Genomic DNA, 56,159 nt, shown 5'->3' with positions numbered 1-56,159 from the left:
CGAACCAGGCGTCGCGGAAATCCTGGGACGTCCCGGTCTTGCCCGCGGCGGGCCAGCCCGGGAGAACCGCGCCCTTCGCGGTCCCAGAGCGGATCGTCTCCGACAGCATGGCGTTCATCATGCCGACGCGCTCGATGTCGACCACCTCTTGCGGCGCGTCGGGCCGCCGGTTGAACAGCACCTCGCCGTCGGCGGTGGTGACCCGCGTGACGATGTAAGGCTTCGCGGCCATGCCCCCGTTCGCGAACGGGGCGTAGGCGGCCGCGAGTTCGAGCGGCGTGACCTCGGAGGTGCCGAGCGCGACCGAAGGATTGGGAGTGAGCCGCGAAGAGATGCCCATGCGCTCGGCCGTGCGCACCACGTTGACCGGGCCGACCTCGACGCCGAGACGCACCGCGACCGTGTTGACGGAATGCGCCAGCGCGTCAGTCAGCGTCATGGGGCCGCTGTAGCGGCGGGAGTAGTTCTCCGGCGTCCAGCCCTTGATCTTCAACGGCGCGTCGACCCGCACCGCGTCCGGGGTCAGGCCGAGCTCCAGCGCGGTCAGATAGACGAACGGCTTGAAGGCCGAGCCCGGCTGCCGCTTGGCGGAGACCGCGCGGTTGAACTGGCTGTCGGCGTAGGAGCGCCCGCCGACCAGCGCCCGCACGGCGCCGTCCGGGGCGAGGGAGACGAGCGCGCCCTGGGTGACCTTCAGCGCGCCGCCGCGCTTGGCGATCGCCTCGGAGAGGTCGCGCTCGGCTTCGGTCTGCAGGGCGGAATCGATCGTCGTCTGGACGGTCAGGTCCTCGTCATAGAGGCCCACCAGCCCATCGAGCTGCTCCATGACCCAGTCGGCGGCGTAGCCGACCGCGCCTTCCGGCTTCGGCGCAGGGGAGGGCGGATGCAGCTTGAAGGCGCGGTTGGCCTCGTCGCGGCCGATGTAGCCTTCGTCGGCCATCGACGACAGCACGAGGTCGGCCCGGGCGCGGGCGCCGTCCGGGTCCCGGGTCGGCGACAGCCGCGACGGCGCCTTGACGAGGCCCGCCAAGGTCGCGGCTTCGCTGATGTTTATCTTGCGGACGGACTTCCCGAAATAGCGCTGGGACGCCGCCTCGACGCCATAGGCGCCCGCGCCGAAATAGACGCGGTTGAGGTACATCTCCAGAATCTTGTCCTTGCCGAACTTGCGCTCCAGCCAGAAGGCGAGCACGGCCTCCTGCACCTTGCGCTCGAGCGAGCGCTCCGGCGTCAGGAACAGGTTCTTGGCGAGCTGCTGCGTCAGGGTCGATCCGCCCTGCACCAGCGTGCCGTGCTCCAGATTGGTCTTCATGGCGCGGGCGAGGCCGATGAAGTCCACGCCCCAGTGGTCGTAGAACCGGCGGTCCTCGATCGCGATGAAGGCCTGCGGCACGAATTTCGGCATGTCGGAAAGCGGAACCTGCGCCCCGCCGGTCTCGCCGCGGTTGGCGACCGGTTTGCCGTCCAGCGCCGCGATCACGACGTTGGGCGGGCGCTTCGGAATCTCGAGCTTGTCCGTCGGCGGAAGGCCGGAGGCGTAATAGGCGACGACGCCGCCGGCGCCGACCGCGCCGAACAGGCCGAGCACGACGACGAGCGACACCAGCCGGCCGAACAGGCCGCTCCGCCGTTTCGGCGGGCGTCCGCCTCCGTTTGAGCCGCGGCGCTTCGCTGGCCGGCTACGTCCCATGACCCAGGCCCAATAGGAGAGTTTTTCGCGGGGCGGCTCCGAATCCTCCCGCGTCGCCGAGAAGGTAGGCTCGCGGCGGCCGTCTGACAGGGGCGGCTCGCTTCGCGGATCGAGCCGGGGTTCGGCGCGGCCGCCGTTCGAAGGCCGGTCGTCTGCGGTCAGTCTGAGGTCGAACGACGCCTCCGGATGCGCGTCGAAGCGCGGCTCCAGCCGTTCGTTCCGCCCGGACCCGCGTCCGATCGCCATGGCCGCCAAACTCCGTCACGTCCCACGCCGCGGCGCGAACAAGCCGCGCCGTCCCTCGATGCCCCGGGTGGACTTTGAATGCGGCGGGTTTAAGGGCCGTTACGGCCGCAAACGCGGCGGCGACGCCTCCGTTCCCAGCCGCTGCGCGTCCGCGCGGGCGATGCGTTTGTGCAGGTGGACGAAGAAAGCCGTTGCGAACAGAGGCGTCAGCAGGTTCGCGAACGGCACGATCACCAGCGCGGCGGTGACGAGGCCGGCTGCGAACACCTTGAACCTGTTGCGCCGCCGCAACGCTGTCGCGTCCGCCTCGCTGCGGAACCGCATGGCCGCGAGCGAAAAATACTCCCGGCTGAGCAGGTAGGCGTTCACGACCAGCCAGATGATCTGACCGATCACGGGAACGAACAGCAGCGGCAGCATCAGAAGGTTCAGGCCAAGCACCAGCAGGCCGAAACGGACCGACAGCGCCAGCCCACGGACGAGCGGCACGGCCGCGCCTGAGGGGTCCTGCGGGTAGTGCTCCCGCTCCACCACCTCGGCGATGTCGTCGAGAAACAGTCCGGCGATGGCCGCGGTCACGGGCACGACCAGGAACAGCATCCCCAGCGCCGTGCCGAGCCCCGCCACGATGCGGGCTACGAGGTTCAGCGTCGGGTTCTGCAAGGTCAGCAGATGCTCGGCCAGCGCCTGGAGGCCGATCCAGCCGACCGCGAGCAGCAGCAGCGTCAGCCCGAGCGACTTCAGCAGCACCGCGCGGAACGGCGGCGAGAACACCTGCCGCGCCGCCTTGATCGCCGAATCGAGCATCGCTTGGTCTCCGCCCCTTTAAGCCGCGTCGAGATACCGGCGTGCGAGATGGGCCTTGAACACGCCGGCGTCGAGCGGGCGGCCGGTGGCGCGGGTCAGGAGTTCGTCGGTGGTGAGCAGCGAGGCCTGTTCGTGGACGTTCTCGCGCAGCCACGCCAGCAGCGGGCGGAAGTCGCCGCGGGCGATCCCCGGCAGCGCGTCGGCCTCGGCGCGCGTCGTCGCGTCGAACAGCTGCGCCGCGGTCATGGCGCCCAGCGTGTAGGTCGGAAAGTAGCCCCAGCCGCCGCTTGGCCAGTGGATGTCCTGCAGGCAGCCGCGGGCGTCGTCGGGCGGCGTGACGCCGAGCAGCTCGCGCATGCCGTCCGCCCACAGCGCCGGCAGGTCGGCGAGATTCGCCTCACCTGCGATCAGCGCCTTCTCGAGCCGGTAGCGCAGGATGACGTGGGCGGGGTAGGTGACCTCGTCGGCGTCGACGCGGATGAAGCCGCGCGCGACCCGCGTGTAGCGCCGCCACATCGCCTCCGGCGCCCAGGCGGGACCGGAGCCGCCGAAGGCCTCACGCATCAGCGGGGCCGCGAAGCCGATGAACTCGCGGCTGCGGCAGGCCTGCATCTCCACCAGCAGCGACTGACTCTCGTGCAGGCTCATGCCGCGCGCGGCGCCGACCGGCTGGCTCATATAGGCCTGCGGGCGGCCCTGCTCGTAGAGCGCGTGGCCGGTCTCGTGCAGCACGCCCATCAGCGCGCTGGTGAAGTCGGCCTCGTCGTAGCGGGTGGTGATGCGGACGTCGTTGTCGGCGCCGCCGCAGAACGGATGCGTCGAGACGTCGAGCCGGCCGCGCGCGAAGTCGAAGCCGAGCGCTTCCATCATCCGTAATCCGAGCGCGCGCTGCTTCTCGACCGGGAACGGACCGTCGAGCGCCGGCAGGGCCGGGCGGCGGGCCTGCGCGGCGAGCGCTTCCTCGGTGAAGCCCGGCAGGAAGGACGCGAGGTCGTCGAAAGCCACATCGATCGCAGCCGAGCGGCCGCCGGGCTCGTAGTCGTTGAGCAGCGCGTCGTAGGGCGAGAGCCCGAGCTTCTCGCCCTTGGCGCGGCCGATCTCGCGCTGGAGCACCAGCACCTGGGTCAGAAGCGGCAGCAGGGACTTGAAGTCGCTGTCTGCGCGCGCCTGCCGCCAGGCCATCTCGCAGGCCGACGTCGCCTTGCTGGAGGCGGCGACGAGGTCGGAGGGCAGGGCGGTCTCGACCGTCCAGATCCGGCGAATCTCGCGCAGGTTCGCGCGTTCCCAGGCCCCGAGGCCGTCGTCGGCCTCGGCCTCGTCGAGCCAGTCGCCAAGGCGTGCGTCCACCAGCATGCCGTGCTTCAGCACTTCGAGCTGCGCCACGCTCTCGGCGCGCGTCTCCGCCGCGCCCTTTGGCATCACCGCGGCGTGGTCCCAGTGCAGCACCCCGAGCGCGTTCGAGAGCGCAGAGATGCGGCCGAAATGGGCGGCGAGTTCGGCGTAGGCGGTCATGGGCGGCTTTCGAGGCGGTTCGGAGTCGGGTTGGCTGTGCAGCGCCGATGTGGCGACGGCGCCGGTCGTCGCGCAAGGCTTCTCGCTAAACCCGGCGCATCTGACCCGCTCGACGAAGCGTCGAATGTCACCGCCCGATCCCGAGCGCCTTCATGCGCGAGGCCAGCGTCGTGGGCTTCAGTCCGAGCCGTTCGGCGGCCCCGCCGGGACCGGAGACCTTGCCGCCTGCCGCGGAGAGCGCGGCGCGGATGCTGGCGGCGTCGCGGGCGCGTCGGGCCTCCTCGGTGAGGATGCCGTCGGGGCCCGCCGCGGGCGCCGCGCTCGTTTGCGGCGCGCGGGCGCCGGCCTCGGGCAGGTCGATGCGGAGCCGGCCGTCGCGGGCGAGGATGGCGCCGCGCTCGATCACGTTCTCCAGCTCGCGGACGTTGCCCGGCCAGTCGTAGGCCACGAGCCGGCGCATGTCGCGTTCGCTCAGAGACAGCGCCGCCGCCTGCGGCTGGCGCTTCAGCGCGTGGAGCGCGAGCGCCGGCACGTCCTCCGCCCGCTCGCGCAGGGGTGCGGAGTGGATCGGAAAAACGTTGAGTCGGAAATACAGGTCGCGGCGGAAGGCTCCCCGACGCACCTCGGCGTCGAGGTCGCGGTTGGTGGCGGCGATGACCCGCACGTCGACGGCGCGGGTGCGCTCCTCGCCGACGCGCTCGACCTGTCCCTCCTGCAGCACGCGCAGCAGCTTCGCCTGCTGCTCCAGCGGGATCTCTCCCACCTCGTCCAGGAACAGCGTCCCGCCATCCGCGAGCTCGAAGCGGCCGACGCGGTCGCGCAGCGCGCCGGTGAAGGCGCCGCGGGCGTGGCCGAAGAATTCGCTTTCGAACAGCTCGCGCGGAATCGCCCCGCAGTTCACCCGGATCATCGGCCGTTCCGACCGGGCGCTCGCCTCGTGGATCGCGCGGGCGATCAGCTCCTTGCCTGTGCCGCTCTCCCCGGTGATCAGCACGGTGGCGTCGGTGGGCGCGACAAGATCGATCTGGCGCAGCACGGTCTCGATCGCCGCGCTCGCGCCGATGATGCCGCGGTGGCGGCCCTCGCGCCGGATCTCCTCCTGCAGATAGGCGTTCTCGAGCTCCAGCCGCTCGCGCAGGGATTCGACTTCGGCGAGCGCGGCGCGGAGCTTCTCCTCGGCGCGGCGCCGCTCGCCGATGTCGCGGAACACCACCACCGCCCCGACGAGGCTGCCGCGGTCGCGGATCGGGGTCGAGGTGTACTCGACCCAGAGCGGCGTCCCGTCCTTCTTCCAGAACACCTCGTCGGAGACCTGATGCACCGCGCCGTCCTTGAAGGCGGCGTAGATCGGGCAGTCGTGATGCGGATAGTGCGCGCCGTCGGGGTGCTTGTGGTGCACGGTCGCGTGCATGTTGCGGCCGACCAGCTCCTCGGCGCGCCAGCCCAGCATCCGCTCGGCGGCGGGGTTTAGGAAGGTCGTCGTTCCCTCCGCGTTGACGCCGTAGACGCCTTCGCCGGCGGCCTTGAGGATGAGCTGGTTCTCGCGCTCGACCTCCTGGAAGAAGCGCTCCACCCGACGCCACTCGGCGATGCCGTCGCGGATGTAGAGGTCGGCCTCGGCGTTGGCGTCGCGGCGGCGTCGCTCGTCGAGATCGGCGAGCGTCAGCAGCAGCTCCGGGCCCTCGCCGAGGCGGACCCCGACATATTCGAGCCGCAGCGCCCGTCCGCCGGCGTCGGGGCTGAGCGAGCGCGTCCAGTGCCGGCCGAGCGTCAGCACCGCGTCGGTGAACACCACGAGCGCCGGCCGCTGGCCCGGGTGCAGGCCTGCGAAAGAGGCGCCGACGAGCCCCGCCCGCGGGCGCCCCAGCAGCCGGCCGGCTGCGGCGTTGGCGTCGACGATCCGGTCGGCGAAGGGATCGACGATCAGGGCCGCGTCGGCGGCCTCGTCGAAGGCGAGCGCTTCAAGCGGCTTTCGGGAGGAAGCGGCGTAGATCACGACATATCGTAAGCGGAGTGACGAGATATCGTCATTTACGACATGTCGTGATCCGCGTTGCAAGCCGCGGCTTCAAGAGAATGCGAAAGCCGCCGGCGCGCAGCCGTTTGGCATGCGGCGTGCAAGAGAGGCGTCGATCTTTCTTGGAGCCTGCGCCGATGACCACCTTCGACGATCCGTTCGACGCCCGTCACCGCCTGACGCCGGGCTGCTCCTGCGGCCGCCACGGCAGCGAGGCCGAGCACATGGCCGCCTCGGCGGTCGCCGGCGACGCGCAGACGTCGCGGGTGGTGGAGAGCGCCGTGATGCGGGCGCTGTTCCCCGAGGACGCCACCCGCCGCGCGTTCCTGACGGCGGTGGGCGCCGGGACCGCGATCGCCGCCGTCAACGCGCTGTTCCCGCTGGCGACCGCGACCGACGTCTTCGCGCAGGGTCTGAAGCCGGAGAAGACCGACCTCAAGGTCGGCTTCATCCCGATCACCTGCGCCACGCCGATCATCATGGCGGCGCCGATGGGCTTCTACGAGAAGCAGGGCCTCAAGGTGGAGGTGGTGAAGACCGCGGGCTGGGCGGTCATCCGCGACAAGGCGATCAACAAGGAATACGACGCGGCGCACATGCTCTCGCCGATGCCGCTCGCCATCTCCATGGGCGTCGGCTCGAACCCGATTCCGTGGTCCGCGCCGGCGATCGAGAACGTCAATGGCCAGGCGATCACGCTGGCCATGAAGCACAAGGACAGACGCGATCCGAAGACGTGGGCGGGCATGAAGTTCGCCGTGCCCTTCGACTACTCCATGCACAACTACCTGCTGCGCTACTACCTCGCCGAGGCCGGCCTCGACCCGGACAAGGACGTGCAGATCCGCGCCGTGCCGCCGCCCGAGATGGTCGCCAACCTGCGCGCCGACAACATCGACGGCTTCCTCGCGCCCGACCCCGTGAACCAGCGCGCGGTCTATGACGGCGTCGGCTTCATCCACCTGCTGTCGAAGGAGATGTGGGAGGGCCACCCCTGCTGCGTGTTCTCGGCCTCGAAGCAGTTCGTCACCGAGATGCCGGGCACCTACCAGGCGCTGCTGAAGGCGATCATCGAGGCGACCGCCTACGCGCAGAAGGCCGAGCACCGCAAGGAGATCGCTGCCGCGATCGCGCCGACCAACTACCTCAACCAGCCGGTGACGGTGGTGGAGCAGGTGCTGACCGGCACCTTCGCCGACGGCCTCGGCGGCGTGAAGAAGGACGCCGACCGCATCGCCTTCGATCCGTTCCCCTGGGAGAGTTTCGCGGTCTGGATCCTCACCCAGATGAAGCGCTGGGGCCAGATCAAGGGCGACGTCGACTACCAGAAGGTCGCGAAGGAGGTGTTCCTCGCCACCGACGCGACCAAGCTGATGGCGGAGGCGGGGCTTACGCCGCCGCAGTCGACCACCAAGACCTTTTCGGTCATGGGCAAGACGTTCGACCCGTCGAAGCCGGACGAGTACGTCGCTTCCTTCGCGATCAAGCGGGGCTGAGCGATGAGCGGCTCCCTCTCCCTCCGCGCAGGACTGCTGTCGATTCTGATCTTCGCCGTGTTCATCGGCGCGTGGCAGTTCGCCACGCTGCCCTCCGGCGGAGCCGCGGGCGATGTCGATCCGGAATACGCCGCTCTCGTCTCGGGCGCGGCGGCGCAGGGGGCGAAGAGCGCGTTCCCGACGCCGGCGGACGTCGCGGGCGTGATCTGGGGCCATCTCAAGGACCCGTTCTACGTTCGCGGCGCGAACGATCAGGGCGTCGGCGTCCAGCTCGCCTATTCGCTCGGCCGCGTGCTGCTCGGCTACCTGCTCGCGGCCGCGGTCGCGATCCCGCTCGGCTTCCTGATCGGCATGTCGCCGCTGGTCTACCGCGCGCTCGATCCCTTCATCCAGGTGCTGAAGCCGATCTCGCCGCTCGCCTGGATGCCGCTCGCGCTCTACACGATCAAGGATTCCGGCATCTCCGCGATCTTCGTCATCTTCATCTGCTCGCTGTGGCCGATGCTGATCAACACCGCCTTCGGCGTCGCGAGCGTGCGGAAGGAATGGCTCAACGTGGCCGCGACGCTGGAGGTTGGGGCGCTGCGGAAAGCGTTCCTCGTCATCCTGCCGGCGGCGGCGCCGACCATTATGACCGGCATGCGGATCTCGATCGGCATCGCCTGGCTCGTGATCGTCGCGGCCGAGATGCTCGTGGGCGGCACCGGCATCGGCTACTTCGTCTGGAACGAGTGGAACAACCTCTCGATCGGCAACATCATCACCGCGATCCTGCTGATCGGCCTCGTCGGCATGGCGCTCGACGTCGCGCTCGGCCGCGCCGCGCGGCTCGTGGCCTACCGGGAGTGAGCGAGATGACGAAGCCTCTCATCTCCATCGAGGCGCTGGCGCGCCGCTATCCCGCCCGTGGCGGCGGTGAGACCACGATCTTCGAGAATGTCTGGCTGCCGATCCAGAAGGGCGAGTTCGTCTGCCTGATTGGGCATTCCGGCTGCGGCAAGACCACGATCCTCAACGTGCTCGCCGGCCTCGACCAGCCCTCCGGCGGCGCGGTGATCGTCGACGGGCGCGAGATTTCGGGGCCGAGCCTCGACCGCGCCGTGATCTTCCAGGGCCACTCGCTGCTGCCGTGGATGACCGTCATCGGCAACATCGCCTTCGCGGTGACCTCTCGCCATCCCGACTGGGACCGGGAGAAGGTGCGGGCGCACTGCCAGAAGTACATCGACGTCGTGCATCTCACCGGCTCGGAGCACAAGAAGCCGGCGGAGCTCTCGGGCGGCATGAAGCAGCGCGTCGGCATCGCCCGCGCGCTCGCGATCGAGCCCAAGATGCTGCTGATGGACGAGCCGTTCTCCGCGCTCGACGCGCTCACCCGCGGCTCGCTGCAGGACGAGGTGCGCCGCATCTGCACCGAGACCGAGCAGACCGTGTTCATGATCACCCACGACATCGACGAGGCCATGCTGCTCGCCGACAAGATCGTGCTGATGACCAACGGGCCGGGCGCGAAGATCGCCGAGATCGTCGAGAACACGCTGCCGAAGGACCGGCGGCCCGCGACGATGCACAAGCACGCGAACTACTACGCGCTGCGCAATCACTTGCTGGATTTCCTCGTGACCCGCTCGAAGAACTTCGCCGCGGAGATCGAGGGCAAGGCCTACGACCCGCGCAAGCCGCCGGTCGTGCGCCCCGGCGCGAAGCCCGTCGGCGTCGAGACCCTCGCCGACGACGGCTCGCCGCGCTCCGCGGCGATCGCCTGACCGGTCCCGGCGGCGGGCCGCGCCGCCGGACCCTGACGACCTGACCTGACCACCATGACCACCACAGGAGCCGTGCGCCATGACCCGCGCCGAAGTGACCGAACTCGTCCTCACCGCCAAGCGCATGAAGGGCCTCACTTGGAAGCAGATCCACGAGAAGGTGTCCGTCTCGACCTCGCCGGTCGTGATCACGGCCGCGCTGCTCGGGCAGATGCGGCTCGAGCCGAACGAGGCGGAGAAGGCGGCGGAGCTGCTGGACCTGCCGGAGGAGGCGAAGATCATCCTGACCGAGATCCCCTATCGCGGATCGCTGCCGCAGGTGCCGCCCACCGATCCGGTCATCTACCGCTTCTACGAGCTGATCCAGGTCTACGGCACGACCTGGAAAGAACTGATCAACGAGGAGTTCGGCGACGGAATCATGTCCGCCATCGATTTCGACATGACGCTGGAGCGCCAGCCCGACCAAAAAGGCGATCGGGTGAAAATCGGCATGTCGGGCAAGTTCCTGAGCTACAAGCGATATTGATCGGCTAGACGTTAGTCTGAGCCTTCTGGTCTTATTATGGACTGGCGTTTGTCCTCCGCGCGGGCTTTGATCCGGTGGTCAAAGAACGCGCGGGGGGCGCACATGATCTCTTCTGGAACCAAGGCTGGGCTGGCGCTGGCGCTGGCTGTCGCGACGCCGGCCGCCGCCGGCACCGGAATGGCGGAGTTTTGGGGTTCGTTCAACTCGAACGGCACGGCGCGGACGGTGTCCGGCGTCGCAGCCGTTCAGAGGACCGCCGCCGGCAATTACCGGATCACGTTCCCGCGCGCGGTGACGACCTGTTCCTGGCAGGCGACCATCCTCGGCGCGACGCCGGGCATGCTCACCATCGCCACAGTGTCCGGGCAGCCGACGATGCTGAACGTACTGACGTTCGCTCCGAACGCCGCCGCCGCCGATCGGTTGTTCTCCATCCTGGTGAAGTGCCAGGACTGATCCGGCGAGCTGGCGATGGTCTATCTGACAAGCGGCGTCTCGGGGACGCCGCATCCGATCCGTTCGCTCGTTCTCTTGACGGTAAGCGCCTTCGTCGCCTGCGCCGCGCCGGCGCTCGCACAGGGGCCGAACGATCCGCCGGCCGCCGGCCGGGCCGCGCCGGCGCCCTCGACGAGCGATCGCGGCATGGCGCTGATGTCCGCCGTCGTCCGGTCCGACGGGACCCTCGTGCGAGCCGAGGGCGCTGAGTCCTCGGCCGTCGTCAGCGCGAGCCATCAGTACGAGGTGATCTTCGGCCGCGATGTGACAGCGTGCGCTTATTCCGTCGACGTTGGCGGCTGGGAGACCGCCGGCACGCCGCCGAGAGGCGTCGCCGCCGTCATCGGTCGAGCCGGAAATGTCAGAGGCGTGTTCGTCGAGACATTTAGCGTCGATGGGACGGCGCTGCCGCTTGGTTTCCATGTCCTCGTGTTCTGCGGCCGCTGACGCCGCTTCGAAAGGAGATCGTCCATGCCGATGCGCTTTGCCGCGACAGCCCTTCTGCTTGGCGCCGTCGTCGCGCCGGCGCTGGCGTCGGACCGGAACGATCCGCCGGCGCGCGCCAAAGCTTCGCCCACGCCATCCGCCTCCGACCTGGGCATGGCGCTGATGTCGGCCGCTGTGCGGATGGACGGCTCGCTGGTCCGTGGCGAGGGGGCGCAAAGCGCGGTCAACCTCGCCAAGGGCGCCTACGAGGTCTCTTTTGGTCGTGACATCACCAACTGCGCCCTCACGGCGACGATCGGCGTAGTCGAAGCCTTCGACACTCCCCCGTCGCTGTTCGCGGTGGTGTCGCCGCGAGCCGGCGACCCGAGCGCCGTGTTCCTCCGGATACTGGACGTCAACGGGACGCTGACGAACGGCCCGTTCCACCTGACGGTGTTCTGCGGCCGCTGACTGCCTCGCGAGCGCCACGATCTCGAACGGTTCTATTTTCCGTTGGCCGCGCTACCTTCGGCGTAAGACGGCGGGGCGCATGCGGCGTCGCGCCCGACCACGCGCGCGATGGCGGGGCGGAACATGAGACCACTTGTCGGCCAGGGCCGCATCCGCGAGCGCGGCGGCGCGGTCTCCCCGCCGGCGTCGATCACCTGGGGCGGCGGCGAGGTCACCTTCGACAGCCGGCGCTGGACCTGCGACGACGCCGAGATCGAATGGACGTCGCCGCATCATCTGATCGTGCTTACGGAGGCTGGCGGCACCGCGACGACGGAGGTTCGCGTCGACGGCGGCCGCGCCTATGACGGCCGCGACGCGCCGGGCGCGCTGAGCTTCATTCCCGCCGGCGCCTCCCGCTACGGCGCCTATCGTCGGGCGGACATGTCCTACGCCGCGATCTGGATCGCGCCGGAGACGATGGACCGGCTCGCCGGAAGGCCGTTCCGCGCGCCGGCCCCCTTCGTCAATGGCGAGGACCCCGTGGTCGCCGCCCTGCTCAGGGGCCTGCGGGACGACGCGGCCGCGGGCCTTGCGCCGTCGGCGGCCTACGCCGAGCACGCCGTCGCGCTGATGGCGATGCGGCTTGCTTCGCGCGAGGGCGCGAGGCCGGCCCCGCGCGAGGCCCCGGGCGGGCTGTCGCGCCGGGAGCTCGCCCGCATCGCCGACCATGTCGACGCCCATCTCGCCGAGGACGTATCGCTCGCCGATCTCGCCGCGCTGGCGCGCATGCCGGTCGATCGGTTCGCGCGCCGGTTCCGGGCCGCGACCGGGCTCGCGCCTTACGCCTACGTGCTGGAGCGTCGCGTGCGCGCCGCGGAGCGGATGCTGGCGGCGTCGGAGCTTTCGATCGCCGAGATCGCCTTCGCCCTCGGCTTCTCCAGCCAGAGCCACTTCACGACCGTCTTCCGCCGGCGCAACGGGGCGACCCCGCAGGCCTGGCGCCGCGCCGCAGCGCCCGGATCGTGAAACTGGCGCCGGAAAGCTGAAAGACGAAAGCAGCAGGGACCGCTTGAAATGACGACCGTTTCCGACTGCGCCCGGGATTTCGGGGGACACCGGCCGCAGGCGCTCCGAAGGAGGCCGCAGGCACGACATGACGACACCCCGCTTCCGCCCGTCGCGACGCGACGTCCTGGAGGGATCGACCACGGCGGCCGCATGCCTCGCGGCCGGGCTTTCCAGCCTCCCGGCGGCGCACGCCGCGCCTGCTCCATCTCCTGTCGCTGGGGGCGCTGACGTGCGGCTCACCGTCAACGGCGAGGCGCGCAGCCTCAGCCTCGATCCCCGGACCACGCTGCTCGACGCGCTGCGCGATCATCTCGACCTCACCGGCGCGAAGAAGGGCTGCGACCACGGCCAGTGCGGCGCCTGCACGGTGCTGGTCGGCGGCCGCCGCGTCGTCTCCTGCCTCACCCTCGCGGTGATGCACGAGGGCGACGAGGTCGTCACCGTCGAGGGCCTTGCGGCCGGCGACGACCTGCACCCGATGCAGGCCGCGTTTCTGGAGCGCGACGCCTTCCAGTGCGGCTTCTGCACGCCGGGCCAGATCTGCTCGGGCGTCGGCATGCTGGCGGAGGCGAAGGCCGGGTGGCCGAGCAACGTCTCGGGCGATCTGCTCGCGCGCGGCGACCTCGACGACGGCGAGATCCGCGAACGCATGAGCGGCAATCTCTGCCGCTGCGCCGCCTATCCCAACATCGTCGCCGCCATCCGCGACGTGAGCGAGGGAGGCGCGCTGTGACCCCCTTCACCTATGAGCGCGCGAGCGATCCGGCGGCCGCGGCGCGCGCCGTCGCCGCTCGCCCGGACGCGCGCTTCATCGCCGGCGGCACCAACCTCGTCGACCTGATGAAGCTCGGCGTCGAGCGGCCGGGCCATCTCGTGGACGTCTCGCGTCTGAAGCTCGACGCGATCGAGCCGACGCCCGAGGGCGGGCTGAAGATCGGCGCCCAAGTGAAGAACAGCGTCCTCGCGGGCGACGAACGGGTGCGCGAGCTCTATCCGCTGCTGTCGCGCGCGCTGCTCGCCGGGGCCTCCGGTCAGCTCCGCAACATGGCCTCGACCGGCGGCAACCTGCTCCAGCGCACCCGCTGCTTCTACTTCACCGACGTCTCCCAGCCCTGCAACAAGCGCGCGCCCGGCTCCGGCTGCGCCGCGCTTGGCGGCTTCAACCGGATCCACGCCGTGCTCGGCGCGACCGAGGCCTGCATCGCCACCAACCCCTCGGACATGGCTGTCGCGATGGCCGCGCTCGACGCCCGCGTCGAGACCGTGACGGGCGAGGGCGAACGCCGCGAGATTCCGCTCGGCGAACTCTACCGGGCGCCCGGAGAGGGGCCGGAGACCACGCTCGGCCATGGCGAGCTGATCACCGCGGTGCTGCTGCCGCCGCCGCCGCCGGGCCGTCAGGTCTACCGCAAGGTCCGCGACCGCGCGTCCTACGCCTTCGCGCTGGTCTCGGTCGCGGCGGTGGTCGACGCCGCCGACGGCCGCGTCCGCGGCGGAAGGCTCGCGCTTGGCGGCGTCGCGCACAAGCCGTGGCGGGTGGAGGAGGCCGAGCGCCTGTTCGACGGCGGCGCCGAGACGCGTCTGTTCGACCGGATCGCGGAGGCGGCGCTTTCCGGCGCCCGCGGCTACGGCCACAACGATTTCAAGATCGATCTCGCCCGGCGCGCGATCCGGCGCACGCTCGCCGACGCCGCCGGCGTCTCGTGAGGGCCGCGACATGACCACCTTGAGCCCGGCCAAAGGCCCGATCGGCGAGCCGCTGGACCGCGTCGACGGCCGCCTGAAGGTCACCGGCGCCGCGCGCTACGCCGCCGAGCGCAAACCGTCCGCGCCGCCGCTTCACGGCGTCATCGTCGGCGCGACCGTCGCCAAGGGCCGCGTCACGGCGATCGACGCCGCGGCGGCGGAGGCCGCGCCCGGCGTCCGGCTGGTGATGACCCACCGGAACGCGCCGAAGCAGCCTGAGTTCGGCCCGGCGCGCATCGCCGGAAACCGCTTCCAGCGCGCGCGGCCCTTCCTAGGCGACGACCGCGTGCGGCACTGGGGCGAGCCTGTCGCCTTCGTGGTGGCCGACACCTTCGAGCAGGCCCGCGCCGCCGCCGATCTCGTGAAGGTCACCTACGATGCGGAGCCGCATGCGATCGGGCTCGAGGAGCATCTTCGCGAGGCCTACGCGCCCGAGACCATCAATGTCGGCATGCCGACCGACACCGAGGTCGGGGACTTCGAGGCCGCTTTCGCGGCCGCTCCCGTGAAAGTGGACGAGACCTATCATGTCGCCCAGCAGCACCACATGGCGATCGAGCCCCATGCGGCGGTGGCGGAGTGGGACGGCGACGAACTGACCGTCTTCACCGCGAGCCAGACGATCGCCAACACGCGCGCCAGCCTCGCGGCGACGCTCGGGATTGACAGGGAGAAGCTGCGCGTCGTCAGCTCCTACATCGGCGGCGGATTTGGTGGAAAGCTTGGCATGCGCGCCGAGACCGCGCTCGCCGCTTTCGCCGCGAAGGCGCTCTCGCGGCCGGTGAAGGCGGTCCAGACGCGCCGCCAGACCTTCTACACTGTGGGGCACCGGCCGGAGGCGATCCAGCGGGTGCGGCTCTCGGCGACGCGGGATGGCCGGCTGACGGGCGTCTCGCACGAGGTCTGGATGCAGAGTTCGCCCGTCGAGGAGTTCGCCGAGCAGACCGCGTCCTCGACCCGCGCGCTCTATGGCGCGCCGGCGATCCTGACGCGGCACCGCCTCGTCAATCTCGACATGCAGGGCGGCGAGCCGGTGCGCGCGCCGGGCGAGGCCCCGGGCTTGCTGGCGCTCGAGAGCGCGATCGACGAGCTTTGCTACAAGCTCGGCATGGACCCGGTCGCGTTCCGCATCCTGAACGACACCCAGATCGATCCGGAGAAGAAGAAGCCGTTCTCGTCCCGCCATCTCGTGGAGTGTCTGCGGGAGGGCGCGGCGCGCTTCGGCTGGGCGGACCGGCCGAAGGCCCCGCGTGAGCGGCGCGAGGGAGCGAAGCTGATCGGCTACGGCGTCTCCGCCGCGATCCGGCCGAACTACATCGGGCCGTGCGCGGCTCATGTCCGCGTCGCCGAGGACCGCAGCGTCGTCGTGCGCACCGACATGACCGACATCGGCACCGGCACCTACACGATCCTGACGCAGGTCGCGGCCGAGACGCTCGGCGTCCCGCTGTCGGCGGTCACCGTGGAGCTCGGCGACAGCCGCTTTCCCGTCAGTCCCGGCTCCGGCGGCTCCTGGGGCGCGGCGAGTTCGGCCTCCGCGGTCCACGACGCCTGCCTGAAGGTGAAGGCCGAGATGGCGCGCACCGACGAGGCGCGGGTGTTCGAGGCGACAGGCTCGGTCAAGGGCATGCGCGACACCCAGGCCTACAAGGACTTCTCGCAATACTGCTTCGGCGCGCATTTCGCCGAGGTCGAGGTGGACGAAGACACTGGTGAGATCCGGATGCGGCGCATGCTCGGCGCGTTCGCGGCGGGCCGAATCCTCAACGCCAAGACCGCGCGCTCGCAGATGGTCGGCGGCATGATCTGGGGCGTGTCCTCGGCGCTGTTCGAGGAGGCGGTGAACGACCCGCGCACCGGCCACATCGTCAACGGCGACCTCGCGGAGTACCACGTCGCGGCCCATGCCGACGCGGCCAATGTCGACGCCTTTTTCATCGACGAACACGATGAACGCGCGAACGCGCTGGGCGCGAAGGGCGTGGGCGAGCTCGGCATCTGCGGGGCGGGCGCGGCGCTTGCGAACGCGGTGTTCAATGCGACCGGGGTGAGGGCGCGCCGGTTCCCGATCACTCTCGATCAGGTCATCGCGGGCGTCTGAGCCGGGTTCTCCAGGGATCGCCCGACTTCTGACGCATGCTGGCCGGCGCGCTCAGCCGCCGGAGACGCGCGGCTGAGCGGGGCCGATCAGCGCCTCGTCATAGATCACGCCGCGGCGCTTCGGCCGCGTCAGCGGGCTCGGGATCGGCGCGTTGCCGTTCACGAGGTCGATCCCGGAGTAGATGTCGCCGGCGACCTGGAGCGTCAGGCGCTCCTCGTCGCGCTTGCGGACGTCGGCGACGATCTCCGCGGCCTCCTCCTCGGGCACGTCGAGCCCGATCAGAACCGCCTCGCCGAAGGCCATGGCGGATTCGAAGGTCTCGCGAAGCTGGTAGTCGACGCCGCTCCGGATCAGGTCGATGGCGTGGCCGCGGTCGTAGGCGCGGACGTAGAGCTGCGCCTGCGAGAATTCGTGACGGGCGAGATCGGCGATCTTGCTCGCGGTCTGCCGACCGTCGGCGCAGACGACGATGGCGCGGGCCTCGCCGGCCCCGGAGGTGCGCAGCACGTCGAGCCGGGTTCCGTCGCCGTAGTAGACCTTGAAGCCGAATTCGGCCGCGGCCTCGATCATCTCGACATCGAGCTCGATGATCGAGACGTCGAAGCCGCGCGCCAGCAGCGGCTGGCTGACCATCTGTCCGAACCGTCCGAAACCGACGATCAGCACCGAGCCGGTGAGGCCGTCCGCCCGCTCGACATTGTCGAGCGAGGTCTCCGGGCGCGGCGGCATCAGCCGCTTCAGCGCGATCGCGGTGAACGGGGTCAGCGCCATGGAGATGATCACCGCGGCGGTGAACACCGCGTTCTCGCGCGCGTCCATCACGCCGGACGCCGTGGCTGCGGCGTAGAGCACGAAGGCGAACTCGCCGCCCTGTGCGAACAGGGCGGTGCGGTCCACCGCCTCGCGCCAGTTGGAGCCGAACAGGCGCGCGACCACGAAGATGCCGGCGGCCTTGACCGCCACGAAGCCCACGACCGCGGCGGCGACCATCCCCCAGTTGGCGGCGATCGCGGGCAGGTCGAGCGACATGCCGACGGCGAGGAAGAACAGGCCGAGCAGGATGCCGCGGAACGGCTCGATGTCGGCTTCGAGCTGGTGGCGGAAGGTCGACTCCGACAGCATCACGCCGGCGAGGAAGGCGCCCATGGCCATCGACAGTCCGCCGATGTCCATCAACAGAGCCGAGCCCAGCACCACCAGCAGGGCGGCGGCCGTCATCACCTCGCGCGCTTTGGACCGGGCGAGGATCTTGAACATGGGGTTGAGCAGATAGCGGCCGGCCACGACCAGCCCGATGATCGCGGCCAGGGCGATCGCGACGCCGGTGAGGCGCGAGCCCCCCGCGTGCGTCTCCTGCGGCGCGAGGAAGGCGACGATCGCGAGCAGCGGCACGATCGCGAGGTCCTCCAGCAGCAGGATCGAGACCGCCTTCTGGCCCGCCGGCGTCGAGGTGTCGCCGCGTTCGTCCAGCATCTGCATCACGACGGCGGTGGAGGAGAGCACGAAGCCCATGCCGGCGACGAAGGCCACGGGCGCCGACAGTCCGGCCAGAATGCCAGCGAAGGTCAGCAGCGCGCCGCAGACCGCCACCTGCGCCAGGCCGAGGCCGAAGATCTCGCGTCTCAGCCCCCAGAGGCGCGAGGGCTGCATCTCGAGCCCGATGATGAACAGCAGCATGATGACGCCGAACTCGGCGACGTGGAGCACCGAGGCCGGATCCGGGAACAGGCCGATCGCGAACGGACCGATGACGATGCCGGCCGCGAAATAGCCGAGCACCGAGCCGAGGCCGAGCCTTCGGAAGATCGGCACCGCCACCACGCCGGCGCCGAGCAGCGCCACCACCTGAACCAGTTCGTTCGATCCGCCTTCCGCCGCCATTCCGCGTCTCCCGCCGTCCCGCTCACCGTCTGGCCGTACCCCATGCGGGCCCGGCGCGCCACTTCGCCCCGCCGGTCAGGCGGCGAGCGTCTGCTCCACGGCGAGCGCCCGCGCCAGGAAGCTTGCGTCGTCGTAGCGGCGGCCGACGAGCTGCACGCCGATCGGCGCCGGGGCCTCCGTGCGCACGGGGATGGTCACGCAGGGCGTTCCGAGCGCGCTCCAGAGCTTGTTGAAGACCGGCGATCCCGTGAAGTCGAGACCGATCGGCGCCGGTCCCGGCGCGCTGAAGGTCAACAGCAGGTCGAAGGTCCCTCCGAGCGCGTCCATCTCGGCGCGCGCTCCGTTCATTTGCGCGAGCGCCGCCGCGTGGACCGCGGCGGAGACGGCGAGCCCCTCCGCGATCAGGCGGGAGAACGAGGCGCTGATGCGCTCCGGCGCGGTCGACTGTTCGAAAGCGGTCGCGAGCGCCGCCTCGCGCGCCATGATGGTCCAGTGCGCGGCGTCGAGTTCATCGAAGGAGGCCGGCGGCGTGATCTCCTCGACCGCGTGGCCGGCCTTCGCCAGCGTCTCCGCGGCGCCGAGCACCGCGGCCTGGGCTTCCGGCGAGGCCTCGCCCCAGTTCGCGCCGCGCACGAGGCCGACGCGCAAGCGGTTCGCCACGGGCTGGAGCGGGGCGCCGTCGCCGCCAAGCAGCAGGTCGCAGAGCAGGGCGCAGTCGTCGACCGCGCGGCCGAACAGGCCGACGGTGTCGAAGCTCGGCGCCAGCGGCTTCATGCCGGCGGTCGGCAGCAGGCCGAAGCTCGGCTTGAAGCCCACGATCCCGCAAAACGAGGCGGGGCGGATGACGGAGCCGGCCGTCTGCGTGCCGATTCCGGCCGGCGTCATGCCGGCCGCCACCGCCGCGGCCGATCCGGAGGACGAGCCGCCGGGGGTGCGGGCCGGATCGCGCGGATTGCGCGTCGGGCCCGGATGAGCCATCGCGAATTCGGTCGTGACGGTCTTGCCGACGAGGCTCGCGCCGAGCGCCCTCAGTCTGGCCGCGACCGCGGCGTCCGTCTTCGGCCGCCAGCCGGCGTAGATCGGCGAGCCGTAGGTCGTCGGCATGTCGGCGCTGTCGAAGATGTCCTTGAGCGCGACGGGAAGGCCCGCGAGCGGCAGGCCGGCGCGGCCGGGGAGGGCGTCGCGCGCATGGTCGAGGTCGAGATGCGCGAAGGCCCTGATCTCGGGCTCGCGCGCCTCGATCGCGGCGGCGCAGGCGTCGAACGCCTCCGTGGCCGTGATGTCCCCGCGCGCGATCCTGGCGAGCGTGTCGCGCAACGGCGTGTCGGTCATGAGCGGCGGTCCCCGGCGTGAATGATTCCTGACGCCGGGAGTTTAGCGGGCGCCGACCGTCTGCGGGACGCGGTCAATCGTCATGACGCGTCCGTGAACGCCGCGACGGGGACGGCGGCCTCAGCGGGCGTCCCGGAGCAGCCGCGCGACCGTCGGCGCGAAGTAGGTCAGCACGCCGTCCGCGCCGGCGCGCTTGAAGGCCAGAAGGCTTTCGAGCATCGCAGCTTCGCCGTCGATCCAGCCGTTCTTCGCGGCGGCCTGGATCATCGCGTACTCGCCGGAGACCTGATAGGCGAAGGTCGGCAGCCGGAAGCGCTCCTTGAGGCGCCACACCACGTCCAGATAGGGCAGGCCCGGCTTCACCATCAGCATGTCGGCGCCCTCGGCGACATCGAGCTCGGCCTCGCGCAGCGCCTCGTCGCCGTTGGCCGGGTCCATCTGGTAGGTCTTCTTGTCGCCCGTCAGCGCCTTGCGGGTGCCGATCGCGTCGCGGAACGGGCCGTAGAAGGCGGAGGCGTACTTCGCGGCGTAGGACATGATCTGGACGTCGGTGCGCCCGGCGTCGTCGAGCGCGGCGCGGATCGCTCCGACGCGGCCGTCCATCATGTCGGAAGGCGCGATCACGTCGGCGCCGGCGTCCGCCTGCGCCATCGCCTGCCGCACCAGCACCGCGACGGTGGCGTCGTTCAGGATGCGGTCGCCCTTCATCAGCCCGTCATGACCGTGGCTGGTGTAGGGGTCGAGCGCGGCGTCGGTGATCAGGCCGATCTGCGGGACCTCGCGCTTCAGCGCGCGCAGCGCCCGGCAGGTGAGGTTGTCCGGATTGATCGCCTCGGAGCCCGCAGGGTCGCGAAGGTCCGGGTCGGTGTAGGGGAACAGCGCGATCGCGGGGATGCCGAGCTCCGCCGCGGTCTCCGCCTCGCGCACCGCCTGGTCGACGGTGAGGCGCTCGACCCCCGGCATGGCGGACACCGGCTCGCGGCGATCGTCGCCGTCGATCAGGAAGATCGGCCAAATAAGGTCGTTCACGCTGATCGCGTTCTCGCGCACCAGCCGGCGCGACCAGTCGGCGCCGCGGCTGCGGCGCGGGCGGCGGGTGAGGTCGAGGGCGCCGTCCTCGAGGCGGATGTCCATGCCCCGCGCGCGGAGGCTTCCGATCGTTTCGTGCATGCTGACGTCTCCGTCCGGTCGGCGGCGGGGGCTTGCAGCCGGACTGCCGTCCCCGCTCGTTGACGGCGTTATAGCACTCTGGAGGCCTTCCAGAGAGAGCCCGGAGCGTTTTCCGTTCGGTCAAATCGTCATAGCGGCGCCGATTTGCGCGCAGGGGCCAGTTCGCGGACATTGGCGCTCCGCCGACTCGCGCGGCGCCGGCCTGGCTTCGTCCGCGCCGCCGCGCTCTCCGAGACACCGACCGAGGAGCGCGCCCGTGTCCCCCGCCGCCCGCGCCTGCCGCAGTCCGGACGCCCGGACCCCGTGAACGACAGCGACGACCTTGCGCCGATCTCGCTGAAGGAGACCCGGCTGCGCGGCTCCTCCGCCGCGCGGCCCTGGGAGTGGCGGCTGTTCGCGTTCATCCGCGTGCTCGCGGTCGTCCAGTTCGCGAAGGGGCTCGCGCACTGGACGGCGCTGATCGGCGTGGGCGGCGAGCCGTTCGCGGACGTCTCCACCGCCCGGCGCGTGGGGACGGTGTTCTTCGCCGTCGCCGATCTGGTGGCGGCCGTCGGGCTCTGGCTCGGCGCCGCCTGGGGAGCCGTGATCTGGTTGCTGACCGCGACGGCGCAGATCCTGTTCGCGGCCTTCGCCGGCGGCTCGATCTCCGGCCACTGGGCGGTCACCGCCTTCGAGGCGGCGGCGATCGTGACCTATCTCGCGCTCTCCCTCGCCGCGAAACGCGAAGAGCGCTGAGCGCCTGCGCGTCCTTCGCGCCGAGTCTTCGGCCGGTCGTCCCAAGTCCATGGTCAGCATTTTTTCACCATGGCTCCCCCGCGAATTCAGGGCTGTCTGCAATTCTTCAGACATCGGAAGGACAAATCAAAATCTATTTACGTTTGTCCTGGTAACGGCTCATTGACGAAGCGCGGCAACGCTTTGTTCAGTCTGAGAAATAAAGACAAATTTCAGCAAGTCATTTAAACGCATTTTCACTTCCGACGCCTAGATTGAGGTCAAAGGGGCGCGGAACAGGACGACGCCCCAAGATCAAATGGCATACGGGAAGGCGTCAGATATGAAGAACCTCGCGCGCACCACCGAGAAGCCGGCCGCCGACCCCCGTCAGGTGGAGGTTCGCCCGCTTTACCTTGAGGCGCTGACGCTGGTGGAGCGGCTGCATCGCCGCCTGCTGGACGTCATCAAGGACGAGTTCGACCGCCGGGGCCGCTCCGACATCAACAGCGTCCAGGCGCTGCTGCTGTACAACATCGGCGACAGCGAACTGACCGCCGGCGAGCTGCGCACCCGCGGCTACTATCTCGGCTCGAATGTCTCGTACAATCTGAAGAAGCTCGTCGAGATGGGCTTCCTGCACCACCAGCGCTCCCGCATGGACCGCCGCTCGGTGCGCATCAGCCTCACCGAGCAGGGCCGCGAGATCCACAACATCGTGGAAGAGCTCTACGCCAAGCACATCCGCACCATCGAGCAGGTGGGCGGCGTGAACGCCGAGGACTTCCGCACCCTGAACGTGGCGCTGGTCCGTCTCGAGCGCTTCTGGACCGATCAGATCCGCTTCCGCCTCTGATCGCGTCGTGCGGTCGGCCGCGAGCGCCTGACGCGGAGTCCGTGGATCGGAGAGCGCGCTCTCCGATCCGTCGATTCGGAAGAATCTCGAATCCGTTAAGCGTTTGATGACGTCCTTGGGGCCTTTCTGAATAAAGACGGCCGGCGTTGCGCGAAGCCCACAGCGCTTGGGGCTGCAGCGGACGCGGATCGGCCGGCGTGTGGCGTTTGGCGTGGACTGGCGTATGCGTATGGCGTTCCTGACCCGGGCGAGGCTTGCCGCCGCCGTCCTTCTGCCCCTGGCCCTCGCGGGCTGCGGACATGTCGGCAAGCCGACGAACGTCCGCCTGACGGCCCGCGAATGCATGGCGCGGGCGATGTATTTCGAGTCGAACCGCTCGAGCGACGACGGCATGCTCGCGGTCGGCACCGTGGTGATGAACCGCGTCGAGTCCGGCAAATATCCGCGCACGGTTTGCGGCGTGGTGGGCCAGCCCCGCCAGTTCGCGCCCGGCGTGCTGACCCGACCGATGACCGACAGCGGCAAGCCGCGCGCCTTCCGGATGGCGGACGCGGTGCTGCGCGGCGCCCGCAACCCGCGCGTCGGCTCGAAGTCGATGTTCTTCCACACCGCCGGCTACAAGTTTCCGTACCGGAACATGCACTATGTCGCGATCGCCGGGGGCAACGCTTTCTACGAGAAGCGCCGTCCCGGCCCCGGCATCATGATCGCGAGCCAGGAATCGATCGCGTCGGCGGAACGCGTCCGCATGGCCTCGATCGAGCCGGAGACGCCGGTCGCCGTGGTCCGCGAACCGGTCCGAATCGAGCGCCGACAGGCGCGCCCGGCGCCGGTCGCGGAGCGCCGTATCCAAGTCGCCGACGCGCGCCCGCTGCCGCCCTACGAAGCGCCGCGTCGCCGCGAGGAACCGCGGCCGGAGCGCGGCCACCCCCGCGACGAGATCGTGCGCTACGACGGCTACGCCGAGCCGTTGTCGCAGGCCGGCATGCGCGAGACCTACGGCGAGCCCCGCCGGGTCGCCTCGAACGAGTACGACAGGCCGCGTGAGCCGCGTCGGATCGAGGCCGTCGAGCCGGTCATGGCCTCCGCGGTTCCGCCGCGTCCGGCGATCCGCTCCGCGCCCCGCTCGATCGAGGATCTGATCGCCGAAGGCGGTCGCTGACCGCGGCGTCCCGCGCGTCGCCGTAGCCATTTCCCACAAAAGACGGGGTCGCGGATCGCCGATCCGCGGCCCCCTCTTTTGTCATGGAGCATGAGGGGCTTCGCGCGCTCCAGCGGGCGGACGGGCGAGGATTTTTCCCATCGCCTTTGAATTGTTTTGCTTCTTAAGCGAGGCGGTCTTGCGCCTAAAGTGGCAGGGGGCTAAGCCTCGCCCGACGGCTGCGGCGATCCGCTGCAGCGCAGCAACGGACCTGCGCGGTTGGCGGCGTTAAGATCGCTGCGCGCGGACCCCGCTTCAGACGTGGAGGTCGACGTCGCGATGACGGATCTGCTCGCGGATTATCTGCCGCTCGTGATCTTCCTCGGCGTTTCGCTGCTGATCGGCGTCGCGCTGCTTGCGTCGCCATTTTTTCTGGCATACCAGAACCCAGACCCTGAGAAGCTGTCCGCCTACGAGTGCGGCTTCAACGCTTTCGACGACGCGCGGATGAAGTTCGACGTCCGGTTCTATCTGGTCGCGATCCTCTTCATCATCTTCGACCTCGAGGTGGCCTTCCTGTTCCCCTGGGCCGTCGCGTTCAAGGAGGTCGGCGTCTTCGGGTTCTGGTCGATGATGGCGTTCCTCGGCGTGCTGACGATCGGCTTCATCTACGAGTGGCGCAAAGGGGCGCTGGAATGGGATTGAGCCAGAACCCGTCCGACACGCTGGTCGCGCCCGCCCCGAAGGGACTGGTCGACGCCTCCGGCAGGCCGCTCGGACATGACGACCGCTTCTTCGGCGAGCTGAACGCGGAGCTGTCCGACAAGGGCTTCCTCGTCACCTCGACGGAGGACCTCATCAACTGGGCCCGCACCGGCTCGCTGATGTGGATGACCTTTGGCTTGGCGTGCTGCGCCGTAGAGATGATGCAGGTCTCGATGCCGCGCTACGACGTGGAGCGCTTCGGCTTCGCGCCGCGCGCGAGCCCGCGGCAGTCCGACGTCATGATCGTCGCCGGCACGCTGACCAACAAGATGGCTCCGGCGCTGCGCAAGGTCTACGACCAGATGCCGGAGCCGCGCTACGTCATCTCCATGGGCTCCTGCGCCAACGGCGGCGGCTACTATCACTATTCCTACGCCGTGGTGCGCGGCTGCGACCGGGTGGTGCCGGTGGACGTCTACGTGCCGGGCTGCCCGCCGACGGCCGAGGCGCTGCTCTACGGCGTGCTGCTGCTGCAGAAGAAGATTCGCCGCATCGGCACGATCGAGCGGTGAGGAGGACGCGATGAGCACCTCTCCCCACGACGTTCTGGAAACGCTCGCGGCCCATGTCGCGGCCGGTCTCGGCTCCGCGCTGACCTCCGCCTCGGTGGCGTATGGCGAGCTGACGCTCAAGGTCGAGGCGCGCGACATCGTCGAGGTCGTGACCTTCCTGCGCGACGACCCCGAATGCCGGTTCGTGTGCTTCGTCGACGTCGCGGGCGTGGATTGGCCTGCGCGCGAGAAGCGTTTCGACGTGGTCTATCATCTGGTGTCGCCGGTGAAGAACCTGCGCGTCCGGGTGAAGGTCGAGGCCGACGACGTGACGCCGGTGCCGTCGATCACAGGCGTTTTCCCCGGCGCGCTGTGGTTCGAGCGCGAGGCCTACGACCTCTATGGCGTGCTGTTCTCGGACCATCCGGACCTGCGCCGCCTGCTCACCGATTACGGGTTCGACGGCCACCCCCTCCGCAAGGACTTCCCCACCACCGGCTTCGTCGAGGTGCGCTGGGACGACGAGGCCAAGCGCGTGGTTTACGAGCCTGTCCGGCTCAACCAGGAGTTCCGCAACTTCGACTTCCTGTCGCCCTGGGAAGGCACGGAATACGTGCTGCCCGGCGACGAGAAGGCCAAGGCGAACTGAGGTCGGGCGATGGCTGAGCCAGGCGGAAGGTCGGGAGGCTGTCTGTGCGGCGCGGCGCGCTTCACGGCGCGGCCGCTGGCGCTGGAGATCGACGCGTGCCACTGCGGCAACTGCCGCAAATGGAGCGGCGGCGTGTTTCTCGGCGTGCCGTCCTGCGACGTCGCCTTCGAGGACGACGCGGCCGTCGCGGCCTACGCCTCGTCGGAGTACGGCGAGCGCGTGTTCTGCAAGACCTGCGGCTCAAGCCTGATGTGGCGGATGCAGGACCGCAGCGCGACCGCCGTGGCGCTGCAGGCCTTCGACGACACGGACGGGTTTGTGTTCGCGGAAGAGATATTCATAGACGCGAAGCCGTCGCTCTACGCCTTCTCGAACGACACTCGCAAACTGACCGGCCCTGAGTTCTTCGCTCGCTGGGCCGCGGCGCAGGAGCAGGCCGGTGGCTGAAGCCGAGATCCGGAACTTCACGATCAACTTCGGCCCGCAGCACCCTGCGGCGCATGGCGTTCTGCGTCTCGTGCTCGAGCTCGACGGCGAGGTGGTGGAGCGCGTCGACCCGCATATCGGGCTGCTCCACCGCGGCACCGAGAAGCTGATCGAGACCAAGACCTACCTGCAGGCGATGCCCTATTTCGACCGGCTCGACTACGTCGCGCCGATGAACCAGGAGCACGCCTTCTGCCTCGCCACTGAGCGGCTGCTCGGCGTCGAGATCCCGATGCGCGCGCAGCTCATCCGGGTGCTCTATTCCGAGATCGGCCGCATCCTCAGCCATCTCCTCAACGTCACCACGCAGGCCATGGACGTGGGCGCGCTCACCCCGCCGCTGTGGGGCTTCGAGGAGCGCGAGAAGCTGATGGTGTTCTATGAGCGCGCCTCGGGCTCGCGCATGCACGCGGCCTATTTCCGGCCGGGCGGGGTGCATCAGGACCTGCCGGATCAGCTCGTCGAGGACATCGACCGCTGGTGCGTCGGCTTCTACAAGGCGCTCGACGACATCGACGCGCTGCTGACCGAGAACCGCATCTTCAAGCAGCGCAACGTCGACATCGGCGTGGTGCCGTTGCACGAGGCCTGGGAGTGGGGCTTCTCCGGCGTCATGGTGCGCGGCTCGGGCGCGGCCTGGGACCTGCGCAAGTCGCAGCCCTATGAGTGCTACGCCGACCTCGATTTCGACATTCCGATCGGCAAGAACGGCGACTGCTACGACCGCTATCTCATCCGCATGGAAGAGATGCGGCAGGCGACGCGCATCATGCAGCAGTGCTGCGCGCGCCTGAAGACCGAGAAGGGCCCGATCGCGACCCTCGACGGCAAGGTGGCGCCGCCGAAGCGCGGCCAGATGAAGCGCTCGATGGAGGCGCTCATCCATCACTTCAAGCTCTACACCGAGGGCTACCGGGTGCCGGAGGGCGAGGTCTACGCCGCCGTCGAGGCGCCCAAGGGCGAGTTCGGCGTCTATCTGGTCTCGAACGGCGACAATAAGCCGTACCGCTGCAAGATCCGCGCGCCCGGCTTCGCGCATCTCTCCGCCATGGACCACATGTGCCGCGGCAACATGCTGGCCGACGTCTCCGCGATCCTCGGCTCGCTCGACATCGTGTTCGGCGAGGTGGACCGGTGACGCTCGTCCTTCGCTCAACCGTCATGCCCGCCTTCGCGGGCATCCACGACTTCCTCAAGCCGCGACGCCTTCAAGTCGTGGATACCCGGACTGCGTCCGGGCATGACGTCGAGGGAACTGTCTAAGATGTCCGTCCGTCGTCTCGCCGAGGTCCAGCCCGCCGATTTCGCCTTCACGCAGGACAACCTGCACTGGGCGGAAGGGCAGATCGCCAAGTATCCGGAAGGGCGCCAGGCCTCGGCGGTGATCCCGCTGCTGTGGCGCGCGCAGGAGCAGCACGGCGGCTGGCTGCCCGAGCCCGCGATCCGGCGCGTCGCCGAGATGCTCGGCATGCCGGTGATCCGCGTGATGGAGGTCGCGACCTTCTACACGATGTTCAACCTGAAGCCGGTCGGCGAGCACTTCGTCCAGCTCTGCGGCACCACCCCTTGCGCGCTGCGCGGGGCGGAACGGCTGAAGGACGTCTGCCGGAAGCTCATCGGCGACCAGAACCACGTCACCGACGATGGCAAGCTGTCCTGGCTCGAGGTCGAGTGCCTCGGTGCCTGCTCTAACGCGCCGATGGTCCAGATCAACTTCGACTATTACGAGGACCTGACCCCGGAGAGCTTCGAAGCGCTGCTCGAGGACCTGCGGGCAGGCCGTCCCGTGAAGACCGGGTCGCAGACCGGCCGGTCGTGCTCCGCGCCTTTCGGCGGCGACACCTCGCTGACTGACGAAAGCCTTTACGACGGTTCCGTCGTCGGCTCGTGGAAGAGCCGCTTCAGCGACGAGCCGAAGGGCGACGCGACCGAGCCGGACAGCGCGGGACGCCCCGCCGAGGGCGCGCGCCCGGAGGCTCAGGCCGCGAAGGGCAAGGGCGACGCCGACGGCGCCGCCGACGGAAAGGCGAAGGACGCGGCGCCGGTTCAGGCGCGCACCAGCGACCGCAGCCGTCGCGAGGGCCAGCCCGCCTGGAACAGCGGCGCCGCCGAGGGCCAGATCAAGCGCGAGGCGCAGCCTTCCGGTGACGGGACGCCGTCCTCCGCAAAGCCGTCCGAGAAGGGAGCGTGACGCTATGCTGACCGATCGCGACCGCATCTTCACCAATCTCAACGGCCGCCGCGGCGCCGACCTCGAGAGCGCGCTCAAGCGCGGCGCCTGGGACGAGACCAAGTTCCTGCTCGAAAAGGGCCGGGACTGGATCGTCGCGGAGATGAAGACGTCCGGCCTGCGCGGCCGGGGCGGGGCGGGCTTCCCGACGGGCCTCAAGTGGTCCTTCATGCCGAAGCCGCAGGAAGGCCGCCCGCACTACCTCGTCGTGAACGCCGACGAGTCCGAGCCGGGCACCTGCAAGGACCGGGAGATCATGCGGAACGACCCGCATCTCCTGATCGAGGGCTGCCTGATCGCGTCCTTCGCAATGCACGCCCACGCCTGCTACATCTACATCCGCGGCGAGTACGTCCGCGAGCGCGAGGCGCTGCAGCGCGCGGTGGACGAGGCCTATGCGGCAAATCTCGTCGGACCGAACAACAAGCACGGCTATCCCTTCGACATCTACGTCCACCACGGCGCGGGCGCCTACATCTGCGGCGAGGAGACGGCCCTTCTCGAAAGCCTCGAAGGCAAGAAGGGCATGCCGCGGCTGAAGCCTCCGTTCCCGGCGAACATGGGCCTCTACGGCTGCCCGACGACGGTGAACAACGTCGAGTCGATCGCGGTCGCGGGCACGATCCTGCGCCGCGGCGGGGCCTGGTTCGCCGGCATCGGCAAGCCCAACAACACCGGCACCAAGCTGTTCTCGATCTCCGGCCACGTCGAGCGGCCGTGCAACGTCGAGGAGGAGATGGGCATCTCCTTCCGCGAGCTGGTCGAGAAGCACTGCGGCGGCGTCCGCGGCGGCTGGGACAACCTCTACGCGGTCATTCCCGGCGGCTCGTCGGTGCCGGTGCTGCCCGAGCACCAGTGCCAGGACCTGTCGATGGACTTCGACACCCTGCGCAACCTGCGCTCGGGCCTCGGCACCGCGGCCGTGATCGTCATGGACAAGTCCACCGACATCGTCCGCGCCATCGCCCGCATCTCGCACTTCTACAAGCACGAGAGCTGCGGCCAGTGCACGCCGTGCCGCGAGGGCACTGGCTGGATGTGGCGCGTGCTGGAGCGCATGGCGGTCGGCCGCGCGGAGAAGCGTGAGATCGACATGCTGCTGGAAGTGTCCACGCAGGTCGAAGGCCACACGATCTGCGCCCTCGGCGACGCCGCGGCATGGCCGGTGCAAGGCCTGATCCGGCACTACCGCCACGAAATCGAAAAGCGCATCGACGACTACGCCGCCAACCCCGCCACGCGGGATTACGCGATGGCGGCGGAGTGAGGACGATGGCCGACGAACCCGACAACATCGTGCTGACCTACCTGCGCCGGATTGACCAGAAGCTTGACCGCGTGACCGACGACGTGGGCGATCTCAAGGTTCGCGTGACAGCGGTCGAAGAAGGGATCGCTGGCGTGAACCGTCGTCTGGACCGGCTGGATCAGCGGGTCGACCGGATCGAGCGCCGGCTCGATCTTTTCGACATGCCGCACTGAGGTGACGAGATGACCAAGATCATCGTCGACGGCGCCGAGGTCGACGTCCCGGCCGAATACACCATCCTGCAGGCCTGCGAGGCGGCGGGCGCGGAGATTCCGCGCTTCTGCTACCACGAGCGGCTCTCGATCGCCGGCAACTGCCGCATGTGCCTCGTCGAGGTGAAGGGCGGGCCGCCCAAGCCGGTGGCCTCCTGCGCCATGGGCGTGCGCGACCTGCGCCCCGGCCCGAACGGCGAGCCGCCGGTCGTCTCCACCCGCTCGCCGATGGTGAAAAAGGCGCGCGAGGGGGTGATGGAGTTCCTGCTCATCAACCACCCGCTGGACTGCCCCATCTGCGACCAGGGCGGTGAGTGCGACCTGCAGGACCAGGCCATGGCCTATGGCGTCTCGGGCTCGCGCTTCCACGAGAACAAGCGCGCGGTCGAGGACAAGTACATCGGCCCGCTCGTGAAGACGACGATGACGCGCTGCATCCACTGCACGCGCTGCGTCCGCTTCGTGGCGGAGGTCGCCGGCGTGTCCGAGATGGGCGCGATCGGCCGCGGCGAGGACATGGAGATCACGACCTATCTCGAGCACGCGATGTCGTCGGAGCTGCAGGGCAACGTGATCGACCTGTGCCCGGTCGGCGCGCTGACCTCGAAGCCCTACGCCTTTCAGGCGCGCCCGTGGGAGCTCTCGAAGACCGAGTCCATCGACGTGATGGACGCGCTCGGCTCGGCGATCCGGGTCGACGCCCGCGGCCGCGAGGTCATGCGCATCCTGCCGCGTGTGAACGAGGACGTGAATGAGGAGTGGATCTCCGACAAGACCCGCTTCATCTGGGACGGACTGCGGACCCAGCGGCTCGACCGGCCTTACGTGCGTGAGAACGGCCGCCTGCGCCCCGCCTCCTGGCCGGAGGCGCTGGCCAAGGTCGCCGAGAAGGTCAAGGGCGCCGACAGGAGCCGCGTCGGCGCGATCGTCGGCGACCTGGCCGCCGTCGAAGAAATTTTCGCGCTCAAGGACCTGTTCGGTCGGCTCGGGGTGACGAACCTCGACTGCCGCCAGGACGGCTCGGCGCTCGATCCCGCGCTCGGCCGCGCGAGCTACCTGTTCAACGCGACGGTCGCCGGCGTCGACCGCGCGGACGCCATCCTGCTGATCGGAACCAACCCGCGGCTCGAGGCGCCGGTGCTGAACGCCCGCATCCGCAAGCGCTGGCGGCAGGGCGCTCTGCGCGTCGGCCTCGTCGGCGAGCGCGCGGACCTCACTTACGGCGCGGAGCATCTCGGCGCCGGGACCGGGAGCTTGATGGAACTGTTCGAAGGCAAGAGCGGCTTCGCCGACGTGCTGGCCGGCGCCGTCCGTCCGCTCGTGATCGTCGGCGCCGGCGCGCTGGCGCGGGCCGACGGCCTCGCCGTGCTCGCCGCCGCGGCGAAGCTCGCCTCCGGCGCGAACGTCGAGGCCGGCTGGAACGGCCTGTCGGTGTTGCACGCCGCGGCCTCGCGCGTCGGCGCGCTCGATCTCGGCTTCGTTCCGGGGGAGGGCGGGAAGACCGCGGCCGAGATGGCCGCTCCCGGCGGGCTCGACGTGGCGTTCCTGCTGGGCGCCGACGAGATCGACGTCGCTCCGGGCGCCTTCGTGGTCTATCTCGGCACCCACGGCGATCGCGGCGCGCACCGCGCCGACGTGATCCTGCCCGGCGCCGCCTATGTGGAGAAATCTGGGACCTATGTGAACACGGAAGGCCGCGTGCAGGTCGCGAACCGCGCCACCTTCCCACCCGGCGAAGGCCGCGAGGACTGGGCGATCCTGCGCGCGCTTTCCGACGCGCTCGGCGCCCGGCTGCCCTACGACTCGCTGGCGCAGCTCCGGGCCGCGCTCTACCGGGCGCACCCGCATTTCGCGGCCGTGGACCAGATCGCGGCCGGCGACCCGGCGGACCTCGCGGCGCTCGCCTCTCGCGGCGGCGCGCTGTCGGGCGACGCCTTCGTCAACGCGGTCCCGGACTTCCACCTGACGAACCCGATCGCGCGCGCCTCCGCCATCATGGCCGAGATGAGCGCGCTGAAGCGCGGTTCGCTGGCGCAGGCTGCGGAGTAAGTCGTGGAAACGTTCCTCCAGGTCCTGCTGATCCTGCTCCAGAGCGTGGCGCTGCTCGTCGCGCTGCTGGTGTTCATCGCCTACATCCTGCTGGCCGACCGCAAGGTCTGGGCGGCGGTGCAGCTCCGCCGCGGGCCCAACGTTGTCGGTCCGTTCGGCCTGCTGCAGTCCTTCGCCGACCTGCTGAAGTTCGTGCTGAAGGAGCCGGTGATCCCGTCGAGCGCGAACAAGGGCGTGTTCCTGCTCGCGCCGCTCGTCACTTGCTTCCTCGCGCTCGCCGCATGGGCGGTGATCCCGCTCGCCGACGGCTGGGCGATCGCCGACCTCAATGTCGGCATCCTCTATGTGTTCGCGATCTCGTCGCTCGGCGTCTACGGCGTCATCATGGGCGGCTGGGCGTCGAACTCGAAGTACCCCTTCCTCGGCGCGCTGCGCTCGGCCGCGCAGATGGTGTCCTACGAGGTCTCGATCGGCTTCGTGATCATCTGCGTGCTGCTCTGCGTCGGCTCGCTCAACCTCTCCGACATCGTGCGCGCGCAGGACACCGCAGCCGGCGTCTTCGGCTGGTACTGGCTGCCGCTGTTCCCGATGTTCGTGGTGTTCTTCATCTCGGCGCTCGCCGAGACCAACCGCCCGCCCTTCGACCTTCCGGAAGCGGAGTCCGAGCTCGTCGCCGGCTTCATGACCGAGTACGGCTCGACGCCCTATCTGCTGTTCATGCTCGGCGAGTACGTGGCGATCATGACCATGTGCGCGCTGACGACGATCCTGTTCCTCGGCGGCTGGCTGTCTCCGATCCCGTTCGCGCCCTTCACCTGGATCCCGGGCGTGATCTGGTTCGTGGCCAAGATGTGCCTGGTGTTCTTCATGTTCGCCATGGTGAAGGCCTTCGTGCCCCGCTACCGCTATGACCAGCTCATGCGGCTCGGCTGGAAGGTGTTCCTGCCGATCTCGCTCGCCATGGTCGTGATCGTGGCCGGCGTGCTGCAGTTCACGGGCTGGGCGCCGTGAGCGCCGTTCTGGCCTGCATCCTCGGGGCCGTTGCCGGCGTCGCCGTCGGTCTTGGCGGCGCGCGGTTCGGCCTGCCGATCGCGCTCCGGAGCCAGAAGGCTGCGGCGGAAGCGGGACGTCTGCGTGCGCCGTTCGGGGATCCTGTCCAGCTCGAGCGGATCACTCGGCTCGTCTACCGGTACCTTGTCCCGCTGGTGTTCGGCGGGGTTGGGGGGGTGATCGGTTATTCGATCTGGGCTGGACGCGCTGCGGGATGAGCCCCGGCGCGGCCGGGGGCCTTCTTGGCGCGCTCGTGGGCGCCGTTCTTGGCTGGCTCGGCGCGAAGGCGATCAACGCCGGGCTCGACCGGCAGATGGAAAAGGCGTCCTCCGAGGACGCCGCGAAATTCACGACGGTCCGCCGGCTCGCCGGTCCGATCGTCATCGTCACGACGATCGTGGAGATCGCGGTCGTGGGCTACGTGGCGGCGGAATTGCTGGCGGGCTGATGACGGCTCGCAAACGAAACGAGGGTTGAGATGCGGCTCGATCAAGCGGCCCGCTCGCTGTTCCTGAAGGAGTTCGTGTCGGCGTTCTTTCTGTCGATGCGCTATTTCTTCCGGCCGAAGGCGACCATCAACTACCCCTTCGAGAAGGGCGCGATTTCGCCGCGCTTCCGGGGGGAGCACGCCCTGCGCCGCTACCCCAACGGCGAAGAGCGCTGCATCGCGTGCAAGCTGTGCGAGGCGATCTGCCCGGCGCAGGCCATCACCATCGAGGCGGGCCCGCGCCGCAACGACGGCACGCGCCGCACGACCCGCTACGACATCGACATGGTGAAGTGCATCTACTGCGGCTTCTGCCAGGAGGCGTGTCCCGTGGACGCCATCGTCGAGGGGCCGAACTTCGAGTTCGCGACCGAGACCCGCGAGGAGCTCTACTACGACAAGGAGCGCCTGCTCGCGAACGGCGACCGCTGGGAGCGCGAGATCGCCCGCCGCATCGCGCTCGACGCGCCGTATCGGTGAGGCCCGCACGATGACCCGCCGCACTGAACTTCCGCGCAAGGACCTTCGCGCATGAGCCTCGCCCCGCTGTTCTTCTACCTGTTCGCGGGCGTGACCGTCGCTTCCGCCTTCATGGTGATCTCGTCGAAGAACCCCGTGCATTCGGTGCTGTTCCTGATCCTCGCCTTCGTGAACGCGGCCGGCCTGTTCGTGCTGATGGGGGCCGAGTTCCTCGCGATGATCCTCGTGGTCGTCTATGTCGGCGCGGTCGCGGTGCTGTTCATGTTCGTGACCATGATGCTGGACGTCGACTTCGCCGAACTGCGGGACGGCTTCCTGCAGTACCTGCCGGTCGGCGCGCTGGTGGGCCTGATCGTTCTGGCCGAGCTGGTGCTGGTGGTCGGGACCTGGGGCGCGGGCGGCGCGCCGCAGACCGTGGTCGCGAAGGCGCCGATCCCGGACGACATCACCAACGCCGAGGCGCTCGGCCGCGTGCTCTACACCGAGCACCTTCTGCTGTTCCAGGCGGCCGGCCTCGTGCTGCTCACCGCCATGATCGGCGCGATCGTGCTGACGCTGCGCGAACGCCGCGCCGGCGTGAAGCGGCAGGATATCGCGACCCAGGTGGCGCGGGGGCCCGCGACCGCGATCGAGGTCGTCAAGGTGCGGCCGGGGCAGGGCCTTTCGGAGACGGGGGTCTGACCATGGCGATCGGTCTCGGGCATTACCTCACGGTCGCGGCGATCCTGTTCACGCTCGGCGTGCTCGGCATCTTCCTCAACCGCAAGAACGTCATCGTCATCCTGATGTCGGTCGAGCTCATCTTGCTCGCCGTGAACATCAACCTGGTGGCGTTCTCCACCCACATCGGCGACCTCAAGGGCCAGGTGTTCGCGCTGTTCGTGCTCACGGTCGCTGCGGCCGAAGCCGCGATCGGCCTCGCCATCCTCGTCGTCTACTTCCGCAACCGCGGCACGATCGCGGTCGAAGACATCAACCGGATGAAGGGGTGAGGGGCTTCCAGGCTCCGACGGACCGCTGATGTACCATCTGATCGTCTTTCTCCCCCTTCTCGGCGCGATCCTCGCCGGTGTCATCGCGCTCGCCGGCGCCCGCAAGCGCCATCCCGGTGCCGTCGGTCCCGTCGACGCGTTCCACCACGCGCACGACCACGGCTCCCATGGCCACGCCGCGCATCATGACGCGCACGGCCACGGCGCCCACGCCCACGACGACCACGGGCATGACGACCACGGCCATGGCCCGGTCGAGCCGGCGGCGCAGGGGTCGCGCCTCGCTGAGCTGGTCACCACCGGCCTGCTGATGGTCTCGGCGCTGCTGTCGTGGATCGCCTTCATCGACGTCGGGCTGTCGGGCAACGACGCCCATGTCACCGTGCTGCGCTGGATCTCCTCGGGCAGCCTCGCGATCGACTGGGCGTTCCGCGTCGACACGCTGACGGCCGTCATGCTGGTGGTCGTGACGTCGGTCTCGGCGCTCGTGCACCTCTATTCGATCGGCTACATGCACGAGGATCCGCATCGTCCGCGGTTCTTCGGCTACCTCTCGCTCTTCACCTTCATGATGCTCATGCTGGTGACGGCGGACAACCTCGTGCAGCTGTTCTTCGGCTGGGAGGGCGTCGGCCTCGCGAGCTACCTGCTGATCGGCTTCTGGTACCAGAAGCCCTCCGCGAACGCTGCCGCCATCAAGGCCTTCGTCGTCAACCGCGTCGGCGATTTCGGCTTCCTGCTCGGCATCTTCGCGACCTATGTCGTGTTCGACAGCGTCCAGTTCGCGACCATCTTCGCGGACGTTCCCGGCGCCGCGGACAAGTCGATCCATTTCCTCGGCCACGACTGGCACGCGCTGACCGTGATCGGGCTGCTGCTGTTCATGGGCGCGATGGGCAAGTCGGCCCAGCTCGGCCTGCACACGTGGCTGCCGGACGCGATGGAGGGCCCGACGCCGGTCTCCGCGCTGATCCACGCCGCCACCATGGTGACGGCGGGCATCGTGCTGGTGGCGCGCATGTCGCCGATCTACGAGCACGCGCCGGACGCGCTGACCGTCATCACCTATGTGGGCGCCACCACCGCGATCTTCGCAGCGACCGTCGGCCTGGTGCAGAACGACATCAAGCGCGTGATCGCCTACTCCACCTGCTCGCAGCTCGGCTACATGTTCGTCGCGCTCGGCGTCGGGGCCTATGGCGTCGCGGTGTTCCACCTGTTCACGCACGCCTTCTTCAAGGCGCTGCTGTTCCTCGGGAGCGGCTCGGTCATCCACGCGATGCACCACGAGCAGGACATGCGGAAGATGGGCGGACTGCGCCGGCTGATCCCGCTGACCTACTGGATGATGGTGATCGGCACGCTGGCGCTGACCGGCTTCCCGCTGACCGCCGGCTATTTCTCGAAGGACGCGGTGATCGAGGCGGCCTACGCGGCGCATACGAGCGCGGGCATGTACGCCTTCACGCTCACCGTGCTCGCGGCGCTGCTGACCTCGTTCTACTCGTGGCGCCTGATCTTCCTGACGTTCCACGGCGAGCCGCGCGCGTCGCTCGAGACCATGAGCCACGTGCACGAGAGCCCGCGCGTGATGACGGTGCCGCTGCTGGTGCTGGGCGTCGGCGCGCTGTTCGCGGGCCTCGTGTTCAAGTCGCGCTTCATCGGCGACAAGCACGACGCGTTCTGGAACGGCGCTCTGTTCGTGGGCGAGCACAACGAGATCCTGCACCACATGCACGAGGTGCCCGGCTGGGTGATCTGGTCGCCCTTCGTGATGATGGTGATCGGCTTCGGGCTCGCCTGGCTGCTCTACATCCGCAGCCCGCACATCCCCGCCGCGATCGCCCAGCGGCACCGGATGCTCTACGAGTTCCTGCTCAACAAGTGGTACTTCGACGAGCTTTACGACCTCATCTTCACGCGTCCCGCGAAGTGGATCGGCCGCTTCCTCTGGAAGACCGGCGACGTACGGATCATCGACGGCCTCGGGCCGGACGGCGTTTCCGCTCGGGTGATCGACGTTACTAACCGCGTCGTCCGCCTGCAGACCGGCTACGTCTACCACTACGCCTTCGCGATGCTGATCGGCGTCGCGGCCCTGTTCACCTGGTTCCTGATGCGGGGGCTGTGAGGCTATGACCGGCTGGCCCATCCTCTCGCTGCTGACGTTCCTGCCGCTCGTCGGCGTGTTCTTCCTGCTGGTGATCCGCGGGAACGACGAGGCGAGCCTCCGCAACGTCAAGCATGTCGCGCTCTGGACGACGGTGGTGAATTTCGTCGTCTCGCTCGTGCTGTGGGCGAAGTTCGACTACGCCGCGCCCGGCTTCCAGTTCGTGGAGCAGGCCGAATGGCTCGGCGGCTCGATCACCTACAAGCTCGGCGTGGACGGCATCTCGGCGCCCTTCGTGGTGCTGACCGCCTTCCTGATGCCGTTCTGCATCCTGGCGTCCTGGACCTCCATCACCCACCGGGTGAAGGAGTACATGATCGCCTTCCTGGTGCTCGAGACGCTCATGATCGGCGTGTTCTGCGCGCTCGACATGGTGCTGTTCTACCTGTTCTTCGAAGCCGGCCTGATCCCGATGTTCCTCATCATCGGCATCTGGGGCGGCCCGCGCCGGGTCTACGCGAGCTTCAAGTTCTTCCTCTACACGCTGCTCGGCTCGCTGCTGATGCTGGTCGGCATCCTTGCGATGTACGGGACGGCCGGCACCACCGACATCGTGGCGCTGCTCGCCTACAAGTTCCCGGCCGACATGCAGTGGTGGCTGTGGCTCGGCTTCTTCGCCTCCTTCGCGGTGAAGATGCCGATGTGGCCGGTGCACACCTGGCTGCCGGACGCCCATGTGGAGGCGCCGACCGCGGGCTCCGTCATCCTTGCCGGCATCCTGCTGAAGATGGGCGGCTACGGCTTCCTGCGCTTCTCGCTTCCCATGTTCCCGCTGGCGTCGGAGTATTTCGCGCCCTTCGTGTTCGCGCTCTCCGTCGTAGCCATCATCTACACCTCGCTGGTGGCGCTGATGCAGGAGGACGTGAAGAAGCTCATCGCCTACTCCTCGGTGGCGCATATGGGCTTCGTCACCATGGGCATCTTCGCGCTGAACGAGCAGGGCGTGCAGGGCGCGGTGTTCCAGATGATCAGCCACGGCGTCGTGTCCGGCGCGCTGTTCCTCTGCGTCGGCGTGGTCTACGACCGGCTGCACACCCGCGAGATCAAGGCCTTCGGCGGCCTTGTGAACCGCATGCCGTGGTACGCAGCGGCCTTCCTCGTCTTCACCATGGCGAATGTGGGCCTGCCCGGCACATCGGGCTTCGTGGGCGAGTTCCTGACGCTGATGGGCGCGTTCCGCGCCAACACCTGGGTCGCGCTGTTCGCCACCACCGGCGTCATCCTGTCGGCGGGCTACGCGCTCTGGCTCTATCGCCGCGTGGTGCTGGGCCCCCTCGACAAGCCGGACCTCGCCGCGATCCCGGACCTGTCCCGCAAGGAGGTCGTGCTGCTCGCGCCGCTCATCGCGCTGACGATCCTGTTCGGCGTGTGGCCGGCGCCGGTGATCGACTTCTCCGCCGCCTCCATCGACGGCCTGCTGCAGCAGACGACCGCCGCCATCGAAAGCGCCGGCAAGGCCGCCGCGTTGGTGGGGCGGTGATGCGGCGTCGGATGCAAGAAGGCCCAGCCATCTTCTCAACGTCATGCCCGCGCCTTCGCGCGGGTATCCCCGACTTCGGGCGGCGCTTGACATTCAAGTCGTGGATACCCGGCTTCGCCGGGCATGACGGCGCGCGTGTTCCGACGCGCCAGCGAAACTTCGATCAAGGCTGCTGACCATGGACGCCACCTTGCCCTCGCTCGCGCCCGCGTTGCCGGAGATCATCCTTGCGGTCGGAGCGCTCGCCCTCGTGCTGGTCGGCGCGGTGATGGGCGACCGCTCCACACGGCTGGTGAACGCGCTTGCGCTCGCGCTGCTCGCCGCGGCGGGCGTAGCGGTGACGATCGCTCCGGACGCCGTGACGTTCAGCGGCGGCTTCGTGCTCGACGGCTTCGCCCGCTTCATGAAGCTCGTGGCGCTCATCGGCGCCTTCGCGGCGCTGCTGCTGTCGTTCGACTACATGGAGCGGCTCAAGTTCGCCCGCTTCGAATACGCCATCCTCGTCGTGCTCGCGACGCTTGGCATGATGCTGATGATCTCGGCGCACGACCTGATCGCGCTCTATCTCGGCCTAGAGCTGCAGTCGCTCGCGCTCTACGTCATCGCCGCCATCAACCGCGACGACGTGCGCTCCACCGAGGCCGGCCTGAAGTACTTCGTGCTCGGCGCGCTGTCGTCGGGCATGCTGCTCTACGGCGCTTCGCTGGTCTACGGCTCCACCGGCGCGGTCGGCTTCGCAGACATCGCCGAGGCGCTGAAGTCGGGCGAGGCCTCGCTCGGGCTGATCTTCGGCGTGGTGTTTTTGATCTCCGGCTTCGCCTTCAAGGTCTCGGCCGTGCCGTTCCATATGTGGACGCCGGACGTCTACGAGGGCGCGCCGACGCCGATCACCGCCTTCTTCGCCTCCGCCACCAAGGTCGCGGCCATGGCGATGTTCGTGCGCGTGATCATGGAGGCGTTCCCCTCGGTCACGACCGAGTGGCGGCAGGTGGTGGTGTTCGTGGCGATCGCCTCGATGGCGCTCGGCTCCTTCGCCGCGATCGGCCAGACGAACTTCAAGCGCCTGATGGCCTATTCCTCGATCGGCCACATGGGCTACGCGCTGGTCGGTCTCGCCGCCGGCACGCCCGAGGGCGTGCGCGGCGTCATGATCTATCTCGCGATCTACGTCGCGATGACGCTTGGCGCCTTCGCCTGCATCCTGTCGATGCGGCTGAAGGACGGCTCCTACCTGGAGAACGTCTCCGACCTCGCGGGCCTTTCGCGGACCAAGCCCGCCATGGCCTTCGTGCTGGCGATGATCCTGTTCTCGCTCGCCGGCATTCCGCCGTTCGCGGGCTTCTTCGCCAAGTTCTACGTGTTCTACGCCGCGGTGAACGCCGGGCTCTATCCGCTGGCGGTTGCGGGCTTCGTGCTCTCGGTGGTGGGCGCCTTCTACTATCTGCGCATCGTCAAGATCATTTACTTCGACGAGCCAACCGTCGCCTTCGAACCGATGACGCTCGGGGCGCGGGCGGTGCTGACGGTCGCGGGCGGCTTCACGCTGCTCTACTTCGTCTATCCCGGCCCGCTCACCGCCGCCGCGTCCGCAGCCGCCCAGTCGCTGTTCTGAGCGTGGAGCCGGGCTTCGCCCTCGGCTCCCGGGCCGTCGCGGCCGGCTGCGCGCTTCAGGCCTACGACACGGTCGGTTCGACCAACGCCGAGGCCATGGGCCTCGCGCGCGAGGGCAGGGGGCCGGTCTGGGTCGTCGCCCGCGCGCAGACCGCCGGCCGCGGCCGGCGCGGACGGACGTGGTCCACCGGCCGCGGCAATCTCGCGGCGAGCTTCGGCGTCACGCTTGGCGTGTCCCCGTCGGTCGCGGCCACCCTCGGATTCGTCGCCGGACTCGCGCTCGAGCAGGCGCTGCGCGCCGTCGCCCCCTCACTCGCCTTGCCCACGACGAGGCCTGAGCTGAAATGGCCGAACGACGTGATCGTCGACGGCGCCAAGCTCGCCGGCATCCTGCTCGAGGCCGACGTCTCGACGCCCGGGCGGGTGAACGTGGTCGTCGGCGTCGGCGTCAATGTGGCGGTGGCGCCCGAAGGCCTGCCCTATTCGGCGGTCTCGCTGAGCGGCCGAGGGGACGTCGCCACGGCGGAACAGCTTTTCGTCGCGTTGACGGACGCCTTCGCGGCGTGGTTCGAGACATGGGACGAAGGGCGCGGCTTCGCGCAGGTGCGAAAAGGCTGGATGGCGCGGGCCGCGGGGCTCGGCTCGGCGGTCTCGGTGGACCTCGGAGGCCGGGTCGCGCGCGGCGTGTTCGAAAAGATCGATGACGAGGGGCGGCTCGTGCTACGAGCCCCTGACGGGACGTCCGTCGCGATCGCGGCCGGCGAGGTGCATTTCGGAACCGCGGCGACGGTCCGGGAATAAGGGCGGGAATGGCGCAGGATCTGGTTTTCGTACCCCTCGGCGGCGTCGGGGAGATCGGCATGAACGCCGGCCTCTACGGGCTGGGCGAGGGTCGCAAGCGGCGTTGGCTGATGGTCGATTGCGGGGTGACCTTCGGCGACCCCGTCACCACGCCGGGCGTCGATCTGATCATGCCCGACATCCGCTTCGCGAAGGCGCAAGGCGCGGCGATCGAGGCGATCATCCTCACCCACGCCCATGAGGATCATTACGGCGCTCTGCTGGACCTCTGGCCGCAGCTCAAATGCCCGGTCTACGCCACGCCCTTCGCGGCGGGCCTGCTGGACGCCAAGCGCGCCGCCGAGCGCGAGGCGCCGCGGATCGACGTGCGCGTGGTCGCGGAAGGTTCGCGCTTCAATGTCGGGCCGTTCGACGTCGAGCTGGTGCCGGTCGCCCATTCGATCCCCGAATCGACCGCGCTCGCGATCCGTACGCCGGTCGGCACGGTGGTGCACACCGGCGACTGGAAGATCGACCGCACGCCGGTGCTCGGCCGCCCGACCGACGAGGCGCGTTTCCGCGCGATCGGCGAGGAGGGCGTCGCCGCCATCGTCGGCGATTCCACCAACGCGCTGCGCGAGGGCATCTCGCGCTCGGAGTCCGAGGTGGCCGCGAGCCTCGCCGGGCTGATCAAGACCGCGCCCGGCCGCGTGGCGGTGACGACCTTCGCGTCCAATGTCGGACGCCTGCGCGCGGTCGCGGACGCTGCGCTCGCCGCCGACCGGCAGGTGGTGCTGGTCGGCCGCGCCATGGCGCGCGCGACCGAGGTCGCCCGCGAACTCGGCTACCTCGAAGGCATTCCGGACTTCCTGAGTCCCGACGCCTTCGGCTATCTGCCGCGCAACAAGGTGGTGGCGCTGATGACCGGCAGCCAGGGCGAGCCGCGCGCAGCGCTCGCCCGCGTCTCCGAGGGCGACCATCCCGAAGTAACCCTCGCCAAGGGCGACCGCGTGATCTTCTCGTCGCGCGCCATTCCCGGCAACGAGAAGGCGGTCGGCCGCATCATCAACAAGCTGATCGAGGGCGGCGCCGAGGTCATCACCGATCGCACCCATTTCGTGCATGTCTCCGGCCATCCGCGGCAGGAGGAGCTCGCCATGCTCTATGGCTGGCTCAAGCCGAAGGTGCTGGCGCCGGTGCATGGCGAGGAGATGCATCTCGACGGCCACGCCGATTTCGCCAAGTCGATCGGCGTGCCGAAGGTCGTGCGCATCCGCAACGGCGACGTGGTGCGGCTCGCGGGCGGTCCGACGGAGATCGTCGACGACGTCGTCAACGGGCGCATGCTCAAGGACGGCAAGGTGATGATCTTCGCCACCGAGCCGACCATCGGCGAGCGCCGCCGCCTCGCCTTCGCCGGCGTCGTCTCGATCGCGCTCGCCTTCGACGAGCGCGGGGATCTATCCGGCGACGTCTCCGTGCGCTTCGCCGGCCTGCCGCCGCGCGACGACGAGGGCACCTCCATGCCGGAGGTGCTGCGCGACACGGTGCTCGACTGCCTCGACAGCCTGCCGCGCCAGAAGCGCCGCGACCACGGCCTTGTAGAGAAGGCGATCGAGCGCGCGGTGCGCGGCGAGCTCCAGACGGTATGGGGCAAAAAGCCAATATGCCACGTCAGCGTGGTGGGGGTATGAGCGAGCGCTAGGAGCGCCCGCCGCCGCAGCGCGTCATCCCGGCCGAAGCGATGAGCGGAGAGCCGGGGGCCGCCCGTCGGCAGGCGCTTGATCCTGATCACGATCTCGGCTGTTCGCGGCTCCGCCGCTCCGCCGGGATGACGGAGCGAAGCAGATGATCGGCCGCCTGAACCATGTCGCCATCGCCGTGCCGGACCTCGCGGCCGCGACCGCGATCTATCGCGACACGCTCGGCGCCACGGTGACCGAGGCGACGCCGCAGCCGGACCATGGCGTGACGGTGGTGTTCATCGAGCTGCCCAACACCAAGATCGAGCTGCTTGAGCCGCTGGGCGAGGGCTCGCCGATTCAGGCCTTCCTCGACCGCGCGCCGGCCGGCGGCATCCATCACGTCTGCTACGAGGTCGACGACATCCTCGCCGCCCGCGACCGGCTGAAGGCGGAGGGCGCGCGCGTGCTCGGCTCCGGCGAGCCGAAGATCGGCGCCCATGGCAAGCCGGTGCTGTTCCTGCATCCGAAGGACATGCTCGGCACGCTGGTGGAGCTCGAGCAGGCGTGATCTTCCCGATCGTCAGCTGGGTCGCGATCTACTTCGTGATCTGGTGGATCGCGCTGTTCGCGACGCTCCCCTTCGCCGGCCGCAGCCAGGCGGAGGCCGGTGAGGTCGTGCCCGGCAGCGAGGCCGGCGCCCCGGCGCGCATGCCGCTGAAACGGCTTGTCCTGATCAACACCGTGGTCACGACGGTCGTGTTCCTGATCGTGATGTGGGTGCTGACGCAGGACCTGTTCAGCCTCGACGACGTGCCTCTGCTCCCGAAATACAAGGCGGTGTGAGGCGCGCGGGCTCGCTGCGCGCTGCCGGTCGACGTCCTGTCCGCACGAAGCCCGACGGCTTTCCGGCGCGGCTGAACGCGCCTTGCGCGGCGCCCCCGAAACAAGAAACGCCCCGAACGGCCGAACCGTCGAGGCGTTTCTGTTCGTCGAAGACGCGGGTTCCATCGTGTGAGAGCCGGCCCGCGAGGGGCGTTCGGCGTGTCCGAACCCGTCGAGCTTTCGATCTGCTCTCATGCGGCCTGCTTAGTCTAGAACGTAAGCTCTCCTGTCGTTCCGATCTTCGACAGAAATATCTCTCGACGTTCTTCGCGTCGCAGTGTCGCTAAAGTCAGCTAAATTGTGTTGTTCCAGGCTCGGGACGCTCCGGATGCGTCTCAGTCTGGTCTGTCTACACGCTTCGGCGGAGTCATTTTCTTAGACCTCCGTGTTCGTTGTTGACGGGAAAACTGTGCTCCCGTTCTCCGCCGTCGTCAAGCCGTCATCCGAGATCGGCGCGGAAGCGTGCGCAGGCCGCCTGCAAAGCGCTGAAAACGCCACGATCCGGGAGCGGGACGTTAAAGGATTTGCGCGTAGCGTCTTCTTCTCGTGGCGACGGCGCGGACAGGCCCGTCGTGGGGACGCGATGGCATGACGACCGAAACGCCGAGACGCTTCACGCCAGGCATGCTGCTGCCCGAGCTGGTCTCCACGCGCGGCGTCGCCGCCGTCTGGGTCGTGCTCGCGCACAGCTACGCCACCGTGCTGAAGGGCCACTACGCGCTGCCCGCCGCGATCGAGTACAGCCGCGTCATCGTCGACTTCTTCTTCGTGCTCAGCGGTTTCGTGCTGGCGCATATGTATGACGGGCCGTGGCGCGAGGGCCGGTTCCGGCACGGCGAGTTCCTGATCCGAAGGCTCGCGCGGCTGTGGCCGCTGCATCTGTTCACGCTCGCCTGCGTGCTGGCCTTGGTGGTGGCCGGGCGCATCGTCGGAGTGACGCCGGAGGCGACCCACGACGCGGCGAGCTTCGCCATGACGGCGCTGATGCTCCACTCGGCCTGGACGACGCCGGATCTCGCCTGGAACTGGCCGTCCTGGTCCGTCAGCGCCGAGTGGATCGCCTATCTGATGATCCCGCTGTACCTCGCCGCGGCCGACCGCGTGCGCGGCACCGCGCGGCGTCTCGCACTCAGCCTCGCCCTGTTCGCGGTCTGCTCCGTCGGGTCGCACGTGCTGCTGCGCCTCGACCTCGTGACCCTCACCTTCGACGGCGGCGCTCTGCGGCTGCTGCCGTCGTTCCTGGCCGGCATCCTGCTTCGCCGCATCTTCGACGACGAGCCGAAGCTGCTCGCGATGACGCCGCGGATCTACGCGCTCGTCATCGTCGGCGTGTTCGCGGCCTGCGGCGTGCTGATCGCGCTCAACGCGCCTTACGACGCGCTGTGGCCTCCGATGCTCGTGCTGGTCGCGGCGCTCGCGTCGCGCGCCACCTGGGCCGAGCCCGGCGTGCTGCGCAACCGCACGCTGATATGGCTGGGAGACCTGTCCTATTCGATCTACCTGACCCACGCGATTGTCATCATGGTGCTGTTCACGGGGGCGGAGCACTTCGGCTTCGCGCGCACGCTCGGCGAGCGGGCGGTGGTCGGCGTGTGCGTGCCCTTCGTGACGCTCGGGGTTTCCGTGGTGACATACGCCATCGTCGAAAAGCCCGGCCGCGCGGGCTTCATGTGGGTTGTCGAAAGACTGGCGCGAGCCCAGGCGGCGCGGCGCGCGCGCGCAAGCGGGATGCGGATATGATTGCCGATCTGCGTTCGGGCGAGGCCCCGGCGGAATTGACGGGAGACGTCTGCGTCGTCGGCTCGGGGCCTGCGGGCGTCACGCTGGCGCTGGAGCTCGCGAAAAAGGGGCGGCAGGTCGTCCTGCTCGAATCCGGCGGCGAGCACTACGAAGAGGCGAGCCAGGCGCTCTACGAAGGCCGGATCACCGGCCACCAGAACATCGACGTCGCCGCGTCGCGGCTCCGGCAGTTCGGCGGCACCTCCGGACATTGGACCGGGATGTGCGCGCCCCTCGACCCCGTCGATTTCACGCCGCGCCCGGACATGCCGGACCACGGCTGGCCGATCCGCCGCGCCGATCTCGATCCGTTCTATGCCCGGGCGCAGCCCTATCTCGACCTCGGACCCTACCGCTACGACTTCGACTACTGGCGGCCGAACGCGCCGGGACCGGCGCTGCCGCTCGACCCGACCAAGGTGTTCACCACCGTCTACCAGCAGAGCCCGCCCACCCGCTTCGCGCTGAAGTACATGGAGACGGTGCGGGCCGAGCCGAAGATTTCCTGCTGGCTGCACGCCAATCTCGTCGACATCGCGCTGGACGCCGCCGGCTCCGCCGTCGAGCGGATCGAGGCGCGCTCGCTGGACGGCCATTCCGTCAGCGTCAGGGCCAACCGCTTCGTCATCGCCTGCGGCGGCGTCGAGAACGCGCGCATCCTGCTGAACTGCCGCAAGCAGCGGGCGGAGGGGCTTGGCAACGAGAACGGTCTGGTCGGCCGCTATTACACCGACCACATGACGATCGAGACCACGCTGGTCGCGCTCGAGGACGAGGTCGACGCGACGCTCTACGAGGAGCAACACACCATCGGCGACACGGTGCTGAACTTCGGCCTGAAGATCGCGCCGGACGAGATCGTCGCCCGCGGCCTCAACAACAACGCCGCTTTCCTTATTCCCCAGTTCGAAGACGAGACCTTCAACGACGAGTTCCGCGATTACGGCTGGATCGCCTTTTCGGAGATGGTGAAGGCGTTCGCGCATGGCCGCGTTCCGGAGCGGTTCGGCGAGCGCTACTGCGAGGTGGTCGACGATCTGGGCCGCGTGACCACGGGCGCCTATCGCCACGTGATGCGGAAGGTGAAGCCGCGCTCGAAGCCGGTGGCGTTCAAGCTGCGCCAGGACGCGGAGCAGTCTCCCAATCCCGACAGCCGGGTCACGCTGATCGACGAGGTCGACCCGCTCGGCTTCCAGCGCGTGGCGCTGGACTGGCGCGTGACCGACGAGGACCTGCTCAGGCTGCGGCGCACGCACCAGTTCATCGGCGAGCAGCTCGGCGCCGCCGGCCTCGGCCGCATGCGGCTCGGCATCTCGGAACCACCGGACCACGACATCGCCTTCTCCGGCTACCACCATATGGGCACGACGCGCATGCACGCCGACCCGAAGCGCGGCGTGGTCGACGCCAACTGCCGGCTGCACTCGGTCGGGAACCTCTACATGGCCGGCAGCTCGGTGTTCACGACCGCCGGCTGCGCCAACCCCACGCTGACGATCACGGCGCTCGCCATCCGGCTCGCCGAGCATCTCTCGGCGACCCTCGCGTGACCTGAGGGAGGAGGCGATGGGAAAGATCACACGTCGCGTGCTGCTCGGATCGGTCGCGACGATCGTCGCGGGCGGCGCGGTCTATGGCGGCAGCCGGTTCGCATGCCGCTTCGTGCCGCGCCACCACCCCGACTTCTTTTCGCTGCTCGACATGACGCCCGACAACCCCGCCACGCGGCGGATCGGCGAACTGGTCGTCGCCGAGGCCGCGTCGGCCGGGTTCGACGCCTTCGCGGCCGCGTTGCGGCTGCGGCCGCTGACGGGGGAGGCGGCGACGACCGATTGCGAATCCACCCGCCGCCGCTTGGTGCAGGACCAGTGCGCGATCGACTTCGCCGAGGGCCGCTCGGTCGTCATCGACGGCTGGGTGCTGTCCGAGACCGAAGCGAACCTCTACGCCGCGAAGCTGCTGCGGCCCTCGATCGCGTGACGCGGACGGAGGCCGCCCGCGTCACGCGTTTTCGTCAATCGATCTTGCAGGACTCCGGCGCGTTCGCGCTGGGCTTCGGGGTCGGCGTCTTGCCGTCGTAGGGCTTGAAGTTCGCCTTCAGCTCGTCGGTGAGCCACTCGCCGGCGTCCTCGGGCTTGTCCTTGTAGAGATGGCGGACCCACGCCATCGTCAGCAGCATGTCGTCGACGTTCATCGCGCCGTACATCGGACCCATCATGCCCGAGGCGCCGCCGAAGATGATCTCGAAGAAACCCTTGTCGGTCTTGCCGGACGGATAGGTCCAGTAGCTGTCGTTGAGGCCCGGCCCGAGCTTGCCTTCGGCCTTCTGGCCATGGCAGCCGGAGCACATCGCGAGGTAGGACTGCTCGCCCTTCGCAAGGCAGTCGGCGTTGCCGTTGTAGATGTTCTCGCCGGTCTCGATGAACTTCTTGAACGCTTCGGTGTCCTTGCCCTCCGGACCCGCATCCTCGAGGTTCAGCACCTCCCCGGTGATGGCGTTGTTGAAGGTTATGGACGCCTTGGCGCCGACGACGCCCGCGGCGATCAGCGCCGCCGCAGCGGCCGCCTTAACCGTCGCTCCCCTCATGGACATGTTTCCGCTCCGAATTATTGTGACTGATCCGCGCGGACGTAATTATAAATCTCATATTAAAAGACATGAGATCGACAATGTCGGTCCGGACGAGCGTCGTCACATAAAGGATGCTGGAACAATTCAAACGTCGTCTCCGTCACGAACGTGTTATATTGGATAAAGTTTTTGTATTTTTGGGGAAATACACCCAATTCAGAATAGAAAAAGTTCCCGGTTCAGCGCAAAAAAAGGGGCGCCCTGAGGCGCCCCGGCAGGTCCGGCGCGCCTCGTCGAGGCGCGCCGCGGGAGGATCCCCGTCAGACCGAATAGTACATGTCGAACTCGACCGGATGCGGCGTGTGCTCGAACCGGATAACTTCCTTCATCTTCAGCTCGATGAAGCTGTCGATCTGGTCGTCGGTGAAAACGCCGCCCTTCTTCAGGAATTCGCGGTCCTTGTCCAGGTTCTGCAGCGCCTCCCGCAGCGAGCCCGAGACTGTCGGGATCTTCTTCAGCTCGCGCGGCGGCAGGTCGTAGAGATCCTTGTCCATGGCCGGGCCCGGATCGATCTTGTTCACGATGCCGTCGAGGCCGGCCATCAGCAGCGCGGCGAAGGCCAGGTAGGGGTTCGCGGTCGGGTCGGGGAAACGCACCTCGACGCGCTTGGCTTTTGGCGAGTTCGTCCACGGGATGCGGCAGGAGGCCGAGCGGTTGCGGGCGGAGTAGGCCAGCAGCACCGGCGCCTCGAAGCCCGGCACCAGCCGCTTGTAGCTGTTGGTGGACGGGTTGGTGAAGGCGTTCAGCGCCTTGGCGTGCTTGATGATGCCGCCGATGTACCAGAGGCATTCCTGGCTGAGGCCGGCGTACTTGTCGCCCGCGAACTGCGGCTTGCCGTCCTTCCAGATCGACTGGTGGACGTGCATGCCCGAGCCGTTGTCGCCGTAGACCGGCTTCGGCATGAAGGTCGCCGTCTTGCCGTAGGAATGCGCCACCTGGTGGATGCAGTACTTGTAGACCTGCAGGTGGTCGGCGATGCGGACGATCTTCTCGAACTTGAGGCCGAGCTCGTGCTGGGCGGAGGCCACCTCGTGGTGGTGCTTCTCGACGACCGCACCCATGGCCGCCATGGCGGCCAGCATCTCGCCGCGCATGTCCTGCTCGCTGTCCACCGGCGGAACGGGGAAGTAGCCGCCCTTGGTGCGCACGCGGTGGCCGAGGTTGCCGGTCTCGTAGTCGGTGTCGGAGTTCGTGGGCAGCTCGACCGAGTCGAGCTTGAAGCCGGTGTTGTACGGGCTCGTCGCGAACTTGACGTCGTCGAACACGAAGAACTCGGCCTCGGGGCCGAAATAGACCGTGTCGCCGATGCCGAGCGACTGGAGGTATACCTCCGCCTTCTTCACCGTGCCGCGCGGGTCGCGCTCATAGGGCTCGCCGGTCGTCGGCTCGAGCACGTCGCAGACGACCGACAGCGTCGTCGCGGCGAAGAACGGGTCGATGCATGCGGTCGCCACGTCCGGCATCAGCAGCATGTCGGACTCGTTGATCGCCTTCCAGCCCGCGATCGACGAGCCGTCGAACATCTGGCCCTCGGCGAAGAAATCCTCGTCCACCATCGTGATGTCGAAGGTGACGTGCTGCCATTTCCCGTTCGGATCGGTGAAGCGCAGATCGACGTACTTGACGTCGTTCTCCTTGATGAAGGCGAGAACGTCCTTGGCGGTTTTCATAATGACCGTCCTTGTCCCTGTTCAGGTTTTTTATGACGCCCGCGTCGAGGCGGGCGCCATGCGAGAAACCGTCAGATCGCGTCGAGCCCGCTCTCGCCCGTGCGGATACGGATCGCTTCCTCGACCGGGGACACGAAGATCTTCCCGTCGCCGATGCGGCCCGTCGCCGCCGCCTTGCGCACGGCCTCGACGGCGCGTTCTACCACGTCGTCGCCGATTACGACCTCGATCTTCACCTTCGGCAAAAAGTCGACGACGTACTCGGCGCCCCGGTACAGTTCGGTGTGGCCCTTCTGACGGCCGAACCCCTTCGCCTCGGTCACCGTGATGCCCTGAACGCCGACCTCCTGGAGCGCCTCCTTCACCTCGTCGAGCTTGAACGGCTTAATGATCGCTTCGATCTTCTTCACTTTCGGGAGCTCCTCCGTATCGTCCGTCTCGCGCACGCATGACGTCGGCGCGGACGCGGGCGTGGCGCATCGAAGCAGCAAGCATGCCAAGCGCGCTGACGTTGGGAAACCGGCTGACGCTCAACAGCCTACCGCGCCCGACTTCGCCGCGCGACTGCTGGATGCGATAGACGTGCACATGAAATATGCAAAAAGATTAGAAAATAGGCATAATCTCAGGTCGGCTCGTGCGCGGTCAGCGCGAAGTTTGGGCAGGCGCGCTCAGCAGGTTTGCAAACTCTGTCGTGGCTTCACGATGTGGCGAGGCGCGGCGTGATCGAGCTCCTGAGCTGTTGCGAAATGGCGGAGGCCGACCGGCGCGCGCCTGGCGAGGGCGTCCCGGGTGAGGTGCTGATGGAGGCTGCGGGGCGGGCGGTCGCGGAGGCGGCGCTCGCGCGCTGGCCGCAGGCGCGCCGCGTGCTCGTGCTCGCAGGTCCCGGCAACAATGGCGGCGACGGCTACGTGGCCGCGCGGCGGCTGGCGGAGAGCGGGCGGATGGTCGCGGTGGCGGCGTTCGCGCCCACCGAGACGCTGCGCGGCGACGCGGCCGTCATGGCGGCGCGCTGGTCGGGCCCGACGGTTCCCCTAGCGGAAGCGGACCCGGCGGCCTTCGACCTCGTGGTCGACGCGCTGTTCGGCGCCGGTCTCGCCCGTCCTCTCGCTGGCGTCGCCGCGGACGCGATCGGGCGTGTGGCGGACAGCGGGCTCCCCGTTCTCGCCGTCGACGTGCCGAGCGGGCTGAACGGCGACACCGGCGCGGCGGCGGGCGCCGTGCTGCCGGCTGCGTCGACCGTCACCTTCGTCCGGCTGAAGCCCGGCCACCTGCTGTATCCCGGCCGTGCGCTTTGCGGCGAGGTCGTCCTCGCCGACATCGGCATGCCGGAAAGCGTCGTCGCCAGCGTCGGGGCCCGGACTTTCCTGAACCGGCCAGGACTGTGGCGCGCGGCGTTCCCGGCGCCTGATCCGCAGGGGCACAAGTACGATCGCGGCCATGTGCTGGTCTGGAGCGGCCCTGAGTTCGCGACCGGCGCGGCGCGACTCGCGGCGCTCGGCGCGGCGCGGGGAGGGGCGGGGGCCGTCACGCTCGCGGGACCCGCCGCGGCGCTGAGGGTCCACGCCGCCCATGTCTCCGCGATCATGCTGAAGCCGTCGGAGACGCCGGACGACCTGCCCACGATCCTGGCCGGGCGCCACTTCGCCGTCGCGATCGCGGGCCCCGGCGCGGGCGACGGCGTCAGGGCGGCGACGGACGCCGCGCTCGCCGGAGCCGGGGCCTGCGTGCTGGACGCCGACGTCTTCACCGCCTTCGCTGATCGGCCAAACGCGCTGCGCGACCGCATCGCGGAGCGCCCCGCCCGGCCCGTCGTGGTCACGCCTCACGAAGGCGAGTTCGGCCGGCTGTTCGGGCAGGACGGACCTTCCGGCTCCAAGCTCGACCGGACGCGCGAGGCCGCGCGCCGGCTCGGCGCGATCGTCGTGCTCAAGGGGCCGGATACGGTGGTCGCGAGCCCGGACGGCCGCGCCGCGATCGCCGACAACGCGCCGCCATGGCTTGCGACCGCGGGCGCCGGCGACACGCTGGCGGGGTTCTGCGCCGGCCTGCTCGCGCAGGGCATGCCCGCGTTCGAGGCGGCCGCTGCGGCGGTCTGGCTGCACGGCGAGGCGGCCCGCGAGGTCGGGCCCGGCCTGATCGCCGACGACCTGCCGGGCGCGCTGCCAGCCGTGCTGCGCCGCCTGTCCGCCTGACGCGGCGTGAGCCGAAGGGCGCGTCGTTTTTTTGGTGCGCGTTCCGGTCGCCGTGATATAGAGCGTCCGCCTTGCGCCCCCCTTTTGAGGGATGCGCGAGGCGCGATTGCGCCCGGCGCGGGCGTGGTGGAACTGGTAGACACGCGGGATTTAGGTTCCCGTGGCGCAAGCCGTGGGGGTTCGAGCCCCTCCGCCCGCACCAAGGTCCGGCCGATCGTCCGCCGCCAACCCGTGGAACAAGGCGCCGCGGGCGCGTGCTTCCCCGCAGGCGGGGGGGCGCAGCGCCGCGGCGGAAGATTCGAAGAGACGACGCTCATGCAGGTGACGCAAACCCTCGACGAGGGCCTCAAGCGCGAATTCAAGGTGGTGGTGCCCGCCGCCGACCTCGACGCCCGCCTGAACGAGCGTCTCGCGACGCTGAAGGACCGCGTCAACATCAACGGCTTCCGCAAGGGCAAGGTGCCGCTCGCGCACCTCAAGAAGCTCTATGGCCGTTCGGTCATGGCGGAAGTGGTCGAGCAGACGGTCGCCGAAGCGAACAAGAAGATCGTCGACGACAACGGCCTCAAGCTCGCGATGCAGCCGAAGATCAGCCTTCCCGAGGCGCAGGACGAGGTCGAGGGCGTGATCTCCGGCGCGGCCGACCTGTCCGTCACGGTGGCGCTCGAGGTGCTTCCCCAGGTCGAGCTCAAGGACGTCTCGGGCATCACGCTCGAGAAGCTCACCACCGAAGTGACCGACGCCGAGGTCGACGAGCAGGTCGAGCGCGTCGCGAAGCAGAACGCGCCGTTCGCCGCCAAGGCCGAGGGCGAGGCGGCGGCCGAGGGCGACCGTCTCACGGTCGACTTCGTCGGCAAGATCGACGGCGAGCCGTTCGAGGGCGGCTCCGCCGAGAACACCGAGATCGAGATCGGCGCCGGCCGCTTCATTCCGGGCTTCGAAGAGCAGCTCATCGGCGCCAAGGCCGGCGAGGCCCGCACCATCTCCGTGACCTTCCCCGAGGCCTATGGCGCGGCCCATCTCGCCGGCAAGGCCGCGACCTTCGACGTGGCCGTGAAGTCGGTCGAGGCGCAGGGCGAGGTCAAGATCGACGACGAGCTCGCCAAGACGCTCGGTATGGACGACCTCGCCGCGCTGAAGGCGGCGGTGCGCGACCGGATCGGCGAGCAGTACGGCCAGATCGCCCGCCAGAAGCTGAAGCGCCAGCTTCTCGACGCGCTCGACGCCGAATACGCCTTCGACCTGCCGCCCACGCTGGTGGAGCAGGAGTTCGAGAACGTGTGGCGTCAGGTTCAGGCCGACCTCGCCGCGAACGGCCGCACCTTCGCCGACGAAGAGACCACCGAGGACGAGGCTCGCGCCGAATACCGCAAGATCGCCGAGCGCCGCGTGCGCCTCGGGCTTGTGCTCGCCGAGATCGGCGACAAGCACGAGGTCAAGGTCACCGACGACGAGGTGACCCGCGCCCTGATCGAGCGCGCCCGCCAGTTCCCCGGCCAGGAAAAGCAGGTGTGGGACTACTATCGCCAGAGCCCCGAGGCGCTGGCCGAGCTGCGCGCGCCGATCTTCGAGGACAAGGTCGTCGACCAGATCCTCGAGAAGGCGACCGTGACCGAGCGCGCCGTCTCGAAGGACGAACTGCTGGCCGATCCGGACGCCGAGGCGGCGGAGGGCGCGAAGCCCGAGAAGGCCAAGCCCGCCAAGAAGGCGGCCAAGGCCAAGAAGGCCGCCGCCGAGCCCGAGGCCGCGACGGACGCCGATCCTTCGGCTTGACGTCTCGCCCTCACGGGCGTCCATTGCCGCGAACCAAGCGCGCCGCGTCGCCGAGAGCCGGTGGCGCGGCGCGCCTTCTTGAGGACGAGACTCCGCCCATGCGCGATTTCCAGGACCTGACCACCAACTTCCTCATTCCGATGGTGATCGAGCAGACCAACCGCGGCGAGCGGTCGTTCGACATCTATTCGCGCCTGCTGAAGGAGCGAATCATCTTCCTTTCCGGCCCGTTCAACGACGACATGGCGGCCGTGATCTGCGCCCAGCTGCTGTTCCTCGAGGCGGAAAACCCGAAGAAGGAGATCGCGCTCTACATCAACTCGCCGGGAGGCGTGGTGACCTCCGGCTTCGCTATCTACGACACCATGCAGTACATCCGGCCGGCGGTGGCGACGCTGTGCATGGGCCAGGCGGCCTCGATGGGCTCGTTCATCCTGATGGCCGGCGAGAAGGGCATGCGCGCCGCGCTGCCGAACGCCCGCATCCTCGTGCACCAGCCCTCCGGCGGCTTCCAGGGCCAGGCGTCCGACATCGAGCGCCACGCCGAGGACATCGTGAAGATCAAGCGCCGGCTGAACGACATCTATGTGAAGCACACCGGCCGGACCTACGAGGAGATCGAGCGCACGCTCGACCGCGACACCATGATGTCGGCGGAGCAGGCGCGCGACTTCGGCCTGATCGATCAGGTCGTCGAGCGCCGCGAGGTCGAGGGCGACGCGCCGTCCGCGTGACCTTAAGGACACCGTCAGTCATGATCGCAACCGGACCGGCGCGTCCGGTTGCCGAGAGCGCGCTTCGGCGTATCATGGCGGGCGGCGTTGCGTCGCAGCGGAGCCGTCACCATGTGACGGCGCCGATTGATTAAGGTCGGTCGGCATATGACATCTCGATGAAGCGGCGCGATTCCGGGACGCCGGCTTCGACCCGAAAGGGGTGATATGATGAGCAAGGTCGGCGGCGGAGACGCCAAGAACACCCTGTACTGCTCGTTCTGCGGAAAGAGCCAGCACGAAGTCCGCAAGCTCATCGCCGGACCCACCGTCTTCATCTGTGACGAGTGCGTCGAGCTGTGCATGGACATCATCCGCGAGGAGAACAAGTCCTCGCTGGTGAAGTCGCGCGACGGCATCCCCACTCCGAAGGAAATCCGCAAGGTTCTCGACGACTACGTCATCGGCCAGGACCATGCGAAGAAGGTTCTCTCGGTCGCCGTCCACAATCATTACAAGCGGCTGAACCACGCGACGAAGCACAACGACGTCGAGCTGGCGAAGTCCAACATCCTGCTGATCGGCCCGACCGGCTGCGGCAAGACGCTGCTCGCGCAGACGCTCGCCCGCATCCTCGACGTGCCGTTCACGATGGCGGACGCGACGACCCTGACCGAGGCCGGCTATGTCGGCGAGGACGTCGAGAACATCATCCTGAAGCTGCTGCAGGCCGCGGACTACAATGTCGAGCGCGCCCAGCGCGGCATCGTCTACATCGACGAGATCGACAAGATCAGCCGCAAGTCCGACAATCCGTCGATCACCCGCGACGTCTCGGGCGAGGGCGTGCAGCAGGCGCTGCTGAAGATCATGGAAGGCACGGTGGCCTCGGTCCCGCCGCAGGGCGGGCGCAAGCATCCGCAGCAGGAGTTCCTGCAGGTCGACACGACCAACATCCTGTTCATCTGCGGCGGCGCCTTCGCTGGCCTCGACAAGATCATCTCGTCGAAGGGGCAGGGCACCTCGATCGGCTTCGGCGCCAAGGTGAAGGCGCCGGACGACCGCAAGACGGGCGAGATCTTCCGTCATGTCGAGCCCGAGGACCTGCTGCGTTTCGGCCTGATCCCGGAGTTCGTCGGCCGTCTGCCGGTGCTGGCGACGCTCGAGGATCTCGACGAGGCGGCGCTGAAGACGATCCTGACCGAGCCGAAGAACGCGCTGGTGAAGCAGTATCAGCGGCTGTTCGAGATGGAGAACGTCGAGCTCGCCTTCAACGAGGACGCGCTGTCGGCGATCGCCAAGAAGGCCATCGAGCGCAAGACCGGCGCCCGCGGCCTGCGCTCGATCATGGAGCAGATCCTGCTCGACACCATGTTCGACCTGCCGGGCCTCGAAGGCGTGGAGCAGGTGGTGATCTCGGGCGACGTGGCCGACGGAAAGGGCCGCCCGCTCTACATCTACGCCGACCGCGCCGGCGAGGCGGCCCCCGCCAGCGCCTGACGGGACGGCCCGCCGAAACGCTTCGAACGCCCGCGACCCAGGTCGCGGGCGTTTTTCGTTTCGGCGTCGCGATGGCGCACCAACCGGCAGCCGGCGCGGCTCAACTCTTCGGTTTCAGCAGGCCGGTCGCGAGAAGCCGGAACGCGTCGGTCGCCTTGACGAGCACCGCAGGCGGATCGTCAGCGGCCGCGACCCACAGCGAGGCGTTGAGGGCGGCGCCGTTGAGCAGGCGGGCGGCGGCTTCCGGGTCGACCGGGGCGATCACGCCGTCGGCGATCAGCGTCTCGATCGTCCGCGCCGTCGCGCGCAGGCAGGCGGTCTGGTTCGGCCAGCGCGACGGGTCGCCAAGCACGGCCGGACCGTCCAGCAGCATGATGCGCTGGATTTCCGGCTCAAGCGCCATCTCGATATAGGCGACGCTCTCGGCGAGCAGGCCGGGCCAGCCCGAGCCCGCTGTCTCGCGCACGATACGCAGACGCGCCAGCATCTCGGCGTCGATCTGATCGATCACCGCCTGCAGCAGGCCGGGCTTGCCGCCGAAGCTGTGGTAGAGCGCGCCGCGGGTCAGGCCCGCCTCGGCTGTCAGTTCGTCCATGGACGCTTCGGCGTAACCCTTCGCCGCGAAGGCTTTGCGCGCCGCGCG

At 68.9% G+C, this 56,159-nt stretch carries 54 protein-coding genes and 1 tRNA gene (2 of these 55 only partly in view); 44 read left to right on the top strand and 11 right to left on the bottom strand.

Annotated elements, in window-relative coordinates; genetic code table 11:
- From ACFSCV_RS03330 to ACFSCV_RS03315, 4 genes are all read right to left on the bottom strand, one after another.
- Positions 1 to 1,936, bottom strand: the 5' portion of a protein-coding gene (locus ACFSCV_RS03330; protein ID WP_378796992.1) for a transglycosylase domain-containing protein. It extends 335 nt beyond the left edge of the window; 1,936 of the gene's 2,271 nt are visible here — the first part of the coding sequence; the start codon lies at positions 1,934 to 1,936; the stop codon falls past the left edge of the window.
- A 99-nt stretch (positions 1,937 to 2,035) separates the two neighbouring features.
- Positions 2,036 to 2,743, bottom strand: a complete 708-nt coding sequence (locus ACFSCV_RS03325) for a sulfate transporter family protein (RefSeq protein WP_378796990.1) — start codon at positions 2,741 to 2,743, stop codon at positions 2,036 to 2,038.
- Positions 2,744 to 2,761: 18 nt separating this feature from the next.
- Positions 2,762 to 4,255, bottom strand: coding sequence for a carboxypeptidase M32 (locus ACFSCV_RS03320; RefSeq protein ID WP_378796988.1), 1,494 nt, complete (start codon positions 4,253 to 4,255; stop codon positions 2,762 to 2,764).
- A 127-nt stretch (positions 4,256 to 4,382) separates the two neighbouring features.
- Positions 4,383 to 6,248 (bottom strand): sigma 54-interacting transcriptional regulator, encoded by a 1,866-nt coding sequence (locus ACFSCV_RS03315; RefSeq protein ID WP_378797464.1) that lies wholly within the window; start codon positions 6,246 to 6,248, stop codon positions 4,383 to 4,385.
- A 161-nt stretch (positions 6,249 to 6,409) separates the two neighbouring features.
- On the opposite strand from ACFSCV_RS03315, the gene ACFSCV_RS03310 reads away from it, so the two are divergent.
- The 11 genes from ACFSCV_RS03310 (at position 6,410) to ACFSCV_RS03260 (ending at position 16,352) form a co-directional block, all read left to right on the top strand.
- The gene (locus tag ACFSCV_RS03310; RefSeq protein WP_378796986.1) at positions 6,410 to 7,768 is read left to right on the top strand and encodes a CmpA/NrtA family ABC transporter substrate-binding protein; all 1,359 of its coding nucleotides are present in this window, start codon (positions 6,410 to 6,412) and stop codon (positions 7,766 to 7,768) included.
- Between the two features lie 3 nt (positions 7,769 to 7,771).
- Positions 7,772 to 8,617: a nitrate ABC transporter permease gene (gene ntrB, locus ACFSCV_RS03305; RefSeq protein WP_378796984.1), complete on the top strand. Its 846-nt coding sequence runs from the start codon at positions 7,772 to 7,774 to the stop codon at positions 8,615 to 8,617.
- A 5-nt stretch (positions 8,618 to 8,622) separates the two neighbouring features.
- Positions 8,623 to 9,534 carry an ABC transporter ATP-binding protein gene (locus ACFSCV_RS03300; RefSeq protein ID WP_378796982.1) on the top strand — a complete coding sequence of 304 codons (912 nt, stop codon included), beginning with the start codon at positions 8,623 to 8,625 and terminating at the stop codon, positions 9,532 to 9,534.
- Positions 9,535 to 9,613: 79 nt separating this feature from the next.
- Positions 9,614 to 10,063: a cyanase gene (cynS, locus tag ACFSCV_RS03295; RefSeq protein WP_378796980.1), complete on the top strand. Its 450-nt coding sequence runs from the start codon at positions 9,614 to 9,616 to the stop codon at positions 10,061 to 10,063.
- Positions 10,064 to 10,099: 36 nt separating this feature from the next.
- The gene (locus tag ACFSCV_RS03290; protein WP_378796978.1) at positions 10,100 to 10,519 is read left to right on the top strand and encodes a hypothetical protein; all 420 of its coding nucleotides are present in this window, start codon (positions 10,100 to 10,102) and stop codon (positions 10,517 to 10,519) included.
- 186 nt (positions 10,520 to 10,705) lie between these two features.
- A complete protein-coding gene (locus ACFSCV_RS03285; RefSeq protein WP_378796976.1) occupies positions 10,706 to 11,005 on the top strand; it encodes a hypothetical protein in 300 nt (99 codons plus the stop codon).
- Between the two features lie 30 nt (positions 11,006 to 11,035).
- Positions 11,036 to 11,455: a hypothetical protein gene (locus ACFSCV_RS03280; RefSeq protein ID WP_378796974.1), complete on the top strand. Its 420-nt coding sequence runs from the start codon at positions 11,036 to 11,038 to the stop codon at positions 11,453 to 11,455.
- Between the two features lie 123 nt (positions 11,456 to 11,578).
- Complete coding sequence (locus tag ACFSCV_RS03275; RefSeq protein WP_378796972.1) at positions 11,579 to 12,463, top strand: helix-turn-helix domain-containing protein; 885 nt, start codon at positions 11,579 to 11,581, stop codon at positions 12,461 to 12,463.
- Between the two features lie 127 nt (positions 12,464 to 12,590).
- Entirely contained in the window at positions 12,591 to 13,238 is a 648-nt protein-coding gene (locus ACFSCV_RS03270; protein ID WP_378796970.1) for a 2Fe-2S iron-sulfur cluster-binding protein, read from the top strand.
- A complete protein-coding gene (locus ACFSCV_RS03265; protein WP_378796968.1) occupies positions 13,235 to 14,212 on the top strand; it encodes an FAD binding domain-containing protein in 978 nt (325 codons plus the stop codon). Before ACFSCV_RS03270 ends, ACFSCV_RS03265 begins: the two co-directional genes overlap by 4 nt.
- A 10-nt stretch (positions 14,213 to 14,222) precedes the next feature.
- Positions 14,223 to 16,352 (top strand): xanthine dehydrogenase family protein molybdopterin-binding subunit, encoded by a 2,130-nt coding sequence (locus ACFSCV_RS03260; RefSeq protein ID WP_378796966.1) that lies wholly within the window; start codon positions 14,223 to 14,225, stop codon positions 16,350 to 16,352.
- Between the two features lie 51 nt (positions 16,353 to 16,403).
- Here the strand turns inward: ACFSCV_RS03260 and ACFSCV_RS03255 are convergent, their stop codons facing one another.
- The 3 genes from ACFSCV_RS03255 to hemB form a co-directional block, all read right to left on the bottom strand.
- The gene (locus ACFSCV_RS03255; RefSeq protein WP_378796964.1) at positions 16,404 to 18,233 is read right to left on the bottom strand and encodes a monovalent cation:proton antiporter-2 (CPA2) family protein; all 1,830 of its coding nucleotides are present in this window, start codon (positions 18,231 to 18,233) and stop codon (positions 16,404 to 16,406) included.
- Between the two features lie 75 nt (positions 18,234 to 18,308).
- Positions 18,309 to 19,565 (bottom strand): amidase, encoded by a 1,257-nt coding sequence (locus ACFSCV_RS03250; RefSeq protein WP_378796962.1) that lies wholly within the window; start codon positions 19,563 to 19,565, stop codon positions 18,309 to 18,311.
- 120 nt (positions 19,566 to 19,685) lie between these two features.
- The gene (gene hemB, locus ACFSCV_RS03245; protein WP_378796957.1) at positions 19,686 to 20,735 is read right to left on the bottom strand and encodes a porphobilinogen synthase; all 1,050 of its coding nucleotides are present in this window, start codon (positions 20,733 to 20,735) and stop codon (positions 19,686 to 19,688) included.
- A gap of 303 nt (positions 20,736 to 21,038) precedes the next feature.
- On the opposite strand from hemB, the gene ACFSCV_RS03240 reads away from it, so the two are divergent.
- The 28 genes from ACFSCV_RS03240 to ACFSCV_RS03105 all read left to right on the top strand — a co-directional run bounded on the left by ACFSCV_RS03240 (position 21,039) and on the right by ACFSCV_RS03105 (position 47,013).
- The gene (locus ACFSCV_RS03240) at positions 21,039 to 21,470 is read left to right on the top strand and encodes a DUF6163 family protein (RefSeq protein WP_378796955.1); all 432 of its coding nucleotides are present in this window, start codon (positions 21,039 to 21,041) and stop codon (positions 21,468 to 21,470) included.
- A 322-nt stretch (positions 21,471 to 21,792) separates the two neighbouring features.
- Positions 21,793 to 22,305, top strand: a complete 513-nt coding sequence (gene ldtR, locus ACFSCV_RS03235; RefSeq protein ID WP_271201720.1) for a transcriptional regulator LdtR — start codon at positions 21,793 to 21,795, stop codon at positions 22,303 to 22,305.
- Between the two features lie 229 nt (positions 22,306 to 22,534).
- Positions 22,535 to 23,467: a cell wall hydrolase gene (locus tag ACFSCV_RS03230; protein WP_378796953.1), complete on the top strand. Its 933-nt coding sequence runs from the start codon at positions 22,535 to 22,537 to the stop codon at positions 23,465 to 23,467.
- A 318-nt stretch (positions 23,468 to 23,785) separates the two neighbouring features.
- Complete coding sequence (locus tag ACFSCV_RS03225; RefSeq protein ID WP_271201715.1) at positions 23,786 to 24,151, top strand: NADH-quinone oxidoreductase subunit A; 366 nt, start codon at positions 23,786 to 23,788, stop codon at positions 24,149 to 24,151.
- The gene (locus tag ACFSCV_RS03220) at positions 24,142 to 24,723 is read left to right on the top strand and encodes a NuoB/complex I 20 kDa subunit family protein (protein WP_271201714.1); all 582 of its coding nucleotides are present in this window, start codon (positions 24,142 to 24,144) and stop codon (positions 24,721 to 24,723) included. Before ACFSCV_RS03225 ends, ACFSCV_RS03220 begins: the two co-directional genes overlap by 10 nt.
- A 10-nt stretch (positions 24,724 to 24,733) precedes the next feature.
- The gene (locus ACFSCV_RS03215) at positions 24,734 to 25,351 is read left to right on the top strand and encodes an NADH-quinone oxidoreductase subunit C (protein ID WP_378796950.1); all 618 of its coding nucleotides are present in this window, start codon (positions 24,734 to 24,736) and stop codon (positions 25,349 to 25,351) included.
- Between the two features lie 9 nt (positions 25,352 to 25,360).
- Positions 25,361 to 25,798 (top strand): GFA family protein, encoded by a 438-nt coding sequence (locus ACFSCV_RS03210; RefSeq protein ID WP_378796948.1) that lies wholly within the window; start codon positions 25,361 to 25,363, stop codon positions 25,796 to 25,798.
- Positions 25,791 to 26,975, top strand: a complete 1,185-nt coding sequence (locus ACFSCV_RS03205) for an NADH-quinone oxidoreductase subunit D (protein ID WP_271201711.1) — start codon at positions 25,791 to 25,793, stop codon at positions 26,973 to 26,975. The genes ACFSCV_RS03210 and ACFSCV_RS03205 overlap by 8 nt, the downstream gene beginning before the upstream one ends.
- A 126-nt stretch (positions 26,976 to 27,101) precedes the next feature.
- Positions 27,102 to 28,028 carry an NADH-quinone oxidoreductase subunit NuoE gene (gene nuoE, locus ACFSCV_RS03200; RefSeq protein ID WP_378796946.1) on the top strand — a complete coding sequence of 309 codons (927 nt, stop codon included), beginning with the start codon at positions 27,102 to 27,104 and terminating at the stop codon, positions 28,026 to 28,028.
- Positions 28,029 to 28,032: 4 nt separating this feature from the next.
- Positions 28,033 to 29,334, top strand: a complete 1,302-nt coding sequence (gene nuoF / locus ACFSCV_RS03195; RefSeq protein WP_378796944.1) for an NADH-quinone oxidoreductase subunit NuoF — start codon at positions 28,033 to 28,035, stop codon at positions 29,332 to 29,334.
- Between the two features lie 5 nt (positions 29,335 to 29,339).
- Positions 29,340 to 29,549 carry a hypothetical protein gene (locus tag ACFSCV_RS03190; RefSeq protein WP_378796942.1) on the top strand — a complete coding sequence of 70 codons (210 nt, stop codon included), beginning with the start codon at positions 29,340 to 29,342 and terminating at the stop codon, positions 29,547 to 29,549.
- Between the two features lie 9 nt (positions 29,550 to 29,558).
- On the top strand, positions 29,559 to 31,637 hold the full coding sequence (nuoG, locus tag ACFSCV_RS03185) for an NADH-quinone oxidoreductase subunit NuoG (RefSeq protein WP_378796940.1): 2,079 nt from the start codon (positions 29,559 to 29,561) through the stop codon (positions 31,635 to 31,637).
- 3 nt (positions 31,638 to 31,640) lie between these two features.
- Positions 31,641 to 32,648 (top strand): NADH-quinone oxidoreductase subunit NuoH, encoded by a 1,008-nt coding sequence (nuoH, locus tag ACFSCV_RS03180; protein ID WP_378796938.1) that lies wholly within the window; start codon positions 31,641 to 31,643, stop codon positions 32,646 to 32,648.
- Entirely contained in the window at positions 32,645 to 32,905 is a 261-nt protein-coding gene (locus ACFSCV_RS03175) for a hypothetical protein (RefSeq protein ID WP_378796936.1), read from the top strand. The genes nuoH and ACFSCV_RS03175 overlap by 4 nt, the downstream gene beginning before the upstream one ends.
- A 35-nt stretch (positions 32,906 to 32,940) precedes the next feature.
- Positions 32,941 to 33,135 (top strand): hypothetical protein, encoded by a 195-nt coding sequence (locus ACFSCV_RS03170; RefSeq protein ID WP_378796935.1) that lies wholly within the window; start codon positions 32,941 to 32,943, stop codon positions 33,133 to 33,135.
- 30 nt (positions 33,136 to 33,165) lie between these two features.
- Positions 33,166 to 33,654, top strand: coding sequence for an NADH-quinone oxidoreductase subunit NuoI (gene nuoI, locus ACFSCV_RS03165; protein WP_271204224.1), 489 nt, complete (start codon positions 33,166 to 33,168; stop codon positions 33,652 to 33,654).
- 51 nt (positions 33,655 to 33,705) lie between these two features.
- The gene (locus ACFSCV_RS03160; RefSeq protein WP_378796933.1) at positions 33,706 to 34,335 is read left to right on the top strand and encodes an NADH-quinone oxidoreductase subunit J; all 630 of its coding nucleotides are present in this window, start codon (positions 33,706 to 33,708) and stop codon (positions 34,333 to 34,335) included.
- Between the two features lie 2 nt (positions 34,336 to 34,337).
- Positions 34,338 to 34,646, top strand: a complete 309-nt coding sequence (nuoK, locus tag ACFSCV_RS03155; RefSeq protein ID WP_271201703.1) for an NADH-quinone oxidoreductase subunit NuoK — start codon at positions 34,338 to 34,340, stop codon at positions 34,644 to 34,646.
- Between the two features lie 28 nt (positions 34,647 to 34,674).
- Positions 34,675 to 36,777 (top strand): NADH-quinone oxidoreductase subunit L, encoded by a 2,103-nt coding sequence (gene nuoL, locus ACFSCV_RS03150; protein ID WP_378796931.1) that lies wholly within the window; start codon positions 34,675 to 34,677, stop codon positions 36,775 to 36,777.
- A gap of 4 nt (positions 36,778 to 36,781) precedes the next feature.
- Positions 36,782 to 38,296 carry an NADH-quinone oxidoreductase subunit M gene (locus ACFSCV_RS03145; protein WP_378796929.1) on the top strand — a complete coding sequence of 505 codons (1,515 nt, stop codon included), beginning with the start codon at positions 36,782 to 36,784 and terminating at the stop codon, positions 38,294 to 38,296.
- A gap of 178 nt (positions 38,297 to 38,474) precedes the next feature.
- Positions 38,475 to 39,908 (top strand): NADH-quinone oxidoreductase subunit NuoN, encoded by a 1,434-nt coding sequence (gene nuoN / locus ACFSCV_RS03140; protein ID WP_378796927.1) that lies wholly within the window; start codon positions 38,475 to 38,477, stop codon positions 39,906 to 39,908.
- A 2-nt stretch (positions 39,909 to 39,910) separates the two neighbouring features.
- Complete coding sequence (locus tag ACFSCV_RS03135) at positions 39,911 to 40,708, top strand: biotin--[acetyl-CoA-carboxylase] ligase (RefSeq protein WP_378796925.1); 798 nt, start codon at positions 39,911 to 39,913, stop codon at positions 40,706 to 40,708.
- An 8-nt stretch (positions 40,709 to 40,716) separates the two neighbouring features.
- Complete coding sequence (locus ACFSCV_RS03130) at positions 40,717 to 42,381, top strand: ribonuclease J (protein WP_378796923.1); 1,665 nt, start codon at positions 40,717 to 40,719, stop codon at positions 42,379 to 42,381.
- 154 nt (positions 42,382 to 42,535) lie between these two features.
- Positions 42,536 to 42,940 (top strand): methylmalonyl-CoA epimerase, encoded by a 405-nt coding sequence (gene mce, locus ACFSCV_RS03125; protein WP_378796921.1) that lies wholly within the window; start codon positions 42,536 to 42,538, stop codon positions 42,938 to 42,940.
- Complete coding sequence (locus tag ACFSCV_RS03120) at positions 42,937 to 43,215, top strand: DUF1467 family protein (RefSeq protein ID WP_378796919.1); 279 nt, start codon at positions 42,937 to 42,939, stop codon at positions 43,213 to 43,215. The genes mce and ACFSCV_RS03120 overlap by 4 nt, the downstream gene beginning before the upstream one ends.
- Positions 43,216 to 43,842: 627 nt before the next feature.
- Complete coding sequence (locus tag ACFSCV_RS03115) at positions 43,843 to 44,994, top strand: acyltransferase family protein (RefSeq protein ID WP_378796917.1); 1,152 nt, start codon at positions 43,843 to 43,845, stop codon at positions 44,992 to 44,994.
- Positions 44,991 to 46,583, top strand: coding sequence for a GMC oxidoreductase (locus ACFSCV_RS03110; protein WP_378796915.1), 1,593 nt, complete (start codon positions 44,991 to 44,993; stop codon positions 46,581 to 46,583). The genes ACFSCV_RS03115 and ACFSCV_RS03110 overlap by 4 nt, the downstream gene beginning before the upstream one ends.
- 16 nt (positions 46,584 to 46,599) lie before the next feature.
- Positions 46,600 to 47,013, top strand: a complete 414-nt coding sequence (locus tag ACFSCV_RS03105) for a hypothetical protein (protein WP_378796913.1) — start codon at positions 46,600 to 46,602, stop codon at positions 47,011 to 47,013.
- 34 nt (positions 47,014 to 47,047) lie between these two features.
- On the opposite strand, the gene moxG is transcribed toward ACFSCV_RS03105, so the two are convergent.
- The 3 genes from moxG to ACFSCV_RS03090 all read right to left on the bottom strand — a co-directional run bounded on the left by moxG (position 47,048) and on the right by ACFSCV_RS03090 (position 49,745).
- Positions 47,048 to 47,620, bottom strand: coding sequence for a cytochrome c(L), periplasmic (moxG, locus tag ACFSCV_RS03100; RefSeq protein ID WP_378797462.1), 573 nt, complete (start codon positions 47,618 to 47,620; stop codon positions 47,048 to 47,050).
- A gap of 305 nt (positions 47,621 to 47,925) precedes the next feature.
- A complete protein-coding gene (gene glnA / locus ACFSCV_RS03095) occupies positions 47,926 to 49,335 on the bottom strand; it encodes a type I glutamate--ammonia ligase (RefSeq protein ID WP_378796911.1) in 1,410 nt (469 codons plus the stop codon).
- A 71-nt stretch (positions 49,336 to 49,406) separates the two neighbouring features.
- Complete coding sequence (locus ACFSCV_RS03090; RefSeq protein ID WP_271201691.1) at positions 49,407 to 49,745, bottom strand: P-II family nitrogen regulator; 339 nt, start codon at positions 49,743 to 49,745, stop codon at positions 49,407 to 49,409.
- A gap of 312 nt (positions 49,746 to 50,057) precedes the next feature.
- On the opposite strand from ACFSCV_RS03090, the gene ACFSCV_RS03085 reads away from it, so the two are divergent.
- The 5 genes from ACFSCV_RS03085 (at position 50,058) to clpX (ending at position 55,516) form a co-directional block, all read left to right on the top strand.
- The gene (locus ACFSCV_RS03085) at positions 50,058 to 51,530 is read left to right on the top strand and encodes an NAD(P)H-hydrate dehydratase (protein WP_378796909.1); all 1,473 of its coding nucleotides are present in this window, start codon (positions 50,058 to 50,060) and stop codon (positions 51,528 to 51,530) included.
- A 117-nt stretch (positions 51,531 to 51,647) separates the two neighbouring features.
- Positions 51,648 to 51,732: transfer RNA gene (locus tag ACFSCV_RS03080), tRNA-Leu, on the top strand.
- Positions 51,733 to 51,845: 113 nt separating this feature from the next.
- On the top strand, positions 51,846 to 53,303 hold the full coding sequence (gene tig, locus ACFSCV_RS03075) for a trigger factor (RefSeq protein ID WP_378796907.1): 1,458 nt from the start codon (positions 51,846 to 51,848) through the stop codon (positions 53,301 to 53,303).
- Positions 53,304 to 53,401: 98 nt separating this feature from the next.
- The gene (locus ACFSCV_RS03070) at positions 53,402 to 54,037 is read left to right on the top strand and encodes an ATP-dependent Clp protease proteolytic subunit (RefSeq protein ID WP_378796905.1); all 636 of its coding nucleotides are present in this window, start codon (positions 53,402 to 53,404) and stop codon (positions 54,035 to 54,037) included.
- A gap of 210 nt (positions 54,038 to 54,247) precedes the next feature.
- Positions 54,248 to 55,516, top strand: coding sequence for an ATP-dependent Clp protease ATP-binding subunit ClpX (clpX, locus tag ACFSCV_RS03065; protein WP_378796903.1), 1,269 nt, complete (start codon positions 54,248 to 54,250; stop codon positions 55,514 to 55,516).
- Positions 55,517 to 55,616: 100 nt separating this feature from the next.
- On the opposite strand, the gene ACFSCV_RS03060 is transcribed toward clpX, so the two are convergent.
- Positions 55,617 to 56,159, bottom strand: the 3' portion of a protein-coding gene (locus ACFSCV_RS03060) for a TetR/AcrR family transcriptional regulator (protein WP_378796901.1). The gene runs 54 nt beyond the window's last position; only the last 543 of its 597 coding nucleotides appear in the window; its start codon lies off the right edge, out of view; its stop codon occupies positions 55,617 to 55,619.

It is taken from the genome of Methylopila henanensis, from assembly GCF_042681025.1.
GTDB classification, from domain to species: Bacteria; Pseudomonadota; Alphaproteobacteria; order Rhizobiales; family Methylopilaceae; genus Methylopila; species Methylopila henanensis.
The sequence above is the reverse complement of the archived record's forward strand: the minus strand, read 5'-3'. Positions and strand labels throughout refer to the sequence as shown.

Bases quoted from the DNA above. Each gene is read 5' to 3' on its own strand.
- ACFSCV_RS03310 (WP_378796986.1), top strand. From the start codon at position 6,410: ATGACCACCTTCGACGATCCGTTCGACGCCCGTCACCGCCTGACGCCG.
- moxG (WP_378797462.1), bottom strand. From the start codon at position 47,620: ATGAGGGGAGCGACGGTTAAGGCGGCCGCTGCGGCGGCGCTGATCGCC.
- nuoF (WP_378796944.1), top strand. From the start codon at position 28,033: ATGCTGACCGATCGCGACCGCATCTTCACCAATCTCAACGGCCGCCGC.
- ACFSCV_RS03280 (WP_378796974.1), top strand. From the start codon at position 11,036: ATGCGCTTTGCCGCGACAGCCCTTCTGCTTGGCGCCGTCGTCGCGCCG.
- ACFSCV_RS03250 (WP_378796962.1), bottom strand. From the start codon at position 19,565: ATGACCGACACGCCGTTGCGCGACACGCTCGCCAGGATCGCGCGCGGG.
- ACFSCV_RS03300 (WP_378796982.1), top strand. From the start codon at position 8,623: ATGACGAAGCCTCTCATCTCCATCGAGGCGCTGGCGCGCCGCTATCCC.
- ACFSCV_RS03210 (WP_378796948.1), top strand. From the start codon at position 25,361: ATGGCTGAGCCAGGCGGAAGGTCGGGAGGCTGTCTGTGCGGCGCGGCG.
- nuoE (WP_378796946.1), top strand. From the start codon at position 27,102: ATGTCCGTCCGTCGTCTCGCCGAGGTCCAGCCCGCCGATTTCGCCTTC.
- ACFSCV_RS03325 (WP_378796990.1), bottom strand. From the start codon at position 2,743: ATGCTCGATTCGGCGATCAAGGCGGCGCGGCAGGTGTTCTCGCCGCCG.
- ACFSCV_RS03190 (WP_378796942.1), top strand. From the start codon at position 29,340: ATGGCCGACGAACCCGACAACATCGTGCTGACCTACCTGCGCCGGATT.
- ACFSCV_RS03220 (WP_271201714.1), top strand. From the start codon at position 24,142: ATGGGATTGAGCCAGAACCCGTCCGACACGCTGGTCGCGCCCGCCCCG.
- hemB (WP_378796957.1), bottom strand. From the start codon at position 20,735: ATGCACGAAACGATCGGAAGCCTCCGCGCGCGGGGCATGGACATCCGC.
- ACFSCV_RS03225 (WP_271201715.1), top strand. From the start codon at position 23,786: ATGACGGATCTGCTCGCGGATTATCTGCCGCTCGTGATCTTCCTCGGC.
- ACFSCV_RS03160 (WP_378796933.1), top strand. From the start codon at position 33,706: ATGAGCCTCGCCCCGCTGTTCTTCTACCTGTTCGCGGGCGTGACCGTC.
- tig (WP_378796907.1), top strand. From the start codon at position 51,846: ATGCAGGTGACGCAAACCCTCGACGAGGGCCTCAAGCGCGAATTCAAG.
- cynS (WP_378796980.1), top strand. From the start codon at position 9,614: ATGACCCGCGCCGAAGTGACCGAACTCGTCCTCACCGCCAAGCGCATG.
- ACFSCV_RS03230 (WP_378796953.1), top strand. From the start codon at position 22,535: ATGGCGTTCCTGACCCGGGCGAGGCTTGCCGCCGCCGTCCTTCTGCCC.
- ACFSCV_RS03275 (WP_378796972.1), top strand. From the start codon at position 11,579: ATGAGACCACTTGTCGGCCAGGGCCGCATCCGCGAGCGCGGCGGCGCG.
- clpX (WP_378796903.1), top strand. From the start codon at position 54,248: ATGAGCAAGGTCGGCGGCGGAGACGCCAAGAACACCCTGTACTGCTCG.
- ACFSCV_RS03255 (WP_378796964.1), bottom strand. From the start codon at position 18,233: ATGGCGGCGGAAGGCGGATCGAACGAACTGGTTCAGGTGGTGGCGCTG.
- ACFSCV_RS03320 (WP_378796988.1), bottom strand. From the start codon at position 4,255: ATGACCGCCTACGCCGAACTCGCCGCCCATTTCGGCCGCATCTCTGCG.
- ACFSCV_RS03110 (WP_378796915.1), top strand. From the start codon at position 44,991: ATGATTGCCGATCTGCGTTCGGGCGAGGCCCCGGCGGAATTGACGGGA.
- ACFSCV_RS03215 (WP_378796950.1), top strand. From the start codon at position 24,734: ATGAGCACCTCTCCCCACGACGTTCTGGAAACGCTCGCGGCCCATGTC.
- nuoK (WP_271201703.1), top strand. From the start codon at position 34,338: ATGGCGATCGGTCTCGGGCATTACCTCACGGTCGCGGCGATCCTGTTC.
- ntrB (WP_378796984.1), top strand. From the start codon at position 7,772: ATGAGCGGCTCCCTCTCCCTCCGCGCAGGACTGCTGTCGATTCTGATC.
- ACFSCV_RS03070 (WP_378796905.1), top strand. From the start codon at position 53,402: ATGCGCGATTTCCAGGACCTGACCACCAACTTCCTCATTCCGATGGTG.
- ACFSCV_RS03105 (WP_378796913.1), top strand. From the start codon at position 46,600: ATGGGAAAGATCACACGTCGCGTGCTGCTCGGATCGGTCGCGACGATC.
- ACFSCV_RS03260 (WP_378796966.1), top strand. From the start codon at position 14,223: ATGACCACCTTGAGCCCGGCCAAAGGCCCGATCGGCGAGCCGCTGGAC.
- ACFSCV_RS03285 (WP_378796976.1), top strand. From the start codon at position 10,706: ATGGCGCTGATGTCCGCCGTCGTCCGGTCCGACGGGACCCTCGTGCGA.
- ACFSCV_RS03145 (WP_378796929.1), top strand. From the start codon at position 36,782: ATGACCGGCTGGCCCATCCTCTCGCTGCTGACGTTCCTGCCGCTCGTC.
- glnA (WP_378796911.1), bottom strand. From the start codon at position 49,335: ATGAAAACCGCCAAGGACGTTCTCGCCTTCATCAAGGAGAACGACGTC.
- ldtR (WP_271201720.1), top strand. From the start codon at position 21,793: ATGAAGAACCTCGCGCGCACCACCGAGAAGCCGGCCGCCGACCCCCGT.
- nuoI (WP_271204224.1), top strand. From the start codon at position 33,166: ATGCGGCTCGATCAAGCGGCCCGCTCGCTGTTCCTGAAGGAGTTCGTG.
- mce (WP_378796921.1), top strand. From the start codon at position 42,536: ATGATCGGCCGCCTGAACCATGTCGCCATCGCCGTGCCGGACCTCGCG.
- nuoL (WP_378796931.1), top strand. From the start codon at position 34,675: ATGTACCATCTGATCGTCTTTCTCCCCCTTCTCGGCGCGATCCTCGCC.
- ACFSCV_RS03115 (WP_378796917.1), top strand. From the start codon at position 43,843: ATGACGACCGAAACGCCGAGACGCTTCACGCCAGGCATGCTGCTGCCC.
- nuoG (WP_378796940.1), top strand. From the start codon at position 29,559: ATGACCAAGATCATCGTCGACGGCGCCGAGGTCGACGTCCCGGCCGAA.
- ACFSCV_RS03290 (WP_378796978.1), top strand. From the start codon at position 10,100: ATGGACTGGCGTTTGTCCTCCGCGCGGGCTTTGATCCGGTGGTCAAAG.
- ACFSCV_RS03270 (WP_378796970.1), top strand. From the start codon at position 12,591: ATGACGACACCCCGCTTCCGCCCGTCGCGACGCGACGTCCTGGAGGGA.
- nuoN (WP_378796927.1), top strand. From the start codon at position 38,475: ATGGACGCCACCTTGCCCTCGCTCGCGCCCGCGTTGCCGGAGATCATC.
- ACFSCV_RS03130 (WP_378796923.1), top strand. From the start codon at position 40,717: ATGGCGCAGGATCTGGTTTTCGTACCCCTCGGCGGCGTCGGGGAGATC.